Origin of the sequence: Kitasatospora sp. NPDC089913, from assembly GCF_044748625.1 — a bacterium.
Taxonomy (GTDB): domain Bacteria; phylum Actinomycetota; class Actinomycetes; order Streptomycetales; family Streptomycetaceae; genus Kitasatospora.
Genome location: NZ_JBIVGI010000042.1, coordinates 1 through 55,376 on the forward strand (window position 1 = coordinate 1; position 55,376 = coordinate 55,376).

At 73.4% G+C, this 55,376-nt stretch carries 54 protein-coding genes and 1 tRNA gene (1 of these 55 running past the window's edge); 16 read left to right on the forward strand and 39 right to left on the reverse strand.

Going from position 1 to position 55,376, the window contains the following annotated elements:
* Positions 1-99 precede the first annotated feature (99 nt).
* The 9 genes from ACIPYS_RS37025 to ACIPYS_RS37065 form a co-directional block, all read right to left on the reverse strand.
* On the reverse strand, positions 100-936 hold the full coding sequence (locus ACIPYS_RS37025) for a hypothetical protein (RefSeq protein ID WP_093861961.1): 837 nt from the start codon (positions 934-936) through the stop codon (positions 100-102).
* 100 nt (positions 937-1,036) lie between these two features.
* Positions 1,037-1,603 (reverse strand): toxin-antitoxin system HicB family antitoxin, encoded by a 567-nt coding sequence (locus ACIPYS_RS37030; protein WP_093861960.1) that lies wholly within the window; start codon positions 1,601-1,603, stop codon positions 1,037-1,039.
* A 168-nt stretch (positions 1,604-1,771) separates the two neighbouring features.
* Complete coding sequence (locus tag ACIPYS_RS37035; protein WP_286158656.1) at positions 1,772-2,836, reverse strand: adenosine deaminase; 1,065 nt, start codon at positions 2,834-2,836, stop codon at positions 1,772-1,774.
* 389 nt (positions 2,837-3,225) lie between these two features.
* On the reverse strand, positions 3,226-4,521 hold the full coding sequence (locus ACIPYS_RS37040; protein ID WP_400754591.1) for a DUF445 domain-containing protein: 1,296 nt from the start codon (positions 4,519-4,521) through the stop codon (positions 3,226-3,228).
* A gap of 113 nt (positions 4,522-4,634) precedes the next feature.
* Positions 4,635-5,951, reverse strand: a complete 1,317-nt coding sequence (locus tag ACIPYS_RS37045) for a nucleotide sugar dehydrogenase (protein WP_400754594.1) — start codon at positions 5,949-5,951, stop codon at positions 4,635-4,637.
* Complete coding sequence (locus tag ACIPYS_RS37050; RefSeq protein WP_400754597.1) at positions 5,948-7,240, reverse strand: glycosyltransferase family 2 protein; 1,293 nt, start codon at positions 7,238-7,240, stop codon at positions 5,948-5,950. Before ACIPYS_RS37050 ends, ACIPYS_RS37045 begins: the two co-directional genes overlap by 4 nt.
* A 259-nt stretch (positions 7,241-7,499) precedes the next feature.
* Positions 7,500-8,459 (reverse strand): ATP-binding cassette domain-containing protein, encoded by a 960-nt coding sequence (locus tag ACIPYS_RS37055; protein ID WP_093861956.1) that lies wholly within the window; start codon positions 8,457-8,459, stop codon positions 7,500-7,502.
* A gap of 43 nt (positions 8,460-8,502) precedes the next feature.
* The gene (locus ACIPYS_RS37060; protein WP_400754600.1) at positions 8,503-9,375 is read right to left on the reverse strand and encodes an ABC transporter permease; all 873 of its coding nucleotides are present in this window, start codon (positions 9,373-9,375) and stop codon (positions 8,503-8,505) included.
* Positions 9,368-10,168, reverse strand: coding sequence for an ABC transporter permease (locus ACIPYS_RS37065; protein ID WP_400754678.1), 801 nt, complete (start codon positions 10,166-10,168; stop codon positions 9,368-9,370). Before ACIPYS_RS37065 ends, ACIPYS_RS37060 begins: the two co-directional genes overlap by 8 nt.
* A gap of 375 nt (positions 10,169-10,543) precedes the next feature.
* Between ACIPYS_RS37065 and ACIPYS_RS37070 the strand changes: the two genes are divergently transcribed.
* Positions 10,544-13,018 carry a transglycosylase domain-containing protein gene (locus ACIPYS_RS37070; RefSeq protein WP_400754603.1) on the forward strand — a complete coding sequence of 825 codons (2,475 nt, stop codon included), beginning with the start codon at positions 10,544-10,546 and terminating at the stop codon, positions 13,016-13,018.
* A 42-nt stretch (positions 13,019-13,060) separates the two neighbouring features.
* On the opposite strand, the gene ACIPYS_RS37075 is transcribed toward ACIPYS_RS37070, so the two are convergent.
* On the reverse strand, positions 13,061-14,263 hold the full coding sequence (locus ACIPYS_RS37075) for a winged helix DNA-binding domain-containing protein (RefSeq protein ID WP_400754606.1): 1,203 nt from the start codon (positions 14,261-14,263) through the stop codon (positions 13,061-13,063).
* A 155-nt stretch (positions 14,264-14,418) separates the two neighbouring features.
* Between ACIPYS_RS37075 and ACIPYS_RS37080 the strand changes: the two genes are divergently transcribed.
* Positions 14,419-14,757, forward strand: a complete 339-nt coding sequence (locus ACIPYS_RS37080; RefSeq protein ID WP_093861954.1) for a hypothetical protein — start codon at positions 14,419-14,421, stop codon at positions 14,755-14,757.
* Positions 14,758-14,819: 62 nt separating this feature from the next.
* On the opposite strand, the gene ACIPYS_RS37085 is transcribed toward ACIPYS_RS37080, so the two are convergent.
* The 3 genes from ACIPYS_RS37085 to ACIPYS_RS37095 form a co-directional block, all read right to left on the reverse strand.
* On the reverse strand, positions 14,820-15,701 hold the full coding sequence (locus ACIPYS_RS37085) for an MBL fold metallo-hydrolase (protein WP_093861953.1): 882 nt from the start codon (positions 15,699-15,701) through the stop codon (positions 14,820-14,822).
* A gap of 164 nt (positions 15,702-15,865) precedes the next feature.
* Positions 15,866-16,168, reverse strand: a complete 303-nt coding sequence (locus tag ACIPYS_RS37090; protein ID WP_045944516.1) for a co-chaperone GroES — start codon at positions 16,166-16,168, stop codon at positions 15,866-15,868.
* 270 nt (positions 16,169-16,438) lie between these two features.
* Positions 16,439-16,789 carry a DUF3618 domain-containing protein gene (locus ACIPYS_RS37095; protein ID WP_400754611.1) on the reverse strand — a complete coding sequence of 117 codons (351 nt, stop codon included), beginning with the start codon at positions 16,787-16,789 and terminating at the stop codon, positions 16,439-16,441.
* Between the two features lie 131 nt (positions 16,790-16,920).
* Between ACIPYS_RS37095 and bcp the strand changes: the two genes are divergently transcribed.
* The gene (bcp, locus tag ACIPYS_RS37100; RefSeq protein WP_375974039.1) at positions 16,921-17,397 is read left to right on the forward strand and encodes a thioredoxin-dependent thiol peroxidase; all 477 of its coding nucleotides are present in this window, start codon (positions 16,921-16,923) and stop codon (positions 17,395-17,397) included.
* A 139-nt stretch (positions 17,398-17,536) separates the two neighbouring features.
* Here bcp and ACIPYS_RS37105 read toward each other — a convergent pair whose 3' ends face one another.
* Positions 17,537-19,924, reverse strand: a complete 2,388-nt coding sequence (locus ACIPYS_RS37105; RefSeq protein WP_231978837.1) for a chitinase C-terminal domain-containing protein — start codon at positions 19,922-19,924, stop codon at positions 17,537-17,539.
* Between the two features lie 409 nt (positions 19,925-20,333).
* Between ACIPYS_RS37105 and ACIPYS_RS37110 the strand changes: the two genes are divergently transcribed.
* Positions 20,334-21,047 (forward strand): HNH endonuclease signature motif containing protein, encoded by a 714-nt coding sequence (locus ACIPYS_RS37110; RefSeq protein ID WP_093861949.1) that lies wholly within the window; start codon positions 20,334-20,336, stop codon positions 21,045-21,047.
* A 12-nt stretch (positions 21,048-21,059) separates the two neighbouring features.
* Positions 21,060-21,143 (forward strand) — tRNA-Leu (locus ACIPYS_RS37115).
* A 70-nt stretch (positions 21,144-21,213) separates the two neighbouring features.
* On the opposite strand, the gene rdgB is transcribed toward ACIPYS_RS37115, so the two are convergent.
* The 4 genes from rdgB to ACIPYS_RS37135 all read right to left on the reverse strand — a co-directional run bounded on the left by rdgB (position 21,214) and on the right by ACIPYS_RS37135 (position 23,579).
* Complete coding sequence (rdgB, locus tag ACIPYS_RS37120) at positions 21,214-21,819, reverse strand: RdgB/HAM1 family non-canonical purine NTP pyrophosphatase (protein WP_045938651.1); 606 nt, start codon at positions 21,817-21,819, stop codon at positions 21,214-21,216.
* A gap of 37 nt (positions 21,820-21,856) precedes the next feature.
* Positions 21,857-22,246, reverse strand: coding sequence for a hypothetical protein (locus ACIPYS_RS37125; protein WP_149030570.1), 390 nt, complete (start codon positions 22,244-22,246; stop codon positions 21,857-21,859).
* Positions 22,247-22,448: 202 nt separating this feature from the next.
* Positions 22,449-23,183 carry a ribonuclease PH gene (gene rph / locus ACIPYS_RS37130; RefSeq protein WP_093861948.1) on the reverse strand — a complete coding sequence of 245 codons (735 nt, stop codon included), beginning with the start codon at positions 23,181-23,183 and terminating at the stop codon, positions 22,449-22,451.
* A 162-nt stretch (positions 23,184-23,345) separates the two neighbouring features.
* Positions 23,346-23,579 (reverse strand): glucose PTS transporter subunit EIIB, encoded by a 234-nt coding sequence (locus ACIPYS_RS37135; RefSeq protein ID WP_030060521.1) that lies wholly within the window; start codon positions 23,577-23,579, stop codon positions 23,346-23,348.
* Between the two features lie 380 nt (positions 23,580-23,959).
* Here ACIPYS_RS37135 and ACIPYS_RS37140 point away from each other — a divergent pair, with 380 nt between their 5' ends.
* From ACIPYS_RS37140 to ACIPYS_RS37155, 4 genes are all read left to right on the forward strand, one after another.
* Positions 23,960-25,249: a PTS transporter subunit EIIC gene (locus tag ACIPYS_RS37140; RefSeq protein WP_093861947.1), complete on the forward strand. Its 1,290-nt coding sequence runs from the start codon at positions 23,960-23,962 to the stop codon at positions 25,247-25,249.
* Positions 25,250-25,645: 396 nt separating this feature from the next.
* The gene (locus ACIPYS_RS37145; RefSeq protein WP_093861946.1) at positions 25,646-26,917 is read left to right on the forward strand and encodes a PTS transporter subunit EIIC; all 1,272 of its coding nucleotides are present in this window, start codon (positions 25,646-25,648) and stop codon (positions 26,915-26,917) included.
* A 433-nt stretch (positions 26,918-27,350) separates the two neighbouring features.
* Positions 27,351-28,469, forward strand: coding sequence for an LLM class flavin-dependent oxidoreductase (locus tag ACIPYS_RS37150; protein ID WP_400754618.1), 1,119 nt, complete (start codon positions 27,351-27,353; stop codon positions 28,467-28,469).
* Complete coding sequence (locus ACIPYS_RS37155; RefSeq protein ID WP_400754621.1) at positions 28,466-29,755, forward strand: NtaA/DmoA family FMN-dependent monooxygenase; 1,290 nt, start codon at positions 28,466-28,468, stop codon at positions 29,753-29,755. Before ACIPYS_RS37150 ends, ACIPYS_RS37155 begins: the two co-directional genes overlap by 4 nt.
* A 78-nt stretch (positions 29,756-29,833) precedes the next feature.
* Here ACIPYS_RS37155 and ACIPYS_RS37160 read toward each other — a convergent pair whose 3' ends face one another.
* The 9 genes from ACIPYS_RS37160 to clpS all read right to left on the reverse strand — a co-directional run bounded on the left by ACIPYS_RS37160 (position 29,834) and on the right by clpS (position 36,009).
* Positions 29,834-30,580, reverse strand: a complete 747-nt coding sequence (locus ACIPYS_RS37160) for an MBL fold metallo-hydrolase (protein WP_093861943.1) — start codon at positions 30,578-30,580, stop codon at positions 29,834-29,836.
* A 234-nt stretch (positions 30,581-30,814) separates the two neighbouring features.
* Entirely contained in the window at positions 30,815-31,006 is a 192-nt protein-coding gene (locus ACIPYS_RS37165; protein WP_093861942.1) for a MerR family transcriptional regulator, read from the reverse strand.
* A gap of 157 nt (positions 31,007-31,163) precedes the next feature.
* Entirely contained in the window at positions 31,164-32,132 is a 969-nt protein-coding gene (locus ACIPYS_RS37170; protein ID WP_093861941.1) for a PLP-dependent cysteine synthase family protein, read from the reverse strand.
* Between the two features lie 91 nt (positions 32,133-32,223).
* Positions 32,224-32,502 (reverse strand): MoaD/ThiS family protein, encoded by a 279-nt coding sequence (locus tag ACIPYS_RS37175; RefSeq protein ID WP_030394231.1) that lies wholly within the window; start codon positions 32,500-32,502, stop codon positions 32,224-32,226.
* Positions 32,503-32,606: 104 nt separating this feature from the next.
* A complete protein-coding gene (locus ACIPYS_RS37180) occupies positions 32,607-32,726 on the reverse strand; it encodes a putative leader peptide (protein WP_317621128.1) in 120 nt (39 codons plus the stop codon).
* Positions 32,727-32,875: 149 nt separating this feature from the next.
* A complete protein-coding gene (locus ACIPYS_RS37185; protein WP_030394232.1) occupies positions 32,876-33,307 on the reverse strand; it encodes a Mov34/MPN/PAD-1 family protein in 432 nt (143 codons plus the stop codon).
* Positions 33,308-33,373: 66 nt separating this feature from the next.
* Positions 33,374-34,828 (reverse strand): amino acid permease, encoded by a 1,455-nt coding sequence (locus ACIPYS_RS37190; RefSeq protein ID WP_093861939.1) that lies wholly within the window; start codon positions 34,826-34,828, stop codon positions 33,374-33,376.
* Between the two features lie 226 nt (positions 34,829-35,054).
* The gene (locus ACIPYS_RS37195; RefSeq protein ID WP_093861938.1) at positions 35,055-35,630 is read right to left on the reverse strand and encodes a DUF2017 domain-containing protein; all 576 of its coding nucleotides are present in this window, start codon (positions 35,628-35,630) and stop codon (positions 35,055-35,057) included.
* Positions 35,631-35,715: 85 nt separating this feature from the next.
* Entirely contained in the window at positions 35,716-36,009 is a 294-nt protein-coding gene (clpS, locus tag ACIPYS_RS37200) for an ATP-dependent Clp protease adapter ClpS (protein WP_030394235.1), read from the reverse strand.
* Positions 36,010-36,251: 242 nt separating this feature from the next.
* Here clpS and ACIPYS_RS37205 point away from each other — a divergent pair, with 242 nt between their 5' ends.
* Both ACIPYS_RS37205 and ACIPYS_RS37210 read left to right on the forward strand, forming a co-directional pair.
* Positions 36,252-37,568 carry a nicotinate phosphoribosyltransferase gene (locus tag ACIPYS_RS37205; RefSeq protein WP_093861937.1) on the forward strand — a complete coding sequence of 439 codons (1,317 nt, stop codon included), beginning with the start codon at positions 36,252-36,254 and terminating at the stop codon, positions 37,566-37,568.
* Positions 37,569-37,843: 275 nt separating this feature from the next.
* Positions 37,844-38,434 (forward strand): isochorismatase family protein, encoded by a 591-nt coding sequence (locus ACIPYS_RS37210; RefSeq protein WP_093861936.1) that lies wholly within the window; start codon positions 37,844-37,846, stop codon positions 38,432-38,434.
* A gap of 88 nt (positions 38,435-38,522) precedes the next feature.
* Here ACIPYS_RS37210 and ACIPYS_RS37215 read toward each other — a convergent pair whose 3' ends face one another.
* Entirely contained in the window at positions 38,523-39,560 is a 1,038-nt protein-coding gene (locus ACIPYS_RS37215) for a hypothetical protein (protein WP_093861935.1), read from the reverse strand.
* A gap of 256 nt (positions 39,561-39,816) precedes the next feature.
* On the opposite strand from ACIPYS_RS37215, the gene ACIPYS_RS37220 reads away from it, so the two are divergent.
* Positions 39,817-40,605 carry a hypothetical protein gene (locus tag ACIPYS_RS37220; protein ID WP_400754634.1) on the forward strand — a complete coding sequence of 263 codons (789 nt, stop codon included), beginning with the start codon at positions 39,817-39,819 and terminating at the stop codon, positions 40,603-40,605.
* A 540-nt stretch (positions 40,606-41,145) separates the two neighbouring features.
* Positions 41,146-41,610: an RNA polymerase sigma factor gene (locus ACIPYS_RS37225; protein ID WP_093861933.1), complete on the forward strand. Its 465-nt coding sequence runs from the start codon at positions 41,146-41,148 to the stop codon at positions 41,608-41,610.
* A 74-nt stretch (positions 41,611-41,684) separates the two neighbouring features.
* On the opposite strand, the gene ACIPYS_RS37230 is transcribed toward ACIPYS_RS37225, so the two are convergent.
* A complete protein-coding gene (locus tag ACIPYS_RS37230) occupies positions 41,685-42,293 on the reverse strand; it encodes a DinB family protein (RefSeq protein ID WP_400754638.1) in 609 nt (202 codons plus the stop codon).
* A 74-nt stretch (positions 42,294-42,367) separates the two neighbouring features.
* A complete protein-coding gene (locus ACIPYS_RS37235) occupies positions 42,368-42,751 on the reverse strand; it encodes a winged helix-turn-helix transcriptional regulator (protein WP_400754641.1) in 384 nt (127 codons plus the stop codon).
* A gap of 127 nt (positions 42,752-42,878) precedes the next feature.
* Here ACIPYS_RS37235 and ACIPYS_RS37240 point away from each other — a divergent pair, with 127 nt between their 5' ends.
* Positions 42,879-43,538 (forward strand): NAD(P)-dependent oxidoreductase, encoded by a 660-nt coding sequence (locus ACIPYS_RS37240; RefSeq protein WP_400754644.1) that lies wholly within the window; start codon positions 42,879-42,881, stop codon positions 43,536-43,538.
* Positions 43,539-43,542: 4 nt separating this feature from the next.
* On the opposite strand, the gene mycP is transcribed toward ACIPYS_RS37240, so the two are convergent.
* The 4 genes from mycP to ACIPYS_RS37260 form a co-directional block, all read right to left on the reverse strand.
* Complete coding sequence (mycP, locus tag ACIPYS_RS37245) at positions 43,543-44,664, reverse strand: type VII secretion-associated serine protease mycosin (RefSeq protein ID WP_400754647.1); 1,122 nt, start codon at positions 44,662-44,664, stop codon at positions 43,543-43,545.
* Positions 44,665-44,869: 205 nt separating this feature from the next.
* Positions 44,870-46,375: a hypothetical protein gene (locus ACIPYS_RS37250; protein ID WP_400754650.1), complete on the reverse strand. Its 1,506-nt coding sequence runs from the start codon at positions 46,373-46,375 to the stop codon at positions 44,870-44,872.
* Positions 46,372-46,854 carry a hypothetical protein gene (locus ACIPYS_RS37255; protein WP_400754652.1) on the reverse strand — a complete coding sequence of 161 codons (483 nt, stop codon included), beginning with the start codon at positions 46,852-46,854 and terminating at the stop codon, positions 46,372-46,374. Before ACIPYS_RS37255 ends, ACIPYS_RS37250 begins: the two co-directional genes overlap by 4 nt.
* A 94-nt stretch (positions 46,855-46,948) precedes the next feature.
* Positions 46,949-47,722, reverse strand: coding sequence for an endonuclease V (locus tag ACIPYS_RS37260; protein WP_400754655.1), 774 nt, complete (start codon positions 47,720-47,722; stop codon positions 46,949-46,951).
* A gap of 273 nt (positions 47,723-47,995) precedes the next feature.
* Here ACIPYS_RS37260 and ACIPYS_RS37265 point away from each other — a divergent pair, with 273 nt between their 5' ends.
* The gene (locus tag ACIPYS_RS37265) at positions 47,996-48,223 is read left to right on the forward strand and encodes a hypothetical protein (protein WP_093861925.1); all 228 of its coding nucleotides are present in this window, start codon (positions 47,996-47,998) and stop codon (positions 48,221-48,223) included.
* 44 nt (positions 48,224-48,267) lie between these two features.
* On the opposite strand, the gene ACIPYS_RS37270 is transcribed toward ACIPYS_RS37265, so the two are convergent.
* Positions 48,268-48,981 carry an RDD family protein gene (locus tag ACIPYS_RS37270; RefSeq protein ID WP_093861924.1) on the reverse strand — a complete coding sequence of 238 codons (714 nt, stop codon included), beginning with the start codon at positions 48,979-48,981 and terminating at the stop codon, positions 48,268-48,270.
* Between the two features lie 140 nt (positions 48,982-49,121).
* A complete protein-coding gene (locus ACIPYS_RS37275; RefSeq protein WP_400754659.1) occupies positions 49,122-50,693 on the reverse strand; it encodes an RDD family protein in 1,572 nt (523 codons plus the stop codon).
* Positions 50,694-51,195: 502 nt separating this feature from the next.
* Here ACIPYS_RS37275 and ACIPYS_RS37280 point away from each other — a divergent pair.
* Positions 51,196-51,612 (forward strand): SsgA family sporulation/cell division regulator, encoded by a 417-nt coding sequence (locus ACIPYS_RS37280; RefSeq protein ID WP_093861922.1) that lies wholly within the window; start codon positions 51,196-51,198, stop codon positions 51,610-51,612.
* 140 nt (positions 51,613-51,752) lie between these two features.
* On the opposite strand, the gene ACIPYS_RS37285 is transcribed toward ACIPYS_RS37280, so the two are convergent.
* From ACIPYS_RS37285 to ACIPYS_RS37295, 3 genes are all read right to left on the reverse strand, one after another.
* Positions 51,753-53,153: a glycosyltransferase 87 family protein gene (locus ACIPYS_RS37285; protein ID WP_400754662.1), complete on the reverse strand. Its 1,401-nt coding sequence runs from the start codon at positions 53,151-53,153 to the stop codon at positions 51,753-51,755.
* 242 nt (positions 53,154-53,395) lie between these two features.
* Positions 53,396-55,078, reverse strand: a complete 1,683-nt coding sequence (locus ACIPYS_RS37290) for a cellulose binding domain-containing protein (protein WP_400754665.1) — start codon at positions 55,076-55,078, stop codon at positions 53,396-53,398.
* Between the two features lie 266 nt (positions 55,079-55,344).
* On the reverse strand, positions 55,345-55,376 hold the 3' portion of the coding sequence (locus tag ACIPYS_RS37295; protein WP_400754668.1) for an ATP-binding protein. Its footprint extends 1,549 nt past the window's final position; the window shows 32 of its 1,581 coding nt (coding positions 1,550-1,581); its start codon lies off the right edge, out of view; the stop codon is at positions 55,345-55,347.

Genomic DNA, 55,376 nt, shown 5'->3' on the forward strand with positions numbered 1-55,376 from the left:
ATGCTCCGCATGGACTCTCTCCTCGGCGCCGCCGATGCACGCACCCCAACGCCGCCCCGCCCGCCCTTCGGGCGGACGGCGGGGGTTTGAAGACAACCCCTAGGCGCGCCGGATCACGATGTCCCCGACCTGGGTGCGGGCCTTGACCTGGACGGTCTCCCCGCCCCCGGTGGGCGCGCCCGAGGAGTCCAGCGCGTTCCGGACCGAGCCGACCCCGGTGTGCACGTCGAGCCAGGCGGCGGTGCCCTCGGCGATGCCGACCTCGACGGTGCCGACGGCGGTCTCCAGCGCGGCGCGGCCCCGGACGAGTTCGCCGATCCGCAGACTGCCGTTGGCCGACCGGAGGTCGGCCCCGGCCAGCGCGGTGCCGACGGTGACGGCGCCGTTGGCCGCCACGGCCCGCAGATCTCCGCCGACCTCCCCGACGACGGTCTCGCCGTTGAGGTTGTCGACCTTCAGCGCGCCCCCGACGGTGCCGATCTCTATCCGGCCGGAGGCCGCCACCTCGGCGTTCCCGTCGGCCCGCCCCAGCCGGACCTCGCCGAGCTCGTTCCTCAGCTCGGCGGCCGCCGCCTCCTCGACCCGGATCCGGCCGACCGAGGTCCTGATCCGGCAGTCGCCGTAGACGCCCTCCAGCGAGAAGTCGCCCATCGGCGCGTCGGCGTCCACCGAGGAGCCGACCGGGATCTCGACGGTGATGTCGACCGATCCGGTCCTCCCGAAGATCCCGCGCTTCTTCGGGACCTTGACGAGCAGCGCGCCGTCGGCGCAGGAGACCGTGGCCTGCTCGGCCAGCCGGACGTCCAGCGCGGCGCCGGGGTCGGTCGGGCGGACCTCGACCAGGGTGTCGGTGCGCTTGGCGGCCGTGATCCGGACCGCGCCGATGTCGAACCGCAGGGTGGCGCGGATCGGGCCCGGGGTGTCGAAAGAAGGCATGGCTGTTCCGTCCTCGTGGCTCTGTGCTGCGTTTCCGCAGGTGAAAGGGGTTACTGACGGATGTTCGAGAGGTGGGGCCGACTGCCGACGGAGCCGGTGGTCAGCGGACCCAGCCCGTGAAGCCCTGACCGACCCCGCGGCCGGCCCTCGGCCCGGGCCCGGCGGGCGCGGCCGGCTCCAGCGCGGCGGCGACGGCCCGGACCAGCCAGGCGTTGACGGAGAGGCCCTCCTGTCCGGCGGCCTCCTCGACCCGGGCCTTGAGGTGACCGGGCAGCCGGAAGTTGATCCGGGCGGTGGTGCCGTCCTCGCCCTCCCCGCCCGCACCGGGCGGCGCCACCGGTGGCACCATCGGCGGCGCCACCGGCCCGGGCCCGGCCGGCCCCGCCTCGTGGAACGGCCCCGGCCCGTGGAACGAGTCGGCGCCCGGCGGCACGGTGACCACGAACTCCGGGTCGAGCCCGCGCAGCCGGACGTCCACCGATCCGGGGGCCAGCTCCCTGGTCACCTCCCCCATCGCGGCGGAGAGGGCGTTCAGCAGCGTGAGCCGGGCGGCCGACTCCAGCGGCAGGGTCAGGCGCTCGGCCAGAGCGCGCGCTTCGTCCCCGCCCGCACCCGCGGCCACCGCGAGCTCGTGCCGGAGGTTGTCGACGTACGGCGTGAGGTCCATGCCAGAAGAATGGCACACCCGTGGCGCCATGTCGAGCGATTTGGCGCCACGACGTGGTGCCACTCGAACGAGTGAATGGCGCCACGCCCGGCCGGCGACCCGCACCGGAAACGCCGAAGGCCCCGCCGGCAACCGCCGACGGGGCCCCGCAGCCACGGGAGCCGCAGCTCAGACCTGGCGCCACCGGGCCAGGTGGGCGTCGATCTCCCCGGCCAGCCGGGCCTTGCCGGTGGCATCCAGGAAGGACGCGTCCACCGCGTTCTTCGCCAGCGCGGCCACCCCGGCCTCGTCCAGACCGAGCAGTCGCGCCGCGACCGCGTACTCGGTGTTGAGGTCGGTGCCGAACATCGGCGGGTCGTCGCTGTTGACGGTCACCAGCAGTCCGGCGTCGACCATCCGCTTGATCGGGTGGTCCTCGATCCGCTCCACCGCCCGGGTGGCGATGTTGGAGGTGGGGCAGACCTCCAGCGGGATCCGGTGCTCGCCCAGGTGGTCCAGCAGCGCCGGGTCCGCGACCGCCTGGGTGCCGTGGCCGATCCGCTCGGCACCGAGCACCCGCAGCGCGTCCCAGACCGTCTCCGGCCCGGTGGTCTCCCCCGCGTGCGGGACGCTGCGCAGGCCGGCCGCCCGGGCCCGGTCGAAGTAGGGCTTGAACTGCGGGCGCGGGACGCCGATCTCCGGGCCGCCGAGGCCGAAGCTGACCAGGCCCTCGGGCGCCAGGTCGACGGCGAGCCGGGCGGTCTCCTCCGCGGCCGCGAGACCGGCCTCGCCGGGGATGTCGAAGCACCAGCGGAGCACCACCCCGAGCTCCTTCTCGGCGCGGTGGCGGGCGTCCTCGATGGCCTCCATGAAGGCGACGTCGGGGATGCCCCGGCTGACCGAGGAGTACGGGGTGACGGTCAGCTCGGCGTAGCGGATGTTCTGCCGCGCCATGTCCTCGGCCACGCCGTAGGTGAGGGCGCGGACGTCCTCGGCGTCCCGGACCAGGTCCACGACGCTCAGGTAGACCTCGATGAAGTGCGCGAAGTCGGTGAAGGTGAAGTACTCGGCGAGGGCCGCCGGGTCGAGGGGCACCTTGGTCCGGGACCGGTGCCGGGCGGCCAGTTCGGCCACCACCCGGGGCGAGGCCGATCCGACGTGGTGGACGTGCAGTTCCGCCTTCGGCATCGCGGCGATGAACGCCTCGATGGAGCGGTCCGCGGACTCCGCGGGGGTGCTGCTGGGGGTTCCGATCCGACTTCCGTCCGGCTGGACCACGGTGGTGCCCTTTCTTCCTCTGCCTCGACGAGCCGCCGCGCCGCGCGCACTTCTACGCGCGTACGAGGTGGTGCTGGCAAGGATAGAGGCGGGCGGTGCGGCGGGGACGGCGGGCACACCCCCGTGCCGCCCGCCGTCCCCGCCGTCCCGCCCGCCACCGCGTCTCGCTCCGCGGGCGGATCTGCGCCCCGGTGGGCCGCCGTGCCGCGGAACCTGCTGGCACCACTGTGGCGCACGCCGCCGGGACCGCCGGACCGTTTTCGGCCGTCCCACCGCGTCCCCGGCCACCGCTGGCGATATTTCCGCAGGTCAGAGCCTCGATAAGGGTGGTGTCTCAAGCTTCGGTTGGAGACACCGGCGCTGTCTCAGCCGCCGAACGCGACCGCCACCGAGTGGATCAGCAGCCCGGCCAGCGCACCGACCACGGTGCCGTTGATCCGGATGAACTGGAGGTCCCGGCCGACGTTGGCCTCGATCTTGCGCGAGGCGTCGTCCGCGTCCCAGCCCGCCACCGTCTCGGAGATCAGCGAGGTGATCTCGGTGCGGTAGGTGCTGACCAGGTACTGGGCGGCGTCCTGCAGCCAGCCGTCCGCCTTGGCCTGGAGCTTGGGATCGGTGGCCAGGCGCGCACCGAAGGTCCGCACGCCCTCGCGGATGCGCCGGCGCAGCTCGCTGTCCTCGTCCTCGGCGGCGTTCAGCACCAGCGAGCGGACGGCCGCCCAGGTGGAGGCGATCAGCTCCTGCACCTCGGGCCGGGCGAGCAGCTCGCCCTTGGCCCGCTCGACCCGGGCGATGGTCTCCGGGTCGGTCTGCAGCTCGGTGGCGAAGTCGGCGAGGAAGTTGTCGATCGCGCCGCGCGCCGGGTGCTCCTGGTCGTCCCTGATGTCGGTGACGAACCGCATCAGCTCCTTGTAGACGCGCTCGCCGACCTGGTGGTCGAGGAACTTCGGGGTCCAGCCGGGGGTCTTCTGGGTGACCCGCTGGACCACCTCGGCGTGGTTCTCGGCCAGCCAGTCGTGCGCCCGGACCGCGACCAGGTCGACCACCCCGTGGTGGCCGCCGTCCGCGACCACCTTGCCGAGCATCCGGCCGGCCGGCTCGGCGACCGAGGTGGCGGCGGCCCGCCGGGTCACCGCCTCGGCGACGACCGCCTGCACGTCGTCGTCGCGGAGCACCGCCAGCACGCCGCGCAGCGCCGCCGAGGCCTCCTTGGTGACCCGTTCGGCGCTGCCGGGCGCGGCCAGCCACTCGCCCAGCCGGCGGGCGATGCCGAGCGCGGCGAGCCGTTCGCGCACCACCTGGCCGGAGAGGAAGTTCTCGCCGACGAAGTCGCCCAGCGACCGGCCGAAAGAGTCCTTCTTGGTCGGGATGATGGCGGTGTGCGGGATGGGCAGGCCGAAGGGGCGCCGGAACAGCGCGGTCACCGCGAACCAGTCGGCCAGCGCGCCGACCATGCCGGCCTCGGCGGCGGCCGCCAGGTAGCCGGCCCAGGCACCCGCGCCGGCCGCCTTCGCCCAGGTGGCCAGGGCGAACACCAGGGTCGCGAGGGCCAGCAGGCCGGTCGCGATGGCCTTCATCCGGCGGACGCCGCGTCTCTTCTCCTCGTCGGCCGCGGTGAACCGCATCCCGGGGCCGGTCCCGCTCAAGGCTTCGTCGCTCACCCCGCCAGTCTGCCCGTTGCCCGGCGCGAACGGACGGCGCGTCCGGTGGTCGCGCGCCGGTCGACCGCCACGCCCGCCCGCGCGGGGCGGTACGGCCGGACGGGAGCCGGACCTCAGGCGCCCCCGAGCACGATCCGGCGCACCCCCGGCACGCCCGCCCAGCGCTCGGGATCGGTGCACCGCCGACCGTCCAGCAGCACCCTGACGCCCGGCAGGTCGGCCGGGGCCAGGTCCCGGTACTCCGGGTGGTCCGCCTGCAGCACCGCCGCCGCCACCGGCTCGCCCCCGTACGGGGGCAGTCCCAGCGCCGTCAGTTCCTCCGCCGGGTACAGCGGGTCGGCCACGTACGGCCGGGCACCCGCCGCCCGCACCGCCTCCACCAGCGGGAACACCCCGGAGTAGGCGGTCTCCTTGACCCCGCCCCGGTACGCGGCGCCGAGCACCAGCACGCCCTGCCCGGCGATCCCGCCCTCCAGCGCGCCGTCCAGCACCCCGACCGCGTAGGCCGGCATCTCCAGGTTGGCCGCCCGGGCCGCGCGGACCACCGTCGCCGAGGGGTCGTTCCACAGGTAGAGCCGCGGGTAGACCGGGATGCAGTGCCCGCCGACCGCCACGCCCGGCCGGTGCAGATGGCTGAACGGCTGCGAGTTGCAGGCGTCGGCGACCGCGGCGAAGTCCACCCCGATCCGGTCCGCGTACCGGGCGAACTGATTGGCCAGCGCGATGTTGACGTCCCGGTAGGTGGTCTCGGCGAGCTTGGCGAACTCCGCCGCCTCGGCGGACTCCAGCTCCCACACCCCGTTCGGCCGGCCCCGCGCCGCCAGTTCGGGGCGCGGGTCGAAGTCCAGCACCGCCCGGTAGAACTCGGCGCCGCGCCGGGTGGCGGCCGGGTCGGTGCCGCCCACCAGCTTGGGGTACCGGCGCAGGTCGGCGAAGACCCGGCCGGTGCGGACCCGCTCAGGACTGAAGACCAGCGCGAAGTCCCGGCCCGGGGTCAGTCCGGAGCCCGCCGCCAGGCGGGGCGCCCACCGGCCCCGGGTGACACCCACCGGCAGGGTGGTCTCGTAGCTGACCAGCGTGCCCCGGCGCAGCCCGGCCGCGACCGCGTCGGTCGCGGCGTCGAGCAGGGTGAAGTCGGGCGTACCGTCGGCGGCGGTGACCAGCGGCACGACCAGGACGACCGCCTCGGCCCCGGCGACGGCGGCCGAGGTGTCGGTGGTGGCGCGCAGCCGGCCCTCGGCGACCACCCGCTTGAGCGCCTCGTCCAGTCCGGCCTCGCGGGGGAACGGCGGCCGGCCCTGGTTGACCGCCTCGACCACCGGCGGCGCGACGTCGGCACCGGTCACCCGGTGGCCCTTGGCGGCGAACTGGACCGCGAGCGGCAGTCCGAGCTTGCCCAGGCCCACCACACAGATGTCGAGCGGGATCATCGCCGTCCCCCGTTCCGGCCGTCGGCGGCCACCGCGTCGGCGAGCCGGCGCCAGGCCGGGTAGCCGCGCAGCCGGCGGCGCACCTGGGCGGGCACCGCGCCGCGCCAGAGCTGCTGCACCAGCGTGGGCGGCCTCGGCCCGGTCTCCCCGCCCGCCTCCGGGTCCACCGGCGCCGGCGCCGCCGGCCCCTCCTCGCCGAGCAGGAACAGCTCGTCCGCGAGCGCCGCCGCGCCGTCCCGGAACACCGGGTAGGCCGCGTACCGCCGCCGGACCCCGTCCGCCCCGGTCTCGGACACCTCCGGCGGTGCGCCGTGCTCCGCCTCGTACGCGATCAGCTCGCGCAGTTCCGCGTACCGGCCGGTGGCGGCCAGCTCCAGCCTGACCCGGTCGGGCACCGCGAGCCGGTGGTACACCTCGCGGGCGCCGAACTGCCGGACGAGTTCGCCGACGCCTTCGCAGACCTGGTCCCGCAGCCCGGCGTCGAGGGCGAGCAGGCCCTCCTGGAGCAGCTGCGGCACCTCCCAGCCGAAGTGCCGCGCCCTGATCGCGTCCAGCTGGGCGCCGGGCGCGGCCAGTTCGGCGGCCACCCACTGCACGGCCGCGACCCCGCGGACCCGGTCCAGCGCGCCGGCCCGCTGGGTGACGTTGCCCCGGTCCTCGCGCAGCACCAGGAAGTAGTGGTCGTAGTCGGCGAGGACGGAGATCCGGCGGGCCCGCAGGCAGGCGGCGAGGGTGAAGGGCTGGTCGGAGTAGACCTTCAGCTCCTCCTTGCGCGCCAGGTTGTGCCGCCTGATCAGGTCGAGCCGGAACAGCTTGGTGTCGGCGAGCGCCCAGGCCAGCGCGGAGTCCTCGAAGCCGACCGAGGCGGCGGTGGCGTCGAAGATGCCCTGCGGCACCAGCCGGCCGTTCACCCCGACCTGCTTGGGGATCAGGACGTCCGACCCCCACGCGTCCGCGGAGTCGACCATCCGTGCCAGGGCCTCGTCGCCGAGCCAGTCGTCGGCGCCGAGGAAGAGCACGTAGCGGCCGCGGGCGAGCGCCAGACCCCGGTTGGTCGGTGCGGCCGGGCCGCCGGAGTTGGCCTGGTGGACGACCTGGAACAGCCCGGGGTGCCGGGCCGCGTAGCCGTCGAGCAGGTCGCCGCCGCCGTCCGTGGAGCCGTCGTCGACCGCGACCACCTCCATGCGCGCGTGCCCGATGGTCTGCCGGACCAGGGAGTCCAGACAGGCGGTCAGGTACGGCATGGTGTTGTAGACCGCGATCACCACGGTCACGTCGGGTACGGTCATCGGGCGCTGCCCTCCGGTGCGCGGGTCGCCGAGCGGTCGCCGCCCGGCGGCGCGCCGTCCGCGGAACGGAGCGGGCGGCACGGCGCCGGGCGATGCAAGGTCAACTCGGCGGCACGCCGCGGGGTCACGTCCACCACTCGCACGAGCGAGGCGGGCCGAACGCCCGGCCGGGCGGCGAACGCCCGGCCGGACGACGGTCCGGCCCCTCCGCACGGCAGGTCGCCCGGCCGGGCGGCGGGGCCCGGAGCCAGGCGGCCCCTCAGCCGATCGCGACCTCGGCGTACATCCGGGCGATCACGTCCTCGATCGCCGGCTCCCGCACCGACAGGTCGACCAGCGGGTAGCGGGCGGCGACGGCCGCCACCACCGGGGCCGCGCTCTCCTGCGCCGGGAAGGCCAGCCACTGGCGCGGGCCCTCCACCCGGACCACCCGGGCGCCGGGCACCTCGATCGGCGGGTGGCTCCCGGCCAGGTCGACGACCAGGGTCCGCTCGCTGTCGCCCGCCGCGTGCAGGGCCTCGAGACCGCCGTCGTGGACCACCCGGCCGTGGTCGATCACCATGACCCGGTCGCACAGCTGCTCGATGTCGGTGAGGTCGTGGGTGGTGAGCAGCACCGTGGTGCCGAGGTCGCGGTTGACCTCGCGCAGGAACTCCCGCACCTTGGCCTTGCTGACCACGTCCAGGCCGATGGTGGGCTCGTCGAGGTACAGCACCCGCGGGTCGTGCAGCAGCGCGGCGGCGAGGTCGCCGCGCATCCGCTGGCCGAGCGAGAGCTGGCGGACGGGTGTGTCGAGCAGCGCGCCGAGGTCGAGCAGTTCGACGCAGCGGTCCAGGTTGGCGCGATATCGGTGCTCGGGGATCCGGTAGAGCCGGCGGGCCAGTTCGTAGGAGTCGCGCAGCGGGAGGTCCCACCAGAGTGTGGTGCGCTGACCGAAGACGACGCCGATCCGGCGGGCCAGGGCGACCCGTTCCCGGGCCGGGTCGACACCGGCGACGCGCAGCCGTCCGGCGGTGGGGACGAGGATGCCGGTCAGCATCTTGACGGTGGTGGACTTGCCGGCGCCGTTCGGGCCGATGTAGCCGACGCACTCGCCGGCCTCGACGGTGAAGCTCAGCCCGTCGACGGCGCGCACCTCGCGCTTCTGCCGCCGCAGCCGGCCGGCCCTGGTGCGCACGGTGAAGGTGCGGCGGACGTCCTCGAGTTCGATCAGTGCCATGGTGTTTCCTCAGGTGTCGGGGGTGGGGGACCGGGCGCCGGGGTCAGCCGCCGGCGCCGCGGTAGGCGCGCAGCCCGGCGCGCCAGGCCAGGCCGGCGGCGGCCAGGGCGAGCACGGCCGCGAGCGGGGAGGCGAACTGGAAGGCGGCGGGCAGGCCGAGCGGATCGGGCCGGTCGAGGATCCGCAGCGCCGGCAGCCAGTTGACGAAGGCCAGCGGGATGCCGAACACGGTGCCGGCGACGAGCTCCTTGGCGAAGACCGTCGGCGGGTACTGCAGCACGGTGGCGCCGCCGTAGGTGAAGGAGTTCTGGAGCTCCTTGGCCTCGCCCCACCAGAACTGGAGGCTGGCGAAGCCGATGAACACCGCGGCGAAGATCAGCGTGCCGCAGACCACCAGGACCGGCAGCAGCAGTACCCGGTCCCAGGTCCAGTGGACGTCCAGCACGGTCAGCGACCAGAGCAGCACGCCCACCGCCTGGACGGGCCGGCCGAGCCGGCGCAGCGAGAACCGCTCGGCGCACAGCTGGGCGAGCGCGGGCGCGGGCCGGACGAGCATGATGTCCAGCGTGCCGGTGCGGATCCGCTCGCCCAGGGCGTCGATCGAGCCGACGAAGAGGTTCGCCAGGCCGAGGGCCAGCGCCGAGGTGCCGTAGAGGAAGCCGAGTTCGGGCAGGGTCCAGCCGCCGAGGGTGTCGGTGTGGCGGAACATCAGGACCACCACGACGAAGTCGAGGAAGGTCACCACGACGTTGGCGCAGAGCATCATCACGAACGACGCCCGGTAGGACATGAGCGCCCTGGTCCACATCGCGGCGGCGAGCCACCAGGAGCGCACCGCCCAGGCCGTCCGGGTCGCGGCGGACTCGCGGGTGACGGCGGGGAGCGGTGCCCGGGTCACGAGGATCGGGTCAGCCACCCTGGACCACCACCTTGCGGGTCGCCAGCAGCTGGACCAGCCGGCCGGCCGCGAGCAGCACGACGGCCCAGCCCAGCTGGAAGCCGAGCGCGCCGAACAGGCCGGGGCCGGTGGCGCGCTCCAGGAAGACGTCGGTGGGCACCTTCACCAGCGCCGCCCAGGGCAGCAGCGGGGCGAGGTCGCCGAGCAGACCGGGGAAGAGCGCGAGCGGCAGCAGCATCCCGGAGAAGAACATCGACACCACCAGGGTCACCGAGCGCACCCCCTCGGAGTCCTGCAGCCAGAAGCCGGTGAGCGAGACGAGGAAGCGCACCCCGAAGCTGACCACCACCGCGAGCAGGGTGGCGAGCAGGAAGAACACCCAGGTCAGCGGGTTCTCGGGGAGCCGGACCCGGAAGACCAGGGAGCCGACCAGCATCGGTGGCACACCCCGGGCGAGCAGGTGGAAGGCGGCCCGGCCGAGGTCGGTGGCCAGCCACCAGCCCTGGAAGTCCACCGGGCGGTAGAGGTCGACGGCGATGTCGCCGCTGCGGAAGCGCTCCTGGACGTCGTCCTGGAAGCCGCCGCCCATGACGGCGACGGTGACCAGCAGGCCCTGGCTGACCCAGATGTAGGTGACGGCGGTGACCTCGTCGTAGCCGCCGAGTCCGGGGCGGGAGTGCCAGAGGGCGAGGAAGGTGGAGGCGAGGATGAAGCCGAAGACGGTGTTGGTGAAGGCCCCGGCGAGGCTGGCGGCCCGGTAGGTGGAGAAGCGCCGGAACGCGCCCCGGACGACGGCCGCGTAGAGGCCCAGGGCTGCGGGGAGGTCCGCCGCGGCCCTGCCCGGGGCGGCGACCGGGCGCGGCGGACACGGGGGCGCGGAGGTGTTGCCGACGGGATCAGGAGGATGGAGCCCAGCGTTCTGCATATTGTCTCCTTATCGACAAAGAGCGGCGCAGGGAGACCCCTGGCCGCGAGGACGCATGCCGGACCGGCCCCGACCACCGCACCCGGGGGGTACCGGGCCTGGCGGGCGGAGCTGCGACGGACCGGAGTCCGAAGTGGCCGCGCTATGTCGTTAGCACCTTTCACCGTAGCGCCGGACAGTCCGGTGCGCACCCGGTTTTCCCCCGGCCGCCCGGCCCCGCCCCACCACCTGATCGACGGTCAAATAGCACATAATCTCGGCATGACCTTGAGCACCGGCCGCCGTGCCAGAAGGGACGCCCGCCGCGAGGCGCGCCGCGCCCTGCCGCTGCTGCGGCGGCTGCTGCCCACCTGGCGGATCTGCCTCGGCACCGTGTTCGGCGCCCTGCTGATCGCCGTCGGCGCCTTCGCCGTGCTCTACGTCATCGTCCCGCTGCCCGACCCCAACGCCCAGGCCGTCGCCCAGAGCAACATCTACCTCTACGCCGACGGCGTCACCGAGATCGCCCGCACCGGGACCGTCAACCGCACCGACGTCGGCATCGAGAAGATCCCCGTCAGCACCCGGCAGGCCGTCGTCTCCGCCGAGGACCGCACCTTCTACCAGAACCGCGGCATCGACCTGAAGGGCATGGTCCGGGCCGGCTGGAACACCCTGACCGGCCAGGGCATGCAGGGCGGCTCCACCATCACCCAGCAGTACGTCAAGAACTACTACCTCACCCAGAGCCGGACCATCGAACGCAAGGGCCGCGAACTCCTGATCGCCCTCAAGGTCGACCAGCAGCGCGACAAGAACGAGATCCTCGCCGGCTACCTCAACACCAGCTACTTCGGCCGCGGCGCCTACGGCATCCAGAGCGCCGCCCGCGCCTACTACGGCACCGACGTCTCCGAACTCACCCTCGCGCAGAGCGCCTACCTCGCCGCCCTGCTCCAGGCCCCCAGCGCCTACGACGTGAAGACCGCCACCCCCGCCAACCGCGAACGCGCCCTCGCCCGCTGGCAGTACACCCTCGACGGCATGGTCCAGCTCGGCTTCATCAGTGCCACCGAACGCGCCGACACCGCCTTCCCCGACCCGATCGACCCGCAGCCCGCCACCGGCCTGGCCGGCCAGGCCGGCTACCTGGTCGGCGTCGCCGACGACTACCTGGTCACCAACCGCATCCTCGACTCCGCCACCCTCAAGGCCGGCGGCTGGCGCATCACCACCACCTTCGACCAGGACAAGCAGGACGCCTTCGCCCGCGCCGTCCACGAGGAACTCACCACCGAACTCGACCCCGCCGCCCGGCCCGCCACCGACACCGACGTCCGCGTCGCCGGCGCCTCCGTCGAACCCGCCACCGGCCGCGTCGTCGCCGTCTACGGCGGCCCCGACTACGCCAGACAGCCCTACAACGACGCACTGCGCCAGGACAACCAGATCGGCTCCACCTTCAAACCGATCGACCTCGCCGCCGGCCTCGCCTCCCACCGCGGCAGCAGCTCCGACGGCCTCCCGATCAGCACCGAGACCCACTACGACGGCACCAGCGAACGCCCCGTCACCGACGGCCCCACCCCGTACGCGCCGCCCAACGAGGACGACATCGACTACGGCTCCATCACCCTGCGCCAGGCCATGGTCAAGTCCGTCAACTCGGTGTACGCGCAGGAGGGGGTGGACGCCGGCCTCGCCCACGTCCGGGAGACCGCCGTCCGGCTCGGCATCCCCGCCGACGTGCCCGGCATGGACCCGGCCAACACCTCGATGACCCTCGGCACCGCCACCCCCAGCGCCCTCGACCTGGCCGGCGTCTACGCCGCCCTCGCCAACCACGGCGAGGCACACCGCCCCTGGTCGGTCGCCGGACTGGAACGGGTCAACCCCGGCCCCGGGCAACTCGACGTACCGGACCTGCCCGAACAGCCCGCCACCACCGCCCTCGACCGCGGCACCGCCGACGCCGTCACCGACGTCCTGCGCGACGTCATCGGCCCGCACGGCACCGGCGCCGCCGCCCAGGACCTCGGACGCCCCGCCGCCGGAAAGACCGGCACCACCGACGCCAACCTCTCCGCCTGGTTCGCCGGCTACACCCCCGAACTCGCCACCACCGTCGGACTCTTCCGGGAGAACCCGAAGACCCACGCCAAGGAACCGCTGGCCGGCACCGCCGGCTACGCCCGGATCAACGGCGGCGCCTTCCCCACCCGGATCTGGACCAGCTACATGGGCGACGCCCTGGACGGCACCGCCGTCGGGTCCTTCGACCTCCAGCCCACCGAGGCCGTCAAGTGGCCCGTCGTCGCCGCCCCGAGCACCACCCCGAGCACCACCGCGCCGGCCTCGGCCTCCCCGACCGCCACCCCCGCCCCGTCACCCCCGGCCGGAGGCGCCGGAGGCACCGGCGGCGCGCCGGTCCCCGCCGCCCCGGCCCCGACAGCCCCCCGCCGGCCCACCGCCACCACCGGCCCCGACAGCACCGCACCGGACCCGGTCATCACCATCGTCACGCCCGAACCCCCCACCCCGGCGCCGCCCACCCGGCCCGAACCCACCCGGACGCAGCCCTCCCCCACCGCCAAACCCACCGCCACCCGCCCCACCACCGAACCGGGCACCACCTCCCCCACCGGAGCCCCGGAACCCACCCGCTCCCCCGCACCGCCGCCCACCGGCGCCACCAAACCCCCCAGCACCAGCAGACCCCCGGCCACCGCCGACCCGGCCGGCCCACCGCCCGCCTGAACCGCCCCCGCCCGCAGCCCCCCGGCTCCCACCGGCTCGGACTCAGGCCACCAGCTCCCGCTCCAACGGCGTCCGAAACCTCGGCGTCACCCGCACCTCCCCCAACCAGCCCACCAACCGCTCCGCCTCCACCCCGACCGCCGCCACCGCCTCCGCCCCCACGTCCCCGAACAGCCGCCACACCACCTCACCGTCCGCCCGCTGCGCCCAGCCGCCGACCACCCGGCCGCACCACCACACCGTCGGCCCGGCGTTCCCCGCCCGGTCGAACAGGGCCGGCACGTCCTCCGGCCGCAGGTACCAGTCCCGCCCCCGCCAGCCCATCACCGCCGGATCCAGCCCCGGCAACAACGCCGCCCACGGCTCCGGCTCCGCCACCTCCCCCTCGTCCCCCGGCAGCACCAGCCCCACCGTGCCGCCCGCCGCACCGCCGGCCGCACCCCCCGGCAGCGCCACCTCCACCGCCCCCACGTCGGCCAGCGCCCGCCGGACGTCCCCCAGCGTCCAGCCCGTCCACCACTTCACGTCCTCGACCGTCCCCGGCCCGTACCGCGCCAGCCAGCGCCGCACCACCTCCGCCTTCGCCTCCCGCGCCGGCACCTCCGGCCACTGCTCCACCGGCGCCCACGGATAGCTGCTGCTCAACCACGACCCGCGCGGCCGCGACCGCCGCACATGCCCGTCCGAGGCCAGCAGCCGCAACAACCGGCTCCCCACACTCTGCTTCGCCTCGTACGGCTTGCCCGCCGCCATCAGCATGGTCTCCCGCAGCGCCGGCACCTCCGCGCCCAGCTCCGCCGTGGTCGCCTCCCCGCGCGCCGCGAGCACCGCCAGCACCGCCCGCTCGGTCTCCGCCAACCGCGCCTCGCTCCACCCCTCCGCGAACTCCCCCAGGTGCTTCAGCAGCGTCGCCCGCTCCTTCACCGCGATCGGCCGGGCCGCCCCCGCGCTCACGTACGGCGCGAACTCCTCGGTCACCGCGAACAGCGTCCGCCGCATCGACAGCAGCTTCACCAGCGAGACGTCCTCGTACAGCGCCCGCTCCACCTCCGCCGCCGACGGCTCCCGCAACCGCGCGCACGCCGACAGGTACACCGTCGCCGGATCGGAGGCGTGCAGGCCGACGACCGCGTCCGCCGCCCCCTCCACCCGCGCGACCCGCGCGGACGGCGCCAGCAGCAGCCGCCGCCCCAGCCGCGCCCGCCGCTGCCCGTCACCGATCCGCACCGGCCCACCACTCGTCATGCGCGGATCCTACGACCCGTCACCGACACTCCCCGGCAACGGATCCGACCGGCGCGAAGTGGTCTTGACCGCACACCGCCGACCCGCGCGACACTGGGACCGCCCTGAGCGTCCACCGTCGCCACCGGCCGCGAGGCCACCACCGAGGAGTACTCGTGAACCGTCCCTCCGCGCTACGGCTGCGCGCCGCCGCAGCCCTCGTCGCCCCCGCCCTGCTGCTCGGCGGAGCCGGCACGGCCCTGGCCGCCCCGGCCGCGACGGCCCCGGCCGCGACCGCCCCCGCCCGGACCACCGCCGCGTTCGAGACGGCGGTCTTCGTCGGCACCGCCTGGAGCTCCACCCCCGACGGCGCGATCTACAGCGCCTCCGAAGCGGCCTACCGGAAGGCCGTCGCGGCCTTCTGGTGGCGCAACGAATGCGTCGTCGGCGACACCAGCCTCACCCGGGACCTCGGCTTCTTCCAGGGCACGGCCAACCTGTACTGCCGGCGCTGACCGGCCGCCGTCCCGCCGCGGCGCGCCCCGGTGGGACGGCACCCCGCGGCCGCGGGGTGGGCTCAGGTGTTCGGCGACAGGACGAAGAGCGGGAACACCCGGCGCTGCGGCACCTCGCCGATCTCCTCCATCGCCGCCCGGATCTCCCGCAGATGGCCGACCGTCAGCTGCAACGGCACCTCGTGCGGCTGAAAGGTGTACCGGATCGGGTAGTCCACCCCCGGATCCGTACTCATCTCGACGTGGCAGCCCAGCACATGGCCGACCCGCCGCCCCTCGCAGAACTCCACCAGCCGCCCGATCGAGCGCCCGAACGCCGCCCAGTCCTGGATGTAGAGCCGGCCGGGGTAGACCGTGTCACCGGTGAGCAGGAACCCGGTCCACGCGTCGAAGAACGTCACCGCCGCCTCGTGGTGCCCCGGGGTCGCCAGACACTCCAGCACCCGGCCGCCGAGATCGACCCGCGCCACCGCGTCCGGGTCCGCGTCGAAGCCGAGGAACGCCCACGCGCTCGCCCTGTCCGCCCCCACCAGCCGGGTGTCCGGACGCCCCTCGAACTGCCCGTCCCCCGCCACGTGGTCCCCGTGCGCGTGGGTGTGCAGCACCAGCAGCTCGTACCCGTCCCGCGGGTTGCGCTCCAGCCACTCGCCGAGGAGGCCGTCGACGGTCTCCCGCAGCGGGAAGAACTCCGCCGACGCGGTCGCCCCGGTGTCGATCAGCACCGCCCGCTCGTTGCCGAACAGCAGGAACAGGAACGGCGCCTCGTAGTTGACCGCCATGTTCTGCCGCAGGATCACGGTGTGCTCGTCGTACCGGTGGACCTGGATGTCCGGATCGGTGTTGTGCTTCGCCGACTCCGAACCGTGGATCCACCGCACCCCGTCCAGCCCCCGCACCCCCGCGGCGGTCCCGCCGAAGTCGATCGAAGAGCCGTTCCCGCCCATGGCCGTCCCCCTTGCTCCGTCTTGCTCCGCGCACGCCGCCACCTGCGGCCCGTCCCGCTCGGGGACGCTACCACCGCGCCGCGACGCCCCCGGGGCCCGGGGAAACGGCGGCGGGCCGCCGCGCCCACGGCACGGCGGCCCGCCGGGGACCCGCGGTCAGCGGCTCACAGGTACAGCCCGGTCGACCCCTCGGTGTCGCCGAAGCGCATCGCCGCCACGGCGTGCAGATCACGCTCCCGCAGCAGCACGTAGGTGGCGCCGCGGACCTCGACCTCCAGCTTGTCCTCCGGGTCGTAGAGCACCCGGTCACCGGGCTCCACGGAGCGCACGCTCTGGCCGACGGCGACCGCCTCGGCCCAGGCGCAGCGCTTGGAGATCTCGGCCGTGGCCGGGATGAGGATGCCGCCGGTGGAGCGGCGCTCGCCCTCCCCGGCCTCGGTCCGCACCAGCACGCGGTCGTGCAGCATCTTGATCGGCAGCTTCTCGCCCAACCGGTCGTGGCGCCGCTCGTCGGCCTCGGCGGGGAGGGACTGCTGGGTGGGTTCGTCGTTCGTGCTCACGACCCCGAAGGTACCGCCCCCGGGCGTGGCGCGTGACGCCAGCCCGGGCCGCGGACGGCCGGGCCGGGGGCGGCACGTGCGGCCGGGCGCCCCGACGAACGGGCGCCCGACGTCGTCCGGGCCCGGACGACGTCGGGCCGGGCACCAGGTGCCCGGCCCAAGACGTGCCGCCGCGGATCAGCCCTTGCGGCGCTTGCGCGCGGAGGCGACCAGCAGCACCAGACCGACACCGACCAGCGCGGCCGGGACGATCCGCTCCTTGCGCGGCTGCCCCTTCTCGTCCACGAACTGCGCCCGGGCCTGCTCGACCAGCCCGCTCGCGGCCACGTACGCCCGGCCCGCCTTCTCCTCGACCGTGGCCACGGCCTTCGCCTTGACCTGGGCGGAGATGGTGGTCGGATGCACCCGCACGGCGAGCTCGTCCAGGGTCGCCGCCAGCTGGGTGCGGGTACGGGTGATGTCCGCCTCGATCTGGGCGGTCGTCCGCGCCGACTTGTCCGTAGTGCTCGCCTCGCCCACTCGGGCCACCCCATTCACTGATGTTGTCCTGTGCGACTGACCCAGTGTGTCAGCTGCCACCCGGGCCCGCGCGGCCCCACCCACCATCAGGGGTAAGTTTGCCGTGGTACGACTGCCCGCCCAGCACCAGGAGAAACCCCGTGAGTGAGCGTCTCCAGCCCGGTGACACCGCGCCCGCCTTCACCCTGCCCGACGCCGACGGCAACGACGTGTCCCTGGCCGGCCACCTCGGCCGCAAGGTGATCGTCTACTTCTACCCGGCCGCGCTCACCCCCGGCTGCACCAAGCAGGCCTGCGACTTCACCGACAACCTCGAGGTCTTCGCCGGCGCCGGCTACGACGTCATCGGCATCTCGCCGGACAAGCCGGAGAAGCTCGGCAAGTTCCGCGAGGCCGAGGACCTCAAGGTCACCCTGCTCTCCGACCCGGAGAAGAAGGTGCTGGAGGCCTACGGCGCGTTCGGCGAGAAGAAGCTCTACGGCAAGACCGTCACCGGCGTGATCCGGTCGACCGTGGTCGTGGACGAGCAGGGCAAGGTCGAGCACGCGCTGTACAACGTGAAGGCGACCGGCCACGTGGCCAAGCTGCTGCGCGACCTCAAGGTCGAGGCGGCCTGACCCGGGGCCTCCCCCGGCCCGGCCCGGACCTGACCCGGGGCTTTCCCCGGGGCTTCCCCCGGACGACGCAGCGGTGGCGGCGCACCCCCCGACCGGGTGCACCGCCACCGCCGTCTCTCACCTCAGGCGACCGCTGTCATCAGCAGGCGCCGAGGTCGCTCCAGACACCCCAGGCGCCGCTGGCGCTCGGGTCGTCGCCCTTGGTCCACCACTTGTTCTGGTAGTAGTGGCCCTTCCAGGAGACCTTGGTCGTGGTGGCGTAGGTGGTGCCCGCGTCCCAGCTCGGCGCACCCGCGCAACCGGCCGGCGGCGTCGTCGGCGGAGTGGTCGGCGGGGTCGTGGGAGGCGTGGTCGGCGGGGTGGTCGGAGGCGTGGTCGGCGGCGTCGTGGGAGGCGTCGTCGGCGGGGTCGTGGGAGGCGTGGTCGGCGGAGTGGTCGGAGGCGTCGTACCGCCGTCCACCGCGCCGCGGGTCAGGTCGCCCTTGAGCCCGTACAGCGTGCCGGCCACGTTGACCGTCCAGTTGGACGGCGTCGACACCGGCAGGTAGTAGACGAAGTCCAGGTCGACCGAGGCCCCCGGGGCCAGCGACTGCCAGCCCGGCAGCTTGACCGACACCCGGTTGTAGTTGCCCTTCAGACCGCCCACGTTCGGACCGGTGTGGTCCTGCTTGATCACCGTCAGACCGAAGCCGGACTGGTCCTTGGCGTTGCCCGGGGCCGAGTTGCCGTAGTCGAACTGGAACTCGGTGCCGCCCGGCAGGGTCAGCGTCGAGTTGTTGACGATGTGGATCTTCGGGTTGATCGGGTAGTTCGAGTCACCCAGCGCGAAGTTGGTGAACGACACGTCGACCGGCAGCGTCTGCTGCGGCAGCGCCGTCGTCGAACGGATCGCCCCGTACGGCGAGGCCGCCTTGAACTTGTCGTACATCAGCGAGGTCAGGGTGCTGCCGGGCACGTACTGGCCCTTGCCGCCGTTCGCGGCCGCGTCCCACTTGTAGTCGCCCGCGAGCTCCCAGATCATCGCGCCACCGGCGCCCTGGTTGACGATGTAGTCGGCCTTGGCACCGACCGACTGCTCGTCCTCGGTCGACAGGAAGACCTTCTTGGTGTCGTTCCACAGCCACGGCGCCACCAGGGTGGAGCTGTAGTTGCGCACGTAGCTGCCCTGCAGCGCGGTGTCCTTGACCCCGTACTTGGACAGGTAGTCGGGCAGGACGCCCTTCTCGAGGTTCTTCGCGTGCCACATCGGGTTCGACCCGGCCGGGGACTCCTTGCCCGCGTCGTCCTTGTCGTTCCAGATGTTGTCGATACCGACCGCGCCGTCACCGCAGGAGGTCAGGCCGGCCCCGACCGGGCAGGTCGTCGCCGCGGCGGTTCCCCAGAGGCCGTTGGTGCCGCCCTGGACGTTCTTGAAGCCGCGGGTGTAGTACGGCAGGCCGACATTGACCCGGCCGCCCGGCATCGAACCGCGGAAGTAGTGGTACGACCAGTCCGCGTTGAGGTACCCGATCCCGCCGTACTGGCCGGTGCCGTAGACGTTGGCCGCCGCCAGCTCGCCGTCCTTGCCGTCGTCGAACAGCGAGGCGTTCGGGCCGACGTACTTGTTCCAGGCGCCGTGCAGGTCGTACGACATGATGTTGACGTAGTCCAGGTACTTCGCGACCTGGAAGGTCTCCATGCCGCGCAGCAGGTAGCCGGACGACGGGGCCGCGACCGACAGCAGATAGTGCTTGCCGTCGGCGGCACCCGCCCGGTCCAGCTGCTCGCGCAGGGTCTTCATCAGGGCGGCGTAGCCCTTGGCCAGCGAACCCCGCTTGCTGTTGGCGAGCTGCCAGTCCAGCGGGTTGCCGGCGTCCTTCATCGAGGTCGGGTACTCGTAGTCGATGTCGACGCCGTTGAACCCGTACTTCTTGATGAAGTCGACGGACGACGCGGCGAAGGCGTCGATGCCCGCCTGGTTGACGCTGCCGTCCGGGTTGACGGTCATCGAGTAGAAGCCACCGGTGTTGACGCGCTTGCCGTCGTCACCGAAGTAGCCGCCCGTCTCCGTCCAACCGCCCACCGAGATGAGGGTCTTGACGTTCGGGTACTGCTTCTTGTACTTGGTCAGCAGGTTGAAGTGCCCCTTGTAGGGCAGCGACGGGTCGAGCTCCGCACCGGGCACGCCGGGGAACGAGATGCCGGTGGCCTCGTTCTTGTCGTTGTCGGTGCCGACGGACAGCTTGTTGTCCGGACCGACGTGGCCGAAGGCGTAGTTGAGGTGGGTGACCTTGTCCCACGGGATGTCGCTGACCAGGTACGGCGGCGTGCCGTCCTTGCCGGTGCGCCAGCCGGTGAAGTACCCGATGATGCGGCGCTGGTGGTCGGCGCCCATCTTCTCGCGGCCGTTGGTGTCGTAGACGCTGCAGTACGGGACGTCGACGCCGGGCGTGGCGTAGAGGCCGTCGGGACGACAGGCGGCATTGTCGACGGTGGCGGACGCCTGGGAGGGCGCCGCGCCCAGCGTGGCCATCAGCAGGCCGGCCATCGTGGCCGCGGCCAGCGAGGCCAGGCCGGCGCGGGCCGCCGGGCTCTTGGACCGACGGGCAGCGGTGGGACGCCGCTCCGCCGTGGATCGGATCAACACTCGGTCCTCCGGGCAGAGTGTCGGCGCGTGCCTGTGGGGGAGCACGCACGTGGGGGAAAGCAGATTGGCGCTGAAGCTATGTGGTCTGAACCACATAGGTCAATAGGTCTGTACCAATTGGTAATCAATTCCCCAACCCCGCCGCTCGAACGGCCGGTTGTCGACGGTCATCCGCGGCCGCCCACGACACCCCGCCGCCCGCCTCCCCCCACCCCGCCCGACCCCTCGACCGCCGGACCGTAACCGAACCGGCCCACGATCGTTCGCATGCGTGGGGGACGGGCGCACACCAGCCCGAAGGGGGAGCACCATGCCGACCGAATACACCCGCGAGCTGCTCACGGAGAGGGCCGCGGCCGCGACGTCGCTCGACGAGATGCTCGTCGCGCTGGACAGGGAGCCGAACAAGGACCGCCGCAAGTACCTGCGGCGCAAGCTGACGGAGTACGCCATCGACACCTCGCACTTCCGCCCCGGCGGGAGCGTCTACACGCGCGAGCTCCTCCAGGAGGCCGTCGATGTCTCGCACAGCGTCGCCGGGGTGGTGCGCCACCTCCACCTCCGGCAGGCCGGCGGCACGCAGGCCCACATCGGGCGGCGGATCAAGGCGCTCGGCATCGACACCTCGCACTTCACCGGGCAGGCCCACCACCGCGGCAAGCACTCGACCAAACGGCTCTCCCCCGAGCAGATCCTGGTCCAGCGACCGCCGGAGGCCAAACGGCTGCCCGGCGCCCGGATCCGCGCCGCGCTGGCCGAACTCGGCCGGCCGGAGCTCTGCGAGGGGTGCGGCACCGGCCCCGAGTGGCAGGGGCGTCCGATGACCCTGGAGGTCGACCACATCAACGGGGACTGGTCCGACAACCGGCCGGACAACCTGCGCCTTCTGTGCCCGAACTGCCATGCCGTCACCGACACTTACTGCGGCCGCAACAGGAAGCGCCGAACGGAGCCGGCCCGGTGCGGCGCCCAGGGCGGCCCGCGCCCCGGAATGACGGTGTCCCCGCACCGCACGACCCCCTAGACTGAAGGCCGTGCGGCCTTGGCGTAACTGGCAGCCGCGTGGGTTTTAGGTGCCCATGGGAGAAATCTCGTGAGGGTTCGAGTCCCTCAGGCCGCACTGGGCTTCGAAACGAAGGCCCGCCCGGAGTGATCTCCGGGCGGGCCTTCATCGTTCACGGGGTTCCGGATCAGCCGATCAGGTCCTTCACCACCGGGGCGAGGGCGCGGAAGGCCTGGCCGCGGTGGCTGATGGCGTTCTTCTCCGCCGGGGTGAGTTCGGCGCAGGTGCGGGTCTCACCGAGGGGCTGGAGGATCGGGTCGTAGCCGAAGCCGCCGTCGCCCGCCGGGGCGGTGCGCAGGGTGCCGAGCAGGCGGCCCTCGACGACGCGCTCGGTGCCGTCCGGCAGGGCGAGGGCGGCGGCGCAGAAGAAGTGGGCGCCGCGGTGCTCGGGGGCGATGTCGGAGAGCTGGGCGAGCAGCAGGTCGAGGTTGGCGCGGTCGTCGCCGTGCTTGCCGGACCAGCGGGCGGAGAGGATGCCGGGGGCGCCGCCCAGGACGTCGACGCAGAGGCCGGAGTCGTCGGCGACGGCGGGCAGTCCGGTGGCTCGGGCCAGGGCGTGCGCCTTGAGCAGGGCGTTCTCGGCGAAGGTGATGCCGGTCTCGGGGACGTCGGGGATCTCCGGGTAGGCGTCGGCGCCGACCAGTTCGACGTCCAGGCCGGCGTCGCCGAGGATGTCGCGGAGTTCGGCGACCTTGTGCTGGTTGCGGGTGGCGAGGATGAGTCGGGTGGTCATGGATCCACCCTAAACGGACAGTGCCCGTGAGGCCTCGTCAGCCGGTGCAGACCTTGGTGAGGTTTGAGGCGGCGTTGCCGAGCGGCTTGAAGTCCGGGACCTGCTTGTTGTTGACGGCCTGCTGGACCTTGTCGACCTGGGTGTTGAGGTCGTTGATGGCCTGGACGACGTCGGTGTCCTTGGAGTTCTTGCCGAGCTGGTCGAGGTCGTTCTTGAGCTTCTGCAGTGCCTGCCCGGCGGCGGCCGAGTCGTTGCTCGCGTTGCTGTAGGCGTTGCTGACCTCGTTGATGTCCCCGGTGATCTTGACGGCGGTGTTGCCGCAGTCGAGCGCCTTCTGGGCCGCGGAGCAACTGACCGCGCTGAGGGGGAGGATGGCGATCAGGCCGGCCACGGCGAGCATGGTGGGGCGGGCAATGCTCTGGGGCATCCGGTCCTCCTGGGTGCGCGGGTATCCGGAAGGGAAGGACGCGCGCTGAGGGGTGCGCGGTTCCCGCAACGGGGTGCTGCGGGAACCGTACGGGCTCCGGACCCGGCGTGTACAGCGGCCTGGTCCGGAGCCCGGGGGATTTCGCGGAACCGCAACGGAACCGGTATACGGGCACGCCGGCGCCGGGTTCTCCGGGCCGGCGTCAGCCCTCCAGCTCGCCGAGGACCTTGCGCTGGACCTCGTCGAGTTCGGCGCAGCCGAGGGTGCCGAGGTCGAGCAGCCGGTCGAGCAGGGCGCGGTCGAAGGGGGCGCCCTCGGCGGTGCCCTGGACCTCGACGAAGCGGCCGTCGGAGGTGCAGACGATGTTCATGTCGGTCTCGGCGCGGACGTCCTCCTCGTAGCGGAGGTCGAGCATGGGGGTGCCGTCGATGATGCCGACGCTGACGGCGCTGACGCCGCCGGTGATCGGCTTGCCCTTGGCGCGGAGCAGCTTGCGCTCGCGGGCCCAGCCGACGGCGTCGACGAGGGCGACGTAGGCGCCGGTGATGGCGGCGGTGCGGGTGCCGCCGTCGGCCTGGAGGACGTCGCAGTCGAGGACGATGGTGTTCTCGGCGAGGGCGCGGTGGTCGACGACGGCGCGCAGCGAGCGGCCGATGAGGCGGCTGATCTCGTGGGTGCGGCCGCCGAGGCGGCCCTTGACGGATTCGCGGTCGCCGCGGGTGTTGGTGGCGCGCGGGAGCATGGAGTACTCGGCGGTGACCCAGCCTTCGCCGCTGCCCTTGCGCCAGCGGGGGACGCCCTCGGTGACGCTGGCGGTGCACAGCACCTTGGTGTCGCCGTAGGAGATGAGGACGGAGCCTTCGGCGTGCTTGCTCCAGCCCCGTTCGATGGTGACGGGGCGGAGCTGGTCGGGGGTGCGGCCGTCGATGCGTGACATAGGCACCGAGCGTAGTCGGTTGTGGGGGGCGTCCTGGCGTGCCGCGGCCCGCCGACCGGTGGGGTCGGCGGGCCGGGGTGGCACGGAGCCGGGGCGGCGCGGGCGCGGAGGCCGGGGCCGGGGCGGCGCGGGCGCCGGGTGGAGCGAGCCGGTGGGCTCAGCTCACATCATGTCCTCGATGTCGGCGGCGATCGGGTCGGCGTCGGTGCCGATGACGACCTGGATCGCGGTGCCCATCTTGACGACGCCGTGGGCGCCGGCGGCCTTCAGCGCGGCCTCGTCGACGAGGGAGGCGTCCTTGACCTCGGTGCGAAGGCGGGTGATGCAGCCCTCGACCTCTTCGATGTTGTCGATGCCGCCGAGACCGGCGACGATCTTCTCAGCCTTGCTGGCCATTGCTTTCTCCCTCTGTCTCGGCTCGTCGGCTGCTCTGCCGGGTGCCGTCCTGCGCGGTGACCTCGGTCGCGGGTGACGCGTGGTCAGTGGTCGGTCGTGCCGTGGCGTGCTGTCGGAGCAGCGCGACCAGCATGACGTGATCCGGACCGATATGTCACGTTAGTCCACTTTTGGCCCACTTCGACGCGCATACCCCTGGCCGGCACCCGAGGATGACGAGCAGCGGGACCGGTTGCCCGGTGCGCGGACTGCGTCCCAAAGTGGTCTACACCAATATATGTGTACTCCGATGAACGCAGGAAGGGCCCCGGGTGTTCCCGGTCCACGCCCGAGGTCCCGCCGGGGACCACCGGACGGCAACCGCACTCGGAGGGCGAAGGATGAGTTCGGCAAGCGCCGCGGCGTCGCAGACCACGTGGTGGCACACCTTCTACGGCGGGCTCCAGAAGATGGGCCGCTCGCTCCAGCTCCCGGTGGCGGTGCTCCCGGCCGCCGGCATCCTCAACCGGCTCGGGCAGCCCGACGTCTTCGGCAAGGACGGCCTGGGCTGGGACAACGTCGCCAAGGTCTTCGCCGCGGCGGGCGGCGCGCTGCTGGACTCCTCGCTCGGTCTGCCGATGCTGTTCTGCATCGGTGTCGCGATCGGCATGGCGAAGAAGGCCGACGGCTCGACCGCGCTCGCCGCGGTGGTCGGCTTCCTCGTGTTCTACCGGGTGCTGCACGCCTTCCCCGAGCACTGCAAGCCGCCGACGGTACTGGTCAGCGACCAGTGCGTGGACTACACCTCGGCGAAGGCGGCCGCCGCGACCTACCAGAACCCCGGGGTGCTGGGCGGCATCCTGATCGGCCTGCTGTCGGCCTGGCTCTGGGTGCGCTTCCACCGCACCCGGCTGGTCGACTGGCTGGGCTTCTTCAACGGCCGCCGCCTGGTGCCGATGATCACCGCCCTGGTCGGGATGGTCATGGCCTGTCTGGCGCTGTGGGTCTGGCCGCCGATCGGACGGGGCCTGAACGACTTCAGCCAGACCCTGGCCGACCTGGGCTCGGTCGGCGCGGGCATCTTCGGCGTGGCCAACCGGGCCCTGCTGCTGATCGGCATGCACCAGCTGCTGAACACCTTCGTCTGGTTCCAGTTCGGCGAGTTCACCAAGCCGGACGGCACGATCGTGCACGGCGACATCCCGCGCTTCCTGGGCGGGGACCCGACCGCCGGCCAGTTCCAGTCCGGCTTCTTCCCGATCATGATGTTCGCGCTGCCGGCGTGCGCGCTGGCCATCGCGCACGCGGCCAAGCCGCACCGGCGCAAGGAGATCTACGGCCTGATGGTCTCGCTGGGCCTGACCTCCTTCGTGACCGGCGTCACCGAGCCGATCGAGTACTCCTTCGCCTACATCGCCCCGGTGCTGTACGGGGTGCACGCCCTGCTGACCGGCGCCTCGATGGCGATCACCTGGGCGCTGGGAGTGCACGACGGCTTCAGCTTCTCGGCCGGCCTGATCGACTACGCGATCAACTGGAGCCTGGCCACCAAGCCCTGGCTGATCATCCTCATCGGCCTCTGCTTCGCCGCCGTGTACTACGCGCTCTTCCGCTTCATCATCGTGAAATTCGACCTGAAAACCCCGGGGCGGGAGGACGAGAGCGAGGTCGAGGACGTGACCAAGGCATAAACCGAGCGTCACCGCCGTCAATCCGAAAAGGCCCCCGGACCCTCGGTCCGGGGGCCTTCGGCATATCCGGTCCGGGCCGATGGTCCCGGTGCGGAACGCCGCACCGTCACCGGTGACGAGCCATCGGTGACCTGCCGCGCAGCCGCCGGGGCCATCGGCTTTTTGTTGCGCAATTAGCCAAAATGCCAATCACGGCGGGTAATCAAGATCGTTGATCCGCAAGTAGGTTTCGATTTCATAGCGCTTCCCACCAGCACCGCTTTCGAGGGTTCCGCACCCCCTCCACCCGTGCTACAAAACTGGTCTACACCACGTGTGGTGTAGACCAGTTCGCGGTTCGGCGCCCTGTGCACCTTCCCCCGACCGACCCGCCCTTGCCGTTAGGAACCCACCCCCATGAGTCAGTCTGCGCAGGCACCGGCGCCCGCCACGGCTCCGGCCACGCCAAGTGCCGCCAAGAAGTTCGGCCAGAACACGCTGCAGGGTCTCCAGAAGATCGGCCGCAGCCTCCAGCTGCCGGTCGCCGTGCTCCCCGCCGCCGGCATCCTGCTGCGCCTCGGCCAGGACGATGTCTTCGGCAAGGACGGCCTCGGCTGGGGGAAGGTCGCCACGGTGTTCGCCACCGCCGGTGACGCCGTCTTCGGCAACCTCGCGCTGCTCTTCTGCGTCGGCGTGGCGATCGGCTTCGCGAAGAAGGCCGACGGCTCGACCGCGCTGGCCGCCCTGGTCGGCTTCCTGGTCTACAAGAACGTGCTCACCGCGTTCCCGGTGGACGGCTCGATCACCGCCGCCCTGCCGAAGGGCAAGCCGCAGGACCCGGGCGTCTTCGGCGGCATCATCGTCGGCCTGCTCAGCGCCCTGATCTGGCAGAAGTACCACCGCACCAAGCTGGTCGACTGGCTCGGCTTCTTCAACGGCCGCCGCCTGGTCCCGATCCTGATGGCCTTCGTCGGCACCCTGCTCGGTGTCGTGTTCGGCCTGGTCTGGGGCCCGATCGGCACCGGCCTGACCAACGCGAGCGACTGGCTGACCGGCCTCGGCGCCGGTGGCGCCGGCATCTACGGTGTCGCCAACCGCATGCTGATCCCGGTCGGCATGCACCAGTTCCTGAACACCTTCTTCCAGCAGCAGGTCGGCAGCTTCACCGACGCCTCCGGCACCACCTGGACCGGCGACATCCCGCGCTTCTTCCACGGTGACCCGACCGCCGGCCAGTTCATGTCCGGCTTCTTCCCGATCATGATGTTCGGCCTGCCGGCCGCCGCCCTGGCGATCGCCTACTGCGCCCGGCCCGAGCGCCGCAAGGCCGTCCTCGGCATGATGATCTCGGTCGGCCTGACCAGCTTCGTGACCGGTGTCACCGAGCCGATCGAGTTCTCCTTCATGTTCATCGCCCCGGTGCTGTACGTGATCCACGCCCTCCTCACCGGCCTGTCGATGGCGGTCACCTGGGGCCTCGGCGTCCACGACGGCTTCGGCTTCTCGGCGGGTCTGATCGACTACCTGCTCAACTGGAACCTGGCCACCGACCCGTGGCTGATCATCCCGATCGGTCTCGTGTTCTCCGCGCTGTACTTCTTCCTCTTCCGGTTCGCGATCGTCAAGTTCGACATCAAGACCCCCGGCCGCGAGGACGACGACGAGGTCGAGGACGTCACCAAGGCCTGACGCCCGACGCCCGGAACCACCCGCACGCCGCTCACGGCCCCGCCCCGCCACCCGCTCCCCCGGGTGGCGGGGCGGGGCCGTTCGTGCGTCCGGCAGTCCGCCCGCCCGCCGGGACGGCGGTTGACGAACCGGCGAGAGCGCTGGTCAACTGGGACGGTGAACACCCCCGGCCCGCTGGTGACCCGCAGCCACATCGACTTCGGTCGCGTGTGGTCCGCGGCGTGTCGCGGCTGACCCGAGCGTTCCCCCCGCCGCCGCCCGGCTGACGTCCCGCCGCGCCCCGGCCGTTCCTCCCGCCTCCCACGCCCGCCCGTGACCAGGGCGCGCCGCCCCGTGCCCGTCCGCGCCCCGCCCGTCCCCGCCGCCGGGGCCCGGGCCGGTTCCGCGACCCGCGGCACGCACCGCTCCCGTACGAGGAAAGTCAAGGCCACCCATGCCACGCCAGCTGCACCTTTCCGCCGCCCTCGACAGCCCCGGCCGGTTCGACGCCGCCCACTTCACCGGTCTCGCCCGGCTCGCCGAACGCGCCACCCTCGACTTCGTCACCCTCGACGACTCCTACACCCCCGAACCCCGCCGCCTCGACGCGCTGGCGACCTTCGCCCGGCTCGCCCCGGTCACCCACGGCCTCGGCCTGGTCCCGACCGTCACCACCACCCACACCGAGCCGTTCCACACCTCGATCGCGGTCAACACCCTGGACTGGGTCAGCGAGGGCCGGGCCGGCTGGCTGGTCGGGGTCTCCGACACCGGGGCCGAGGCCAGGGCCTTCGGCCGCCGGGGCACCGCCCCCGCCGAGGAACTCTGGGCCGAGGCCGCCGACGCCGCCGACGCCGCCTCCCGGCTCTGGGACAGCTGGGAGGACGACGCGGAGATCCGCGACACCGCCACCGGCCGCTTCGTCGACCGCGCCAAGCTGCACCACATCGACTTCGAGGGCCCGTACTTCTCGGTCCGGGGGCCGTCCATCACCCCCCGCCCGCCGCAGGGCCGCCCGGTGATCGCGGTCACCGTCGCCGCCGCCGACCTCGCACCGGACGCCGGCCCCGGCGGCCGCGCCCGGGTGGCCACCGCCGCCCGGCACGCGGACGTCGTCCTGCTCGACGCCCCCGACCGGGCCGCCCGGCTGACCGCCGCCACCGAGCTGCGGCTGCGCGGCGGCGAGGCGCTGCGGATCCTGGCCCGGATCCCGGTCGCGCTCACCACCGCCGCCGCGACCGCCGACCTGCTCACCGAGGCCACCGAGGGCGGCGGCGGGGTCGACGGCTTCCACCTGGTGCCCGCCGACCCGGCCCGCGACCTCGCGGTGCTCGCCGACCACGTGGTGCCGGCCCTGCGCGAGCGCGGCCTGTTCCGCACCGGCTACACCGGCCGCACCCTGCGCGACCGGCTCGGCCTGGCCCGGCCCGCCAGCCGCTACGCGGCCACCGGCGGCGCCGGCGGCACCGACACCTCCGCCGCCGGAACGCCCGCCACCACCGCAACGTCCTCCCGCTCCGCCACCACCGGAACGTCCGCCCGCTCCGCCGCGACCCCCGAGGTGACCCGATGACGGACCGTCCGCTCAAGCAGATCCACCTCGCCGCGCACTTCCCCGGCGTCAACAACACCACGGTGTGGACCGATCCGGCCGCCGGCAGCCAGATCGCCTTCGAGTCCTTCCGCCACCTCGCCGCCACCGCCGAGCGCGGCCGGTTCGACTTCCTCTTCCTCGCCGAGGGCCTGCGGCTGCGCGAGGTCAAGGGCCGGATCCACGACCTGGACGTGCTGGGACGTCCCGAGTCGATCACCGTGCTGAACGCGCTCGCCGCCGTCACCACCCACCTGGGGCTGGCCGCGACCGTCAACGCCACCTTCAACGAGCCGTACGAACTGGCCCGCCGGTTCGCCTCGCTGGACCATCTCTCCGGCGGCCGCGCCGCCTGGAACGTGGTCACCTCCTCGGACGCCTTCACCGGTGAGAACTTCCGCCGCGGCGGCTACCTCGACCGCGCCGACCGCTACACCCGGGCCGCCGAATTCGTGCAGCTGGCAAGGGAGTTCTGGGACGCGGCGGGCACCGGCACGGTACGCCACCGGGGCCCGCAGTTCGACGTGGAGGGCACCCTCTCGCTGCCCCGGCCGCCGCAGGGCCACCCGGTGGTGATCCAGGCCGGGGACTCCGACGAGGGCCGCGAGTTCGCCGCCGCCACCGCCGACGTGATCTTCAGTCGGCACTCCACCCTGACCGCCGGGCAGGCCTTCCACGCCGACGTCAAGCGACGGCTCGCCGCGTACGGGCGCAAGCCCGACGAGCTGAAGATCATGCCGGGGGTGACCTGGGTGCTGGGCGACACCGAGGAGGAGGCCGTCGAACGGGCCGCCGCGATCCGCCGCGCCCAGGTGAGCCCGGCCACCACCGTCGCCTACCTGGAACAGGTCTGGGGCGTCGACCTCTCCGGCCACGACGTGGACGGCCCGCTGCCGGAGGCCGACCCGGTGCGCGACTCCGGGCTGGTCCAGGGACGCACCTCGCTCGGCGATCCGCTGGAGATCGCCGCCCAGTGGCGGGCGGTGGCCGCCGCGAAGGGGCTCAGCAGCCGCGAACTGGTGATCGAGGTGACCGGTCGGCAGTCCTTCGTCGGCACCCCGCGGAGCGTGGCCGAGCAGATCGACCGCCATGTGCAGAGCGACGCCGCGGACGGCTTCGTCCTCGTCCCCCACCTCACCCCGGGCGGGCTGGACGAGTTCGTGGACCGGGTGGTGCCGCTGCTCCAGGAGCGCGGGGTGTTCCGCACCGAGTACACCGGGACGACCCTGCGCGACCACCTCGGCCTGCCGGTCCCCGGCCGCCGCTGAGGCACCGTTCCCGGGCCGGGCTCGGAGCTCAGAGCTCGTAGACCGGGCCGGGCTCAGAGCTCGTAGACCGGGCCGGGCTCAGAGCTCGTAGACCGCGCCGGCCCGGGCGATCTCGACCGGCCCGGAGTAGGCGGCGGCCGCGTCCCGCCGGTTGAGCTCGGCGTCCGTCCACGGCGGGATGTGGGTGAGCACGAGCCGGCGGGCGCCGGCCGCGGTGGCGTGCTCACCCGCCTCGCGGCCGTTGAGGTGGACGGCCCGGTAGGTGTCCCGGCCGTCCAGGTAGGCGGCCTCGCAGAGGAAGAGGTCGGTGTCCCGGGCTAGCTCGACGAGTTCGGGGCTCTCCCCGGTGTCGCCGGAGTAGACCAGGCTGCGGCCGTCGTGCTCGAGCCGGAAGGCGAAGGCGTCGACGGGGTGGTTGACCTGGGCGACGTCGATCCGGAAGGGACCGAGGTCGAAGCGGCCCGGGGTGAGGGTGCGGAACTCGAACACCTCCTTCATCCCGGGGTTCTCCGGCATGTCGTAGGCGCGGGCCATCCGTTCGGCGGTGCCGGCCGGGCCGTGGACGGGCATCGGCGCGGGGCAGCCCTCGGCCCGGTAGTTGCGGGCGACCCAGTAGGCGCACAGGTCGATGCAGTGGTCCGCGTGCAGGTGGCTGAGCAGGATCGCGTCGACCTCGTAGATCGAGGTGTACTTCTGCAGGGCGCCGAGCGCGCCGTTGCCGAGGTCGAGCACGACCCGGTAGCCGTCGGCCTCCACGAGGTAGCTGGAGCACGGCGAGTCGGCCGACGGGAAGCTCCCCGAGCACCCCACCACGGTCAGTTTCATCCGAGCCCCTCCGCCCCGACACGTCCTGGCTGCCGCTGGTCATGACAGCGGGCCGGGAGTACCGGCCGGAGGCGCTGCCCTGCGCGTGTTGTCGAGAGTAAGGGCGGAGCGGCACTTTGCCCCCGTCTCCGTGCCGTGCTGTGGCTGGAATCACCAGAACGCCGGGGGGACGGGGGACGGACGGTGCGCCGGTGGTGGACCGGCGCCCGCCGGGGCGGCCCGGCGGCGGACGGCTCAGCGGTGGCCGGGGCGGCTCCGGGCCCAGGCGCGGACGGTCTCGGGGTACCAGCGCGGGTGGCCGCCGCCGTCGACCAGGTCGGGTTCGGGGAGCAGTCCGTGCCGCCGGTAGTTGCGGACGGTCTCCGGCTGGACGTTGATGTGACGGGCGATCTCGGCGTACGACCACAGGTCGGTACTGCGACTCACGGGCCACCTCCGCTGGTGCGTGGGGAGACGTTCGTGAGCAGCCTTTCCGCGCCGGGCGGCGGTCCCGCACCGGAACGGCCACCGTGGTCGTACCGTGACGAACCGGGAGCACGGTACGGACAAATCCCCGATCGTCACGATCGGGACGGTGGGGGTTTCAGGCCCAGAGCTGGCCCTGCAGCGCCTCGACGGCGGCCTCGGTGGACTCGGCGGTATAGATGCCGGTGGAGAGGTACTTCCAGCCACCGTCCGCGACCACGAAGACGATGTCGGCGCGCTCGCCGGCCCCGGCGGCCTTGCGGCCGACACCGATCGCCGCGTGCAGGATCGCGCCGGTGGACACGCCGGCGAAGATGCCCTCCTCCTGGAGGAGTTCGCGGGTGCGGCGGACGGCGTCGGCGGAGCCGACCGAGAAGCGGGTGGTCAGCACCTCGGCGTCGTACAGCTCCGGGACGAAGCCCTCGTCGAGGTTGCGCAGCCCGTAGACCAGGTCGTCGTAGCGCGGTTCGGCGGCGACGATCCGCACGCCGGGGACCTTCTCGCGCAGGAAGCGGCCGACGCCCATGAGGGTGCCGGTGGTGCCGAGTCCGGCCACGAAGTGGGTGACGGTGGGCAGGTCGGCGAGGATCTCGGGGCCGGTGGTGGCGTAGTGGGCGCCGGCGTTGTCGGGGTTGCCGTACTGGTAGAGCATGACCCAGTCGGGGTGCTCGGCGGCGATCTCCTTGGCCATCCGGACGGCGGTGTTGGAGCCGCCGGCGGCGGGCGAGGGGATGATCTCGGCGCCCCACATGCGGAGCAGTTCGCGCCGTTCCTCGCTGGTGTTCTCGGGCATGACGCAGACCATCCGGTAGCCCTTGAGCTTGGCCGCCATGGCGAGCGAGATGCCGGTGTTGCCGCTGGTGGGTTCGAGGATCGTGCAACCGGGGGTGAGCCGGCCGTCGGCCTCGGCGCGCTCGATCATGTGCAGCGCCGGGCGGTCCTTGACGGAGCCGGTGGGGTTGCGGTCCTCCAGCTTCGCCCACAGGGTGACCAGGCCGTCGGTGTTGCCGGGCACCGCGGCCGACAGCCGGGGCAGGCGGACCAGCGGGGTGTTGCCGACGGCTTCGAGCGGGCTGTCGTAACGCAAGGGGTCCTCCGGCGGCGGCGGTTCGGTCGGGTCCGGTCGGGCGGGGCCCGCCGCGGCCCGGGCGGAGCGCCGGGCCGGGGCGGGCGGGGTGTCAGCGGGCGCCGCCGGCGACGGCGGGCAGGATGGTGACGCTGTCGCCGTCGGCGAGGGCGGTGGAGATGCCCTCCAGGAAGCGCACGTCCTCGTCGTTCAGGTAGACGTTGACGAAGCGGCGCAGCTCGCCGCCGTCCAGCAGGCGGGCGGCGATGCCCGGGTGGCGGGCGTCGAGGTCCTGGAAGAGTTCCCCGAGGTTGCTGCCGGTGCCCTCGACGGCCTTGGCGCCGTCGGTGTAGGTGCGGAGGATGGTCGGGATGCGGACCTCGATGGCCATGGCTGCGCTCCTGTGCGAGTCGTGAGGTGGGTGGGCCGCAGCGGGCGCGGCAGGGCGTGACGGCCCGGGGCGGTGGGAACCGCGGGCGGGCCGGGACGGGCGGCTCAGCGCGAGCGCGCCGGCGTACCGGGACAGATCGCGCCGGCGTGCCGGCACAGGTCGATGTGCAGGCGCGCCACGAGGCGGGTGCCCGGGGCCTGGTTGCTCACATCGACGGAACGCATGGGCTCATCGTATAGATTCCCGGGCCCGCTCCTCCATGCCCGTCCCGGCATGCGGATGTTTTTGTCCCCCATGTCGAGATGTCCCGGGAACGGCGGCGGCCCGCCGACCACTCGCGGAGGTCGGCGGGCCTCGCCCAGGTGGGTGCGGGTCAGGCCTGATGGGCCTCGACGACCTGGACGTCTTCCTCCGTGATCACACCGTCCACGATGCGGAACGAGCGGAACTCGTACGGGTCCTCGGCGCCGTTGCCCTCGGCGGTGGAGACCAGGACGTAGTGGGCGTTCGGCTCGGAGGCGTAGCTCACGTCGGTGCGCGAGGGGTAGGCCTCGGTGGCGGTGTGGGAGTGGTAGACGATCACGGGTTCCTCGTCCCGGTCGTCCATCTCGCGGTAGAGCTTCAGCAGGTCGCCCGAGTCGAACTCGTAGAACGTGGGCGAGCGGGCGGCGTTGAGCATCGGGACGAACCGCTCGGGGCGGCCGCTGCCCTCCGGACCGGCGACCACACCGCAGGCCTCGTCCGGGTGGTCGGCGCGGGCGTGGGCGACGATCGCGTCGCGCAGTTCTCGGGTGATGGTCAGCATGGCGCCAGGATAGCCACGCCCCGGCGGGTCACCGCCGGGGCGTCCACGACGGCCGGGGGTGCCGTCTCAGTGGGTGTCGGCGCCGTCGCCGGCCGCGTGCAGGTGGTCGTGCGCGACGCCGTGCACCGCCTCGGGGCGGCGGCGCTTGAGCACCTGGTAGCCGACGACGAGCAGGACCGCCCAGACCGGGAAGACGTAGAGCGAGATCCGGTTGTCCGGGTCCAGGGCGATCAGCACGACCACCAGGACCAGGAAGGCGAGCGAGGCCCAGCTGCTCCAGACGCCGCCGGGCGCCTTGAAGCTGGGCGGCGGCAGGTGGCCGCCCTGCCAGGCCTTCCGGTAGCGGATCTGGCAGATGAGGATCATCGCCCAGGTCCAGAGGCCGCAGACGGTGGCGACCGAGGTGATGTATTCGAACGCGCGGGCCGGGACGACGGCGTTGAGGATCACGCCGAGGCCCATCAGCAGGCAGGAGAGGGTGATCGCGACGGACGGCGTGCGGTGGGAGTTGAGCTTGGTCAGCTTCCCGGGGGCCTGGCCGCGCAGCGCGAGGTCGCGCAGCATCCTGCCGGTGGAGTACATGCCGGAGTTGCAGGAGGAGAGCGCGGCGGTGAGCACCACGAAGTTGATGATGCCGGCCGCGGCGGGGATGCCGATCTTGCCGAAGGCGGCGACGAACGGGCTGACGCCGGGCTGGAACTCGGTCCACGGCACCAGCGAGAGGATGATGACCAGGGCGCCGATGTAGAACAGCGCGATGCGCCAGGGCAGGGTGTTGATGGCGCGCGGGAGGGTCTTCTGCGGATTCTCGCTCTCCCCCGCGGTGACGCCGACGAGTTCGACGCCCAGGTAGGCGAACATGACGATCTGCAGGGTCATCACGGTGGCGCCGATGCCCTTGGGGAAGAAGCCGCCGTTCTCCCACAGGTGGGTGATCGAGGCGGTGTCGCCGGCGTCGCTGAAGCCCAGGGTGAGGACGCCGATGCCGATCAGGATCATGCCGATGATGGCGGTGACCTTGACCATGGAGAACCAGAACTCGATCTCGCCGAAGAGCTTCACCGAGATCAGGTTGGCCCCGTAGAGGATCACCAGGAAGACCAGCGCGCTGAGCCACTGCGGGATGTCGGGGGCCCAGAAGCGGACGTAGACGGCCGCGGCGGTGGTCTCCGCCATGCCGGTGACCACCCAGAACAGCCAGTACGTCCAGCCGGTCACGTAACCGGCGAAGGGGCCGAGGAACTCCCGCGCGTACTCGGCGAAGCTGCCGGAGACCGGGCGGTAGGTGAGGAGTTCGCCGAGGGCCCGCATGATCGCGAAGATCACCACGCCGGCGACCGCGTAGGAGAGGATCAGGCTGGGGCCGGACTTGGAGATCGCGGTGCCGGCGCCGAGGAAGAGGCCGGTGCCGATCGCGCCGCCGATCGCGATCATCTGGATCTGGCGGCTGCCGAGTCCCCGCTCGTAGCCCTCCTCGTCCGGTTTCGCGTCGACGACCTCGTCGTAGAGCTTTTCGGCCATGGTGCACCGTCCTGGATGGGATCTCGTGGTGGGACTCGTGGGGGTGGGGAGCAGTCGTACCACGCCCGATCCGCACAGCGGTGTCCATCTGAGCGATATTTGAGCATGTCCCGATAGGGTTTCGCCCGTTTTGACCGGAAAAGCCCCGACCGCCCGTCCAGCATGCGGACGGGCGGTCGGGGCCTGTTCCGGGCCCGGGCGACCGTTCCCGGGACGCCCCGGCGACTCAGTCGGCCATCGCCTCCAGCAGCGACTCCTGCAGCGCGCCGAGCCACAGGTAGGCCATCACCAGCGGCTTGCGGTCGTCGCTGTCCGGCAGCTCGTAGAGGCCCTTCTCGTCCTCGTCGGTGACCTCCAGCCGCACCCCGAGGGTCAGCCGCAGGTCGTTGAGCGCGCCCAGCCAGTGCCGGCACCCGACGGTGTCGAGCTCGACCGTCCCGTCCCCGCCGCCCAGGCCGTCCAGGGTGCGCACCGTGTACAGCGCGTCCTCGCGCTTGCGGGTCCGCAGGTCCGGCTCGGTGTAGCGGCGGAACTCCCCGGCCGCCTCCCGGGACTCCGGGTCCACCGGTCCGGCGGGGTCCCCGTAGGCGTCGGGGAAGAGCCGCGCCAGCGCCGGGTCGGCGGGCGCCTCGGTCGGCCCCTCCGCGAACAGCGCCGCCAGCGGGTCACCGCCGTCCCCGCCCGGGCCCGGCCCGATCAGCTCCAGCATCTGCACTTCCAGCGAGCGCAGGATGGAGGCCTCCAGCTCGTCCAGCGCGAGCACCGCGCCCCCGCCACCGGCACTCTCGAACAACCCAGCCATCGGTATCGGTCAGCCCGTCTTCGTCTTCGTCGCCGTCATCGTCGCTGTTTCCGCCGCCGCCGTCGCCCCGACCGGCGCGGCGGCCTCAGTCGTGCTGCAGGGTGGCCCAGAGCCCGTAGCCGTGCATCGCCTGCACGTCGCGCTCCATCTCCTCGCGCGAGCCGCTGGAGACCACGGACCGGCCCTTGGTGTGCACCTCCATCATGAGCTTCCTGGCCTTGTCCTTCGGATAGCCGAAGTAGGCCTGGAAGACGTACTGGACGTAGCTCATCAGGTTGACCGGGTCGTTGTGCACGATGGTGACCCAGGGGGTGTCCGGTTCCGCCACCGGTACGCCCTCGACCTCCGGGCGCTCGATCTCCACGGGCGCGACACTCACCGCGGGGTCCCTCCTGTCGCCTGGCTCTCCAGGTGGCTCCCACCTGGCCGTCACGTGGTTTGCACGTGCCCCTTCAGCCCCATGCTGCCATCCGGGGGACCTCGGGGCGATTCCGCCCCCGGCCCCACGAGCCGCTCCCGAGCCCCTCCCCGGACCCTCCCCGGACGCCCGCGACGCGCCCGCCGACGATCCGCCCGCGAGAAATCGTCAATCTGACGCTAAGGGGTAGTAGCATCATCCTCATGGACGCCACTTCCGTGACTGCGGCCGGCTCGACCGCGCTGCTCACCGACCGCTACGAGCTCACCATGCTCCAGGCCGCCCTGCGCAGCGGGGCGGCGCACCGCCGCTCCGTCTTCGAGGTGTTCACCCGCAGGCTGCCCGCGGGCCGCCGCTACGGCGTGGTCGCGGGCACCGGCCGGGTCCTGGACGCCGTGGAGAGCTTCCGCTTCACCTCCGCCCAGCTCGACTGGCTCGCCGACCAGCGGATCGTCGACGAGGAGACCCTGCGCTTCCTCGCCGACTACCGGTTCACCGGCGACATCCACGGCTACCCCGAGGGCGAGGTCTACTTCCCCGGCTCCCCGCTGCTCACCGTCGAGGGCAGCTTCGCCGAGGGGGTGATCCTGGAGACGGTGATCCTCTCGATCCTCAACCACGATTCGGCGATCGCCGCCGCCGCGTCCCGGATGACCTCCGCGGCCGGCGGGCGTCCGGTGATCGAGATGGGCGCCCGGCGCGCCCACGAGCGGGCGGCCGTCACCGCCGCCCGCGCCGCCTACGTGGCCGGCTTCACCGCGACCTCCGACCTGGAGGCCGGTTTCGCCTACGGCATCCCGACCACCGGGACCGCGGCGCACGCCTTCACCCTCGTCCACGACAGCGAGCGGGACGCCTTCCGGGCGCAGATCGACTCGATGGGCCGGGGCACCACCCTGCTGGTCGACACCTACGACCTGCGGGAGGCCGTGCGCACCGCCGTCGAGGTGGCCGGCCCCGAGCTGGGCGCCGTGCGGATCGACTCCGGCGACCTCACCCTGCTCGCCCACCGGGTCCGGCGGCAGCTGGACGAGCTCGGTGCCACCGGCACCCGGATCATCGTCACCTCCGACCTCGACGAGTACGCGATCGCCGCCCTCGCCGCCGCCCCGGTGGACGGCTACGGCGTGGGCACCAGCCTGGTCACCGGCAGCGGGCACCCGACGTGCGCGATGGTCTACAAGCTGGTCGCCCGGGCGGCCGGCCCGGACGGGCCGCTGGAGCCGGTCGCCAAGCGTTCGGCCGGCGGCAAGACCAGCGTCGGCGGGCGCAAGTGGGCCGCCCGGCGGCCCGACGCGGACGGCGTCGCCGACGCCGAGGTGGTCGGCACCGGAACGGTCCCGGCCGAACTGGCCCCGCACCTGGTGCAGGTGCCGCTGGTCAAGGCCGGCGAGGTGGTCGGCCGGGAGCCGCTGGAGGCCGCGCGCGAGCGGCACGTCCGGGCCCGGGCGGCGCTGCCGCTGTCGGCGACCCAGCTGTCCAAGGGCGATCCCGTGCTGGCGACCGAGCTGCACGTGTGACGCCGGGACGGGCGGGGCGGGACGTACGGCGCCGGGACGGACGCGGCGGGACCGTTCCGGGCGGACGCCCGGCGGCACGGTTCCGCCCGACGGTTGCACGGTTCCCCGCGACGGTTCGTGGACGGGCCGAGGGGCCGGGCCCTCCCCGGGCCTTCCGCCCCCGGATGCCACTGCCTACAGTCGACCGTAGAGTTCCCCTCACACGGGCCTGAGGTCCCCTCACGCCCCCTCCCCACGTCCTCCGCAGGACCCCACCGGACCGAGGAATACCAGCCATGCACCGGGCACTGATCGTCGTCGACGTGCAGAACGACTTCTGCGAGGGCGGCAGCCTGGCCGTCGCGGGCGGGGCCGAGGTGGCCGCCGCGATCACCGACCTCATCGCCGAGTCCGCCCCCGGCTACCGGCACATCCTCGCCACCCGGGACAACCACATCGACCCGGGCGACCACTTCTCCGACCACCCCGACTTCGTGCACAGCTGGCCGGTGCACTGCGTCGCGGGCACCGAAGGGGTCGGCTTCCACCCGAACTTCGCGCCCTCCGTCACCTCCGGCGCGATCGAGGCGGTCTTCGACAAGGGCGCGTACGCCGCGGCCTACAGCGGCTTCGAGGGTCTGGACGAGAACGACCGCGGGCCCGCCGAGTGGCTGCGCGAGCGGCAGGTCACCGAGGTGGACGTGGTCGGCATCGCCACCGACCACTGCGTCAAGGCCACCGCTCTGGACGCGGTGCGGGCCGGGTTCACCACCCGGGTGCTGCTCGACCTCACCGCCGGGGTGGCCGCGCCGACCACCGCCGCCGCGCTGGACGAACTGCGGGCGGCCGGGGTGGAGCTGGTCGGCACCCCGATGGTCGGGGGCTGAGCCGGGCACCGTCCCGTCCGCGGGAGCACCCTCCGGGACCGTTCCGGCGACCCGGCCCTCCCGGCGACGGCTCCGGACTCCCGGGCGCTCACCGCTCGGTGACCAGCAGTTCCACCACGTCGGTGCCGCCCAGCCGGAACGCCTCCCGCAGCTCGGCGCCGACCGCGTCCGCGTCCTCGGCCAGCCGGGCGCCGGAGACGTACACCACCCGGACCCCGAGGTACTCCATCCGGTGCTGCCCGCCGCGCACCCAGGCCGCCTCGCCCTCGCTGACGCAGCGCAGCTCCGAGTCGACCTCGACCGCGACACCCGCCTGCGGCCAGTAGAGGTCCGGCACCGCGACGTAGGTGCCGCCGCGCATCCGCAGCTCCGGGGAGGTCAACGGCACCGGCAGCAGCCATTCGTCCACCAGTTCGCCGACCCGCTCCAGCACCCGGTCGCGTTCGGCGGCCAGCAGGCCGTCCAGCACGGCCCGCACCCGGGGGTCGGCGGTCAGCCCGGACTCGGCCAGCTCGGCGGCCAACTCCCCCACCGGGCAGCGGAGCTCGGGCCGGCGGACGGCCTCGCACAGCACCTCCCGGACCGGCGCGGGAGCGAACACCCCGGCGCCGGCGCCGGCCGTCCACTCGGCGGAGGTCCACTCGCGGAGCGCGTCGGCCACCGCCCTGGCGACCGGCGCGCAGGCCAGGCCGTGCACCGAGCGCGCCACCAACTCCCGCTCGGTGCGCCGGATCCGCACCTCCCCGGCGTCCTTCAGCCGGCGCTGGCGCGGCACCAGCACGTCCACCCCGGTGACCGCCGGCAGCCGGGGCACCGCGGCGAAGCCGTACAGGGCGAGCGCGGCCGGTCCGGTGATCACCGCCCCCTCCCGGCTCCCCTCCTCCCTGCCGTTCTGCGCCGCGTACAGCAGCGCGGCCCACATCCGCTGCTCCGGCGAGGGCTCGCCGGACTGCATCAGATAGACCCGGGGCAGCAGCCGCTGCCAGGGCCCGCCGCGGCGGCAGTGCTCGCTGACGACCCGGGACGGCACGCCCCTGGCGCGCAGCTGACCGGCGGTGAGGACGTTCTGCTGACGGCGCGCCAGCTCCTCCAGGGAGGGCGGCGGCGTGGGAATCCGGTAGTTCATGCCGACACCATCCCCAACGCTCCGGAGCCTTTCCCGGCCGCCTGACGCACTGTTACCCAACCGTCGCGAAACCGGGACCAGCCCGCACTAAAGTCCTCATACCCTCACCCATTCGGAGGAATGGGTGATCATCGTCTTGTCATACTCGATCACTCTCGATCGACCACCTGGCCGTCTGACCGTGCGTGACCAAGCACATACGGCAAAGTCACCTCCGGACGTCACTCCAGCCCGCCGGATTGCCTACCCTTAGTACATGTCACGTGACGAGACCGCCGGCCTCCGCGCGGCCCAGCTCCGCCTCGGACGCCTGCCCGGATACGTCCGCCGGCCGGACCCGGCCCGCCGCAGCGGCGCACAGGGCCATACTTACAAGAAGGGCTGGGAGGTCCGCTTCACCGCGCGCAGCGAAGCGGAGATAGCCGAGATCCGCGACCTCGTGGTCGCCGCCGGATTCGCGCCCGCCCGCCCCTTCTTCAAGGGCCATCAACTGATTCAGCCCGTCTACGGAATGGCAGCCGTCCAGGCCTATCTGGCGGCTAGACAGGCGGCCGAGGAACAGTCGGCGCGCACCGCGCCCGCGCGGGCCCGAGGGGGTTCCGGGGCGGCGCGGCTGCGAGCCGCCGCCAGGGCCGCGCACGAGGCCGCCGAGAGCACCGCGCACGAGCTGCGCGAGCTCCGGGAGGACCCCGGCCGCGAAGCCGCGGAGCATCCCGCACCGGAGGCCGACACACCGGAGACCGACGCGGCGGACGCACCGGGCACCGGCGCACCGGGCACCGGCCCGCGGGGCGGCGCCGCGACGGGACGCGGGACCGCGGACCACGGCACGGCCGACGTCCGCCCCGAGGACCTCCGGGGCCGGGAGCACGAACGGCAACGGCTCGCCGTGGCCGAGGAAGTGGCCCGCACCGCAGGGGCCGCGGCTGCGGCGGCCGCGCGGCGCGCCCGCCGCCGGGCCGCGGAGGCCTTTCCCGCCCAACTCGCCCGGGGCACCGCACCGGACGACCTGACCGCTCCGACGAAGACCCGCAACATCACCTGACAGTTCGTCAACTCTCTGCTCGTACACGGCGATCCGCCGACGAAGGGCCGGGCACGCGGGACGCGTGCGACGGGGCCGGCCCCCCACCCCACCCGCTCCGGAACCGCGCCGCCAGGCCGCTGCCCGCGTCATCGCCGCAGCCCGGCCCGGCCCACCCAGCGCGCGAGCGGTGGTGCGCCCGGTGGTGCGGGCGCGGCTTCGCGCCGCAGGCGTGGACGGGAACCGCCGGACCGCTTACGGTGGCACATCACACCCCCCGCGGTGGCGCACCGACCGATCCGCCACCACGGCCGTGCCACCCCGCTGACCGGCCACGAAGCACCGCACCCCAGCCTCTGACACCACTGCGCAGCACTCCACGCCCCTCCGCCACCGCCGTACCGCACGCCGGCCTCCACCCGGCCACCGCCGGAACCGGCCGCACGGCGACTCCTTCCGGGCATTCCATCCGATTGGTAACCCAGCGCACCGAGCGCCTACCGTAGAGTGAGCACAGATGATCGACCGTCAGATGCCCATCTCACTTGCCGAGAAGCCGAGATGACCCAACGTCACGACAGCACCGCCGAGCCACCCCCGGGGCCCGGCGAACCACCGGCCGTACCGCTGGAGTTCGCGGCATTCTGCGAGCTGCACCGGCCGCGGTACCTCAGCTACGCCCGGGTCTGGCTGCCCGACCCGGACCGGGCGACCGCGGCCGTCCAACAGGCCTTCGCCGAAATCGCCGTCGAGTGGCGTGAGTTGCTGGGGAGCTCGAATCCCACCGCGCACGCCTGGCAGATCCTGCGCACCACCGTCGACGAGCACACCCGGCAGAACGGCCTGCCCTCCGGCCGCCCTGCCGCCCAGGACCGCCCCGGCCGCGCCGCCGACGACGACCTCGCGATCCTGCACTACGTGGTCGGTCTCGCCGCGCCCGAGATCGCCGACGTCGTCGGCACCGACACCGCCAGCGTGGCCGGCCGGCTCCGCCGCACCATGCTGCGCGAGGCCTCCGGCTGGTGAGCCGCCGCCGGGCCCGACCCGGCCCGCACCGGCCCGCCCTGGCCCGCTCACGGGCCCGCCACGGGCGCCCGCGCTCAGACCCGCTCGCCCGTCACGTCGTACAGGTGGTGGACCGGGTCGTGGATCAGATAGCGGGCGAACGACTCCACCGTGAACCGCGCCCCGTCGGAGCGGTTGCCGGTCCGCGCCCACCGCGCGCCCGTCACCCCCTCGAACGCCGCCGCCAGCGCCTCCGCGGCCGCCGCCAGCTCCGCCGCCACCACGTCCGGCCGCTGCTCGCCGTAGCGCTCGGCGACCGCCGTCGCGTCCTGGTCCCAGTTCGCGAACAGCGGGTCGTCCTGGTCCAGCATCAGGTCCAGCCGGACCAGGAACAGCCGGAAGACGTCGCGGACGTGGCACGCGTATTCGAGGTCCGACCAGATCTCCGGACGCGGACGCCGGCGCAGCGCCTCCGGGTCGCCGCCCAGCACCGCCGTCCAGCCGGCCGCGTTCGCCCGGACCATCCCGGCCACGTCCTCCCGCACCACGGCGCCCGCGTCCAGGCCGCAGTCGGCACAGGGTTCCTCCAGCACCCAGGTCCAGTCCTTGGTGTCGGGGACGATCGCGTCGGCGGGGGCGAGGGGATCGGGCCCGGGCGCGGGCGAGAGCTCGGACTCGGGCGCGGTGTGCTCGGAATTGGTCATGCGCCCAGGATGGCCGCGCCCCACCGCCCCCACCAGCGGCGTCAGCGCCAGCGGTCACCGAAATCCTGCCAGCCCTACCGCTCCGCGAGCCCGGAGGCCTCCCGGGCGGCGAGCAGTTCCGCCAGATTCGCCCGGCTCCAGTCGCACATCGCGTCCATCGGCCCCAGCAGCGTCCGCCCGAGCGGCGTCAGCGCGTACTCGACCCGCGGCGGGTTCTCGGCGAACTCCGTCCGCTCCAGCACACCGTCCTGTTCCATCGACCGCAGCGACTCGGTCAGCACCTTCGCCGTGATCCCCACCAGCGGCACCCGCAGCTCCGAGAACCGGCGCGGACCGCCCTCCAGACAACGCAGGATCCGCCACGCCCACTTCTTCCCCCCGAGCACCGGAACCGTCGGTACGGGGCAGTCCGGGTCGAAGAAGTCCGGCGGCAGCGGGGCGGGCACGGTCCGAGTCATCCCGCGACCGTAACCGAACAGTGCTCCCCGCCGGTACCGTTGAAGTAACCGGCACCCCCCGGTCTACCGTCACCGCGACGGCGGACGGCCCCCCTGGCCCCGCCCCGACCCACCAACGGAGACCGCCATGGACCGCACCCCCGCCACCACCACCGACCTCGTCGTCTTCGGCGCCGGCGGCCAGGTCGGCCGCGCCGTCGTCGCGGAGGCCCGACGCCGCGGACTGACCGTCACCGCCGCCGTCCGCGCCCCCGAACGGCACCCGGACCTGGCCGGCCCCGGAATCACCCTGGCCCCCTGCGACGTCACCGACCCCGCCGCCGTCGCCACCACCGCCCGGGGCCACGCCGCCGCCGTCAGCACCGTCCACACGCCCGACGTCCCCGCCGGCGACTTCTACCCCGCCGCCACCCGCGCCCTGATCACCGGCCTCGCCGCGGCGGGCGTGCACCGCCTCGTCCACGTCGGCATCGCCACCACCCTCGAGACCGCCCCCGGTGTCGCCGTCCACGACGACCCCGCCTTCCCCGAGGCCCACCGCGCATTCTCCCTCGGCCACGCCGCCGCCCTCGACCTGCTCCGCGACTCCCCCGCCACCCTCGACTGGGTCGTCGTCACCCCGCCCCTCGACCTCGACCGCACCGCCCCCGGCACCGGCCACTACCGCCTGGGCGGCCCCCAGGTCCTCGGCGGCCGGATCGCCCAGGCCGACCTCGCCGCCGCCGTCACCGACCAGCTCACCGGCCCGGCGGCCCGCCACCGCGAGCAGATCGCCGTCGCCGAGTAGCCCCTCACCCCTGCCGCGGCGGCGGATACCCCTGGTACGCCGCCGCGGCCGCCCGGTCCCGCCGTCGCCGCCCCCGCACCACCAGCACCGCCGTCACAACCCCCACCACCACCGCACCGGCGACCCCCGCCGCCCCCACCAGCACCCACCGCACCCCGCGGTTCCCCCCGTCCACCACCGGCGCCACCGCCTCCGGCGACTCCCACGCCTCCTCCGACGGCGGCGGCACACTCCCCTGCGACTCCACCCGCCCCACCAACGGATTCTCCCGCGGCCCCCCGTCCACCGCCGGATCCGCCTCCAACGCCTTTCCCGGCGCCAGCACCCCGTACCCGTAACGGTTGCTGGGCACCGCCGAGCCGTCCCCGGGCGCGGAGGCGGACTTGATCATCCGGTTGATGACCTGCCCGGCGGAGAGCGACGGGTACTTCGCCCGGATCAACGCGGCGGTGGCGGAGACGTAGGCGGTGGCGTCGGAGGTCCCGTTCGCAATGCCCTGCGAACTCGTCGACTTGGCACCGGCCCGGGGGATGTCGGCACCGGGCGCCACCAGGGTCGTCTCGGGGCCGATGTTGGACTTGTTCCAGAGCTGGCCGTTCCGGTCAACAGCCCCTACCGCTACCACCCCGGGGAACGCCGCCGGGTAACCGACGGAGCTCGCTTCATTCCCCGTACCGGCCACCAGAACCACATCCTTGTCAACCGCGTACCGGACCGCCGCACGCTCCTCGGAGTCGGTCCCGGAGGGGCCACCGATTGACATGTTGACGACCTTCGCCCCATGGTCGACGGCGTACCGGATGGCTTTCGCGATCTCGGACCGTCCCGAAGGCGGATTCTCTCCGAGAGCGATCCGGATCGGGAGGATTCTGGCCTTGGGAGCCAAACCCATGACACCCGCCGCCGTCCCATGGCCATGGCCGGCGATCAGGCTCGCCATACCGGTGCCATGACCATCGGTGTCGACCGAGCCGTCGGTGCTCTGGCCGGTGAAGTCCGCTCCGGCCAACACCTGCCCCGTCAGATCCTGATGGCTTTTCAGTACGCCGGTATCGATGACCGCTACTGTGACGCCCTCCCCCTGGGAGAGGGGCCAGATCGCAGACTCGGCCTGGTAGACGGCCAACGGCCACTGCGCGTCGCGTACATCGTCGGCGCGTGACGCGGGTACAGCGCTGGTCGCCAGAATGACCCCCGCCAACGACACAACCGCTCCGCGACTCAGCCGCCAGCCTTTCAAGCCCCGTCACCCCACTCAGCGCAGAGGCTGCCCAGCGACCCGAGCAGCCGCAGGACAACCGATCGATTCGCCCGAATCCGAAGGACGACCGTCATTCCACCACGTTCGGATTCACGGGTTCGTCCGATGCCCAGGTCTCCTCGTCCTCGACCAGGTACTCGGGACGCTTCCGCCTCTCCTCTTCGTCCGACGTCCGCCGCCCGGAAACACCCAACGGGACCATGGGAGACTGCGCCATCGAGCCCCCCGCGCCGATGTCCGGCCGTGTCCGTGCACGCGCGCCCACCCCCGAGCCACCTTCGGTGAATGCCTGCTTGCCACCGACACTCCGGCCCGACCGGTCCCCGACGCCCGCCACCGGACCGCTTCCATGGCCGGCACCGCCGCCAGCCGGTCCCCGTCCTCTGGTGGAACCACTGGGTCCCGAACCGCCCCCAGTGACCGGCGACATGCCCTCGACGCCGAAGAGAGCGCCACTGCGACCGAAGGCGGTCCGCTCTGGCTCGCCGCCCCGACTCGCTCGGCCGGCCGGACCGCCCGTACGCTGCGGCACGGCACCGGACCCCGTCGGGACGAAAGGTTGCGACAAACCCGTGGGATGCGGACCACCGAGCCCACCGCCTTGAGGCGCCACGGCCGGTTGCGGGCCAGGGCCGCTCGGCAGCAGTTGATTCCCGTTGTTGGCCGGAGTGCCGAGGATCGACGTACCACTCAGCCCGGGTGACGACGGCCCGCCGGGCGCCGGTGAAGGCCCTGTGCCATCCACGACGGCTCCTCCACCGTACCGTCCTGGTGCGACCTTGGCCGGTGGAACAGCGACCCCGCCCCTGACACCCGGGTCCGTTGGGGCGGGCGGGGTCTTGGTCAGCGAGGGGCTGTCCTCGATCGGGGTCGATCTCCCTCCCCCCGAGAACCGTGGATCTGTCACTGCCGACCGTCCCGACCGGGCCACGGGCCCCGACCCCGTACCTGCGCCAGCGCTTCCAAGGAGTCCACCGACCGCGGCGTAGCCGCTCGCACCCGTATCGTCCGGCGCGATCTCCGTGTAGTCGTCGATCGGATTCGTGGATCCCGGCTTCGGAGGCGGCGGGGGTGGCGGTGGCTTCAGCATCGGGGCGGCCGTGCGGTAGTGCATGGCGAGGGTCTGGAGGACGGTGGCGGCTTCGGCCTTCTTCTGGTTGGCGAGGTCGGTGCGGGCGTCCTCGTCGTCGGCGCCGAAGAGGGAGGAGAAGGTGTCGCCGACGCCGTCCTTGAACTGGGCCCAGCCGCTGGGTTCCTCGGGCATGTTGCGTTTGGCCTCGGCGATGGCCTCGGAGACCGCCTTGAGGGTGATGGCCGCGTCGTTGGCGTAGGAGGCGGCGGTGTTGATGGTGGTGGCGAGGTGGAGCATGCGGCTGTGGAAGGCGTCGCTGGTGCTGCCTTCCCAGGTGGTGGCGGTCTCGGTGCTGGCGCGGGTGAGGGTGGTGCGGATGGCCTTGAGGGTGTCGGCGGCGCGGCGCCAGGGGTCGGCGGCGGCCATCACCTCACCGGGGTCGAGTGCCTGGACCATGGCGCGGAGTTCGGCGTGGCTGAACTGCCGGAAGTCGGTGTACTTCATCGGACGCCCTTCCCGTCGTCGTTCCGGGCCGGGGCGGTGGTCCGGGCGTAGGCGGCGGTGCTGGTGGCGGAGGGGTTGGCGACGGACCAGCCGTCGTCGCCGAGTTTCAGCCCGGTCCTGGTGAGGTGTTCCTGCTCCTCGTAGTTGGTGGCGGTGAGTTCGGCCTTCTTCTGGGCCTCGTCGACCGCCTCCTGGAGCTGGTCGAGGGCGTCGCGCAGGCCGTCGCGCATGATCTGGTAACGGCCGTGCAGGTCGGTGGCCTCGGCGAAGGTGCCGAGGGCCTTGGGGCCGATGCCGCTGCGGCCGTGGGTGGCGGTGCCGTCCGCGTGGTGCTGGAACTCGGCGAGCAGCAGCCGCACCTGGGCGGCGAAGGCGCGCAGTTGTTCGACCTCGACCCGGTAGCCGCGTCCGGCCCCGCCGGTCGGTCCCGCCCCGCTCCCCGTTCCGTTCCCCTTCCCCGCTCCGTTCCCCGTTGCCACTGCGGCGCCTCCCCCGTGCGTCCGGCCGGTGTGTCGTTCACGGTTCTGGTGAATCGGTCATGTCTAACACACGATCCTGGCGCCTGGCATGCCGTCAGTTCACCTCCGGTGCGGGGCCGGTGGTTCCGGTGGCGGTGAGGGCGGCGAGGGCGCGGCGGCAGAGCGAGTCGGCGTGCCGGGTGGTTTCGGGGAGGCGGTAGCGGGGGGTGAGGGCGAGGGTGGTCTCGACGGCTTCGGTGAGGCCGATGCGGTGTCCGACGGAGACGAAGACGGGTTTGACGCCGGCCCGGGTGCGGACGGCGCTGCCGACCTCTTCTCCGGTGGCCGGGTCGGTGAGCGGGGTCCGGTCGCCGCGGTCGGGGCCGGGGGGCCGGTGGTCGAAGGTGAACGGGGTCTTGGCGACACCGAGGGTGCGCAGGCCGGTGAGGACGCCGAGGTGGCTGGCGAGGCCGAGGCGGCGGGGGTGGGCGAGGCCGTAGCCGTCGCAGACGACGGTGCCGGGGCGGTGGGTGAGGGCGTCGAGGGCGTCGAGCACGGCGGGGATCTCGCGGAAGGCGAGCAGGCCGGGGACGTAGGGGAAGGCGATGCGACCGGTGGCGGTGGCTTCGTCGACGACGGCGAGGCCGGCGCGGTCGAGCACCACGGCGGCCGCGACGACGAGGTCCCGTTCGTCGTCGTAGGCGACGTCGACGCCGGCGATCAGCCGCTCGTCACCTGAACGAGCGGAGGAGCCCGGAGCGGAGGAGCCCGGAGCGAAGGCTGCCGCCGCGGCGCCGATCGCCCCGGTCGGCTCGACGAGCGGGCGCAGGCGTTCCTGTTCGGCGAGCGCCTCGGCCTCGGTGGTGGGCCAGTCGGCCAGGATGGGCACGGCGGTTCCCCCTGGTGCGTGGTGCGGTGGTGCGGTCGGGCCCACGGTACCGAGCGGGGCGGACGGACTCGGGGGCGGTTCCGTGAGCCCGTGCGCCCCCCGTGCCCCGGGCGCGCCGGGCTAGCCTGGACGGAATGCCGCGGACGACCGCCGGAACGCGCCGAACGCCCTTCCCCCGCACGGTTCCCCGCCGCGGCCCGGGCGGCACCGGGGTGGCCGGTGTCCGCCCCGGCAGCGGCCGCTCGTTCCCCCCGACGCGCGAAGGACTCCGCCATGTCGCACCGCCCGACCACCGCGCAGTTCGCTCTCGGTGTCTTCACCGTGGTCGCCGCCACGGTCGCCCTGCTGGCCGCCACCGGCGTCTCGGGCGTGCCGGGGGTCGCCGCGGTGGTGCTCTTCGCACTCGCGCTCGGCACTTTGGTGGCGGTGCTCGCGGCACCGGCCCCGCACGCGGCCGACCGGCGCGCGGAACACCGCACGCCGGTCGGCGGGCACGAGTAGGAGGCCACCCGGACCCCGGCAGGGGTGGGCGGGCCCGAGCGGATTCAGGCCGTGGAGACCACGACGGTCTTCGCGGCCTTGTCGTGGATGCACTGCCGGTAGGGCTTGTCGAACACACCGAACAGGCCGTCGATCAGCCACCAGAGGACGGCGCAGCAGATCACGGCGGGAAGCACGAAGACCGCCGCCCTGGTCCAGGCGGCCGACTGGGTCGGGGTGTTGCCGTCGACCAGCATGGCGACCCGGACCTTCATGGCCTTCTTGCCGAGGGTCTGGCCGTCCCGGCCGAGCATCACTCCGTCGTAGACGAGCCAGAGCCCGCAGGCGAGCCAGAACGATCCGGCCGAACCGGAGCGGTCGGCCAGGCTGGCGAAGGGCAGGACCAGGAGCACGGCGACGGCCTGGACCAGCAGGTAGTCGATCAGCCGGGCGACGATCCGGTTGGGCCAGGTGCCGAGCGGGGGCATTCCGGGGACGGGGCCGCCGCCGGGCGTGCCGTATCCGGCGGGGCCCTGGCCGGGCGGCGGCCGGTCGTAGGGCGACTGGCCGTAGGGGCCCTGGCCGCCGGGGGCTCCGCCGTAGGTGCCGCCGTACGCGCCGGGGCCGCCGGCTCCGGGGCCGCCGGGGGGTGGCGGGGTGCCGTACGGGTCCGACGGCGTACCTTCCGGCGTGCCGCCGCCCTGCTGCGGGGGCTGCTTGCCGAAGGAGGGCTTGCCGCCCCCCTCCGGCTCGGGGCCTGAGGGGTCGTAGGTACTCATTCCCCGAGTAGAACATCACGCATTCTGTGAATTTGGGATATTCAGTCCGTTTTGTCGATCAAGGCCCCGGAGCGGAGGACGGCCGGGCCGGACCCGACGGCCGGGCCGGGCCAGCCGGACAGAGCCGGGCCGGGCCGGGCTCAGAGCCGGACGACCCGGGTGCGCGCCGCCCGGTCGTGCCAGCCGCGCCGGTCCGGGCGGTCGAACAGCGGCCAGAGCAGGCCGATCACCAGCAGCGCCGACACCTGCCCGACCAGCCAGCGGACCAGGGCACGGCCGAGCCCGGGGCGGTCCGGACCGGAGGTCGAGCCCGCCCGGGCCGTGGCGACCACCCGGATCCGGGCGAGCCGCTTGCCGAGGGTCTGGCCGGTACGGGCGGTCGGCAGTGCCTCGTAGAGCAGGCCGACGAAGAGCAGGATGCCGAGCAGGACGGCGACCTTGCCGAGCACCGTGCCGTCCACCAGCCAGACGTGCGTCTGACGGCGGGTGAGGCTGCTGGCCATCCGGGCCTGGTCGAGCTTGCGCTGGAGGTGGGCATCGACGGACCGGCCGAGCGGGACACCGGCGGCGACGGCGACCACGGCCAGGACGGCGCTGTCGACCAGCCGGGCGAGGAGCCGTCGGCCGAGACCGGCCGGGCGGAGCGCCGGCGCCGCACCGGTGCGGCGGCGCGGCGTGGGGGACGGCACCCGAGCAGGCACCGTGGCAGCGGCGACAGCGGTGGCGACGGCAGCAGGGGCGGCGGGAGCCTGCCGACGGGCGGGCGCGGCGGCGGCCGGGGACGGCTCGACGGCCTCCGCCTCGTCCACCGCCACGTCCGGCTCGGGTTCCGGCCGCGCCGGACTCCCCGCCACGACGGACGACGTCGGGACCGAGAGCCTCGGCCCCGGAACGGAACGCGGCTCGTCCGGTCCTGGGCCGACGGGCAGGGCCGGGGCGGAGGAGACCCCGGACGACACCACGGACGACACCCCGGCGGGCGACCCCGACGACACCCCGGAGAGCGGCCCCGAGAGCGGCCCCGAGGACGCCGCGGAAGGCGGCCCGGAGAGCGGTGCGGACACCTCGACCACGGCGGGGACCCCGGCGGCCGGCACCGCGCCGGACGGATCCTCCGCCCCGGGGAGCACCCCCCAGGACACCCACCGCGGCGCGCTCCCCGTCTCCATCAGGCCGCGCTGCGCCCGGGGGTCCGCCTGCCAACCGGCCGGCTCCGGTGCCGATTGGGCCGGCACCCCCGGTGCGGGGGCGGGCGCCGGTCCCGCGGTCGCCCCGGTCACCACCGGCTCACCACCGCGCCGGAACACCGGGCCGTTGTCCGGGGCCGTGAAGGTGAACGACGCCCCGCCCGCCGTCCGGTCCAGGTACACCGGCCCGGTGTCACCGCCGGACGCCGGTTCGGGTTCCGGCTCCGGCACCGGCATCTGCACCGGCTCCGCGACCGCTGGCTCCACGACTACCGGCTCCGCGACCACCGGCGGCGGCACGTACCGGGCCCCGGCGCCGGCACCCGCCGCGGCGGGGCGGCGGGTCGCGTAGCGGGGCGGTTGCAGCACCTCGCCCTCGGCCGGGGCGGCCCTGCTGGTACCGGGCACCCAGGCCGAGCCGCCCCAGTAGCGGACGAAACCGGGAACGGACGGGTCGGGGTAGTAGCCCGGCGCCGGGCCGGCCGCCGTCTCCGTACTGCCGCCGGCGTGGGGCCGGTCCGTCATGGGGGTCTCTTTCCTGGCAGGGCCGATGCGGCTCGCCCGGCGAGCGGGGTGTGCGCGACGGTGGCACGGGCGACCCGGGTGGCTCCGCCGTCGGCGCGCGCGAGGGGGGGTACCGCCGAGGAGGCGGACAGTCGCCGGGCAGTCACAAAGCGTAGTACCTCGGCGGGGGCGCGGTGCGAAGTTGCCCGTTCGGGGGACAGTTCGGGGCCGCCCACGGTAAGGAAGACGGCGCACATGTCCGACCACGCGCCCGCCCTTCCCCATTCACCACTCCGTGTACCCCCGGCAACGGACCGGCCGCGGAGCCCCCCGAGGGGGTTGCACCCACGCGTCCACCTCGCGTCCACCCCGGCTCCGCCCCGGCGTCCGCCCACGCCCCCGCGCGGGATCCGGGGTCCGAAGAAATTCCGGAAACCCGTGTAAGAGCGCTCCCGGGCCGCGCTCTCCCAGGTAACAGGGCCCGACAACCGGGCACGACCCGCAGGCAGAGAGGAACCCGATCATGGAGCGCCCGACGAGCGTGGTCGAGCACGAGCTGGAACTCAACCTGGTGCTCTCCCCCGAGCACAGCGTCCCCGTCCCCGCCCGGCTGTCCTACGGCAGCCACGACCCGTACGCCGTGCACATCACCTTCCACCTGGACACCGGCTCGCCGGTGACCTGGGTATTCGCCCGCGAGCTGCTGGTGGAGGGCACCTTCCGGCCCTGCGGCCAGGGCGACGTGCGGATCTGGCCGACCAGGTCGGGACGGCGCAGCGTGCTCTGTCTGGCCCTGAGCTCCCCGGCCGGGGACGCGCTGCTGGAGGCGCCGCTGCCGGTGGTGGCCGCGTGGCTGGAGCGGGCGCACCGGCTGGTGCCGCCGGGCAGCGAGCTGGCCGCGCTGGACATGGACGGTTCGCTGGCCGAGCTGCTCGCGTGAGGCGTCGCGTCCCGGTCCCGCGAGCGGACCGGCCGGACCGGCCGGACCGGCGGGGCCTTCCCACCGCACGCCCGGGCCTTCCCGCCACACGCCCGGGCCGCCGCGCCGCACGCCCGGGCCGCCCCGGCGCGCGGGCCGAGTCAGCGGGCCGCGGGGGCCTGCTGACGCTCGCGCGCGGACTCCGACGAACCGCCGTCCCGCTGACCGGGCAGCGCGGTCGGCGCCGCTCCGGCCGCCCGGCGCCGGGCCCGTACGCGTAGCGCGGCGGCCAGCAGGAAGCAGATCCCGACGAGCGGGTACACCGAGGTCGGGATCTGGTGGAGCGGCGACAGCTCCAGCACCAGCGCGCCCTTCGGCTTGGCGAGCCACATCGCGAACGACAGGAAGGCGATCAGCGTGGCCCCGAAGGCGAGCCGCCAGCGCAGCTTGCGGACGGCGGCCGGGCGGGCCCGTTCGACCGCCGCCTCGCTCGCGAGCAGCACCAGTACGGGCACGCACCAGACCCAGTGGTGGGTCCAGCTGATCGGCGAGATCAGGACGGCGGTGACGGCGGCGCAGCAGACGCCCCAGGCCTCGGAGCGCGCCAGCAGGCGCGAGCTGCGGGCGGCCCAGGCGGCGACGCCGAGGCCGGCCACCGCGACGGCGACGGCCGCCAGGGTGCCGGTGAAGCCCGGTGCGGAGGTGTGCAGCAGCCGGGCGACGGCCCCGCTGAGCGCCTGGTTGTCGACGATCTCGGTCTTGCCGACCCGTGAGGAGTCGTAGAGGTACTTGGTCCAGAAGCCCCAGGTGGCGTCGGGCAGGACGAGCGCGCCGAGCAGGAAGGTGCCGAGGAAGGTCGCGCCGGCCACGAACGCGGCCCGGATCCGGCCGGTGAGCAGCAGGTAGACCGCGAACAGGCCGGGGGTGAGCTTGATGCCGGCGGCGATGCCGATCGCGATGCCCTTGCCGCGCTTCCCGTCGGGCCGGGTGAGGTCCCAGAGGACGAGGCAGCCCAGGGCGAGGTTGATCTGGCCGTAGCGCAGCGTGGTGTAGACGGGTTCCAGCCAGACGCCGACGCCGGCGACCAGGATCACGGCGATCGCGCGGAGGTCCCGGCGCGGCCAGCCGACCAGCTTGAACGACAGGTGGGCGAACAGTGCGAGCAGCCCGATGTTGCAGAGCGTGATCGCGACCCGCAGGAACGGCACCGGGAACCAGGTCGTCGGCACGAACAGCATCGCGGCGAACGGCGGGTAGGTGGCGGGCAGGTTCCACTGGGTGACGCGCAGGCCGTAGAGGTCGCCGCCGTTGACGACGGCGGCACCCTCGGCCCGGTAGACGATCATGTCGACCATCGAGGTGTGCGCGAAGTGCCGCACCACCGCGTAGCCGAGCAGCGAGACCAGCGCGAGCACGGAGACGATCAGCAGCGGACGGCGCGGGGCTTCGCGCAGGGCGCGGACGGGCGCTCCGAGGGCCGTGCGCAGCCGGTCCGACAGGGGGGCGGGCGTCAGGTCGGGTGGGGTGTCCACCGCGCCGCGCTCGTCTTGCACCGCTGTCACTTCTCGCTCCGTCCGCCGATCGGCCAACCAGCGACGATACCGGATGCCCGGCGGACGGGCCGGATCGATCTTCGTGACGGAGAGTGGCCGCCGGGGAATTGGAGCCGGCCGGCCGTGCCCCGTTGCGGTCGGGGCACGGACGGCCGGAGTCGGTGCGGCGGACGGGTCCGCCGGGTGCCGCACGAGGTCGGCGGGCCCGGGAGCCGGTCTGCGCCGGGCCCGTCACGGGCCCGGCGGGCCGGTCAGCCGGTGTAGGCGCCGAGGGCCCGGGTGAAGTCCAGCGGCTGCTGGACGATCGAGCTGCAGCTCGCGTCCGCGTACGCCTTGGCCCCGCCCTCGCAGGCCTTGTCGCGGGTGCCGGACCACATAGCCAGCCAGGCCAGGTGCTTGCTCGCGGCGAACTGGGCGAGCTGCTTGGCGTCGGCGACGGTGAAGACCTCGCTGGCCACGTCGTTGACGCCGATCATCGGCGTGACCGCGACCCGGCGCCACGCGGCCGCGTCGTCCAGGCCGAGCACGCTCTTCACCTGGGCCTGGGTGGCGGTGGCCGCGGCGATGGCGTAGGTGCCCATCCGGCCCAGCGGGTCGGGGGCGACCCCGTCGCCGTAGTCCATCGCCATGATGTTGACCGCCCCGATCGTCACCCCGTTGCGCTTGGCGTCGGCGACCAGGTCGACGCCCTCCTGGGTCAGTCCGGAGGGGAGCGCGGGAAGGGTGAAGGAGACGTCCAGGGCCTTGCCCCTGGCGGCGGCGTTCTTCTGCAGCTGGGCGACGGCCTGGGCGCGCCGGGTGTTGGCCGCGGTGTTGGCGATCGCGCCGCCCTCGACGTCGAAGTCGAGCCGGGTGAGGCCGAAGGCGTCGACGGTCCGCTGGTACACGGCGGTCAGGTCGGCGACGGAGGAGCAGGCGAGGGCGAGCTCGCTGCCGTTGGCGCCGCCGAAGGAGACCCGGACGTCGCCGCCGATCGCCCGCAGGGCGCCGATCCGGGCCGCCACCGCGTCGTCGGCGAGCTCGGTCACACCGCCCCACTTGGGGGTGCAGCCGCCGCCGGAGACGACGAAGGCCAGGGTGAAGTCCTTGACCCCGGTGGCCTTGGCGGTGGCGACCAGGTCGTACGGCGGGTAGAGCGAGGTGTCGACGTACGGAGCGAAGCGGCCGCCGCCCGCCGGGGCGGGGGTGCCGGTCGCGGTGGCGGTGGGCACCGGAGTGGTGGGCACCGGAGTGGTGGGCGCGGCGGTGGCGGTCGTGCCGGACGTCGCGGTCGGGGTGACCGGAGCGGTCGGCCGGACGGTCCCGGTGCCGGTCGGGCTCGGCACCCCGGTGGTGGGCCGGGCGGTCCCGGTGGCGGTGACCGGGGCGGAGGGCGTCGCGGTCACCGGGACGGACGCGGACGGCGACGCGGACGCCGTGGCCGTGGCCGTCGCGGTACCGGTCGGACGGCCGGACGGGGTGGGCGCGGTGCCGTCCCCGGCCTTGCAGGAGATCTTGTTGATCAGGCAGTTGCCCGGCTCGGCCTGGGCCGCGCCGACGCCCTGGGCGACGTAGCCGACCACGACGCTCCGCCCGGGCTCCAGCCGCTTGCTCCACGACTCGGGCCGGACGGTGATGTGCCCGCCCTCGGCGGTGAAGGTGGCGTTCCAGAGCGAGTCGATCCTCGCGCCGGCGGGCAGGTCGAAGGTGAGCGTCCAGTCCTCGATCGCCCGGTCCGCCGGGTTGGTGACCAGGTACTGGCCGGTGTAGCCGGAGTCCCAGCCGCTGGTGCGGGTGTAGACGGCGCCGAGCGGGGCGGCACTGGCCGAGGAGGCGAGGACGACGACACCGCCGGCGACCAGGGCGGCGGCGACCGCCGAGGCGCCGAGCACCGTGCCCCGGCGGCTGCGCCGACGGCGGCCGCCGGGGCGGCGGTGGGGCTGCTGGGTCGTCATGGGGCGTACCTCCGGGGCTGGCAGATGCGCGGTCGGGGGTGACCGGCGCGGCCGACGCGGACGACGCTAGCGGGGGCGAACGGCCGGAATCCGCCTGCTGAGCCAGGGGTAGAACTCCCTTACGACGCGCTTAAGAAAGACGCCCTCCGGCCCGCCGCCGGGTCCTGACCGGCCCGGAACCCACCCTGACCGGCCCGGACCCCGCCCGGCCCCGGTGGCCGCCGTCGGCGCCGAAACCTTTCTTCAACCGCTCCGCGGTCCCCCGCTCAGCGCGCGAACAGCGATCCCCGGCCACGGC

What these genes read in the sequence shown, in the direction of transcription:
- ACIPYS_RS37180 (WP_317621128.1), bottom strand. Translation starts at nt 32,726, where the DNA reads ATGCGTTCCGTCGATGTGAGCAACCAGGCCCCGGGCACCCGCCTCGTG.
- ACIPYS_RS37050 (WP_400754597.1), bottom strand. Translation starts at nt 7,240, where the DNA reads ATGACCGTACCCGACGTGACCGTGGTGATCGCGGTCTACAACACCATG.
- ACIPYS_RS37215 (WP_093861935.1), bottom strand. Translation starts at nt 39,560, where the DNA reads ATGAACTACCGGATTCCCACGCCGCCGCCCTCCCTGGAGGAGCTGGCG.
- ACIPYS_RS37270 (WP_093861924.1), bottom strand. Translation starts at nt 48,981, where the DNA reads ATGAGTACCTACGACCCCTCAGGCCCCGAGCCGGAGGGGGGCGGCAAG.
- ACIPYS_RS37240 (WP_400754644.1), top strand. Translation starts at nt 42,879, where the DNA reads ATGGACCGCACCCCCGCCACCACCACCGACCTCGTCGTCTTCGGCGCC.
- ACIPYS_RS37225 (WP_093861933.1), top strand. Translation starts at nt 41,146, where the DNA reads ATGACCCAACGTCACGACAGCACCGCCGAGCCACCCCCGGGGCCCGGC.
- ACIPYS_RS37045 (WP_400754594.1), bottom strand. Translation starts at nt 5,951, where the DNA reads ATGATCCCGCTCGACATCTGTGTGGTGGGCCTGGGCAAGCTCGGACTG.
- ACIPYS_RS37075 (WP_400754606.1), bottom strand. Translation starts at nt 14,263, where the DNA reads ATGACGAGTGGTGGGCCGGTGCGGATCGGTGACGGGCAGCGGCGGGCG.
- ACIPYS_RS37085 (WP_093861953.1), bottom strand. Translation starts at nt 15,701, where the DNA reads ATGGGCGGGAACGGCTCTTCGATCGACTTCGGCGGGACCGCCGCGGGG.
- ACIPYS_RS37275 (WP_400754659.1), bottom strand. Translation starts at nt 50,693, where the DNA reads ATGACGGACCGGCCCCACGCCGGCGGCAGTACGGAGACGGCGGCCGGC.
- ACIPYS_RS37280 (WP_093861922.1), top strand. Translation starts at nt 51,196, where the DNA reads ATGGAGCGCCCGACGAGCGTGGTCGAGCACGAGCTGGAACTCAACCTG.
- ACIPYS_RS37175 (WP_030394231.1), bottom strand. Translation starts at nt 32,502, where the DNA reads ATGGCCATCGAGGTCCGCATCCCGACCATCCTCCGCACCTACACCGAC.
- rdgB (WP_045938651.1), bottom strand. Translation starts at nt 21,819, where the DNA reads ATGACCACCCGACTCATCCTCGCCACCCGCAACCAGCACAAGGTCGCC.
- ACIPYS_RS37250 (WP_400754650.1), bottom strand. Translation starts at nt 46,375, where the DNA reads ATGAAGTACACCGACTTCCGGCAGTTCAGCCACGCCGAACTCCGCGCC.
- ACIPYS_RS37205 (WP_093861937.1), top strand. Translation starts at nt 36,252, where the DNA reads ATGGACGCCACTTCCGTGACTGCGGCCGGCTCGACCGCGCTGCTCACC.
- ACIPYS_RS37150 (WP_400754618.1), top strand. Translation starts at nt 27,351, where the DNA reads ATGCCACGCCAGCTGCACCTTTCCGCCGCCCTCGACAGCCCCGGCCGG.
- ACIPYS_RS37185 (WP_030394232.1), bottom strand. Translation starts at nt 33,307, where the DNA reads ATGCTGACCATCACCCGAGAACTGCGCGACGCGATCGTCGCCCACGCC.
- ACIPYS_RS37030 (WP_093861960.1), bottom strand. Translation starts at nt 1,603, where the DNA reads ATGGACCTCACGCCGTACGTCGACAACCTCCGGCACGAGCTCGCGGTG.
- ACIPYS_RS37230 (WP_400754638.1), bottom strand. Translation starts at nt 42,293, where the DNA reads ATGACCAATTCCGAGCACACCGCGCCCGAGTCCGAGCTCTCGCCCGCG.
- ACIPYS_RS37105 (WP_231978837.1), bottom strand. Translation starts at nt 19,924, where the DNA reads ATGGCCGGCCTGCTGATGGCCACGCTGGGCGCGGCGCCCTCCCAGGCG.
- ACIPYS_RS37190 (WP_093861939.1), bottom strand. Translation starts at nt 34,828, where the DNA reads ATGGCCGAAAAGCTCTACGACGAGGTCGTCGACGCGAAACCGGACGAG.
- ACIPYS_RS37210 (WP_093861936.1), top strand. Translation starts at nt 37,844, where the DNA reads ATGCACCGGGCACTGATCGTCGTCGACGTGCAGAACGACTTCTGCGAG.
- ACIPYS_RS37140 (WP_093861947.1), top strand. Translation starts at nt 23,960, where the DNA reads ATGAGTTCGGCAAGCGCCGCGGCGTCGCAGACCACGTGGTGGCACACC.
- rph (WP_093861948.1), bottom strand. Translation starts at nt 23,183, where the DNA reads ATGTCACGCATCGACGGCCGCACCCCCGACCAGCTCCGCCCCGTCACC.
- ACIPYS_RS37125 (WP_149030570.1), bottom strand. Translation starts at nt 22,246, where the DNA reads ATGCCCCAGAGCATTGCCCGCCCCACCATGCTCGCCGTGGCCGGCCTG.
- ACIPYS_RS37160 (WP_093861943.1), bottom strand. Translation starts at nt 30,580, where the DNA reads ATGAAACTGACCGTGGTGGGGTGCTCGGGGAGCTTCCCGTCGGCCGAC.
- ACIPYS_RS37090 (WP_045944516.1), bottom strand. Translation starts at nt 16,168, where the DNA reads ATGCTGCACGACCGCGTGCTGGTGCGGACCGAGGCCGGGGAGGGCGAG.
- ACIPYS_RS37235 (WP_400754641.1), bottom strand. Translation starts at nt 42,751, where the DNA reads ATGACTCGGACCGTGCCCGCCCCGCTGCCGCCGGACTTCTTCGACCCG.
- ACIPYS_RS37155 (WP_400754621.1), top strand. Translation starts at nt 28,466, where the DNA reads ATGACGGACCGTCCGCTCAAGCAGATCCACCTCGCCGCGCACTTCCCC.
- ACIPYS_RS37195 (WP_093861938.1), bottom strand. Translation starts at nt 35,630, where the DNA reads ATGGCTGGGTTGTTCGAGAGTGCCGGTGGCGGGGGCGCGGTGCTCGCG.
- ACIPYS_RS37070 (WP_400754603.1), top strand. Translation starts at nt 10,544, where the DNA reads ATGACCTTGAGCACCGGCCGCCGTGCCAGAAGGGACGCCCGCCGCGAG.
- ACIPYS_RS37025 (WP_093861961.1), bottom strand. Translation starts at nt 936, where the DNA reads ATGCCTTCTTTCGACACCCCGGGCCCGATCCGCGCCACCCTGCGGTTC.
- ACIPYS_RS37145 (WP_093861946.1), top strand. Translation starts at nt 25,646, where the DNA reads ATGAGTCAGTCTGCGCAGGCACCGGCGCCCGCCACGGCTCCGGCCACG.
- ACIPYS_RS37110 (WP_093861949.1), top strand. Translation starts at nt 20,334, where the DNA reads ATGCCGACCGAATACACCCGCGAGCTGCTCACGGAGAGGGCCGCGGCC.
- ACIPYS_RS37265 (WP_093861925.1), top strand. Translation starts at nt 47,996, where the DNA reads ATGTCGCACCGCCCGACCACCGCGCAGTTCGCTCTCGGTGTCTTCACC.
- ACIPYS_RS37055 (WP_093861956.1), bottom strand. Translation starts at nt 8,459, where the DNA reads ATGGCACTGATCGAACTCGAGGACGTCCGCCGCACCTTCACCGTGCGC.
- ACIPYS_RS37135 (WP_030060521.1), bottom strand. Translation starts at nt 23,579, where the DNA reads ATGGCCAGCAAGGCTGAGAAGATCGTCGCCGGTCTCGGCGGCATCGAC.
- ACIPYS_RS37220 (WP_400754634.1), top strand. Translation starts at nt 39,817, where the DNA reads ATGTCACGTGACGAGACCGCCGGCCTCCGCGCGGCCCAGCTCCGCCTC.
- ACIPYS_RS37290 (WP_400754665.1), bottom strand. Translation starts at nt 55,078, where the DNA reads ATGACGACCCAGCAGCCCCACCGCCGCCCCGGCGGCCGCCGTCGGCGC.